General features: G+C 72.1%; 42 protein-coding genes (2 of these 42 only partly in view). 22 read left to right on the top strand and 20 right to left on the bottom strand.

Going from position 1 to position 57,671, the window contains the following annotated elements; translation table 11 throughout:
- From WME90_RS40380 to WME90_RS40370, 3 genes are all read right to left on the bottom strand, one after another.
- Window positions 1–4,103: the 5' portion of an AAA family ATPase gene (locus WME90_RS40380; RefSeq protein ID WP_437277415.1), read on the bottom strand. 1,342 nt of this gene lie to the left of the window's left edge; only the first 4,103 of its 5,445 coding nucleotides appear in the window; it begins with the start codon at window positions 4,101–4,103; the stop codon falls past the left edge of the window.
- Between the two features lie 447 nt (window positions 4,104–4,550).
- A complete protein-coding gene (locus tag WME90_RS40375) occupies window positions 4,551–5,645 on the bottom strand; it encodes a type VI secretion system protein (protein WP_437277414.1) in 1,095 nt (364 codons plus the stop codon).
- Window positions 5,642–6,283, bottom strand: a complete 642-nt coding sequence (locus WME90_RS40370) for a DotU family type IV/VI secretion system protein (protein ID WP_437277413.1) — start codon at window positions 6,281–6,283, stop codon at window positions 5,642–5,644. Before WME90_RS40370 ends, WME90_RS40375 begins: the two co-directional genes overlap by 4 nt.
- Window positions 6,284–6,652: 369 nt before the next feature.
- Here WME90_RS40370 and eno point away from each other — a divergent pair, with 369 nt between their 5' ends.
- Window positions 6,653–7,948 (top strand): phosphopyruvate hydratase, encoded by a 1,296-nt coding sequence (gene eno, locus WME90_RS40365; protein ID WP_437277412.1) that lies wholly within the window; start codon window positions 6,653–6,655, stop codon window positions 7,946–7,948.
- 260 nt (window positions 7,949–8,208) lie between these two features.
- Here eno and WME90_RS40360 read toward each other — a convergent pair whose 3' ends face one another.
- On the bottom strand, window positions 8,209–8,589 hold the full coding sequence (locus WME90_RS40360; protein WP_437277411.1) for an RNA recognition motif domain-containing protein: 381 nt from the start codon (window positions 8,587–8,589) through the stop codon (window positions 8,209–8,211).
- 493 nt (window positions 8,590–9,082) lie between these two features.
- A complete protein-coding gene (locus tag WME90_RS40355) occupies window positions 9,083–10,207 on the bottom strand; it encodes a S8 family serine peptidase (protein WP_437277410.1) in 1,125 nt (374 codons plus the stop codon).
- Between the two features lie 129 nt (window positions 10,208–10,336).
- On the opposite strand from WME90_RS40355, the gene WME90_RS40350 reads away from it, so the two are divergent.
- Together WME90_RS40350 and WME90_RS40345 are read left to right on the top strand one after the other, a co-directional pair.
- Window positions 10,337–10,669, top strand: a complete 333-nt coding sequence (locus tag WME90_RS40350) for a hypothetical protein (protein ID WP_437277409.1) — start codon at window positions 10,337–10,339, stop codon at window positions 10,667–10,669.
- A 72-nt stretch (window positions 10,670–10,741) separates the two neighbouring features.
- Window positions 10,742–10,975: a hypothetical protein gene (locus WME90_RS40345; protein ID WP_437277408.1), complete on the top strand. Its 234-nt coding sequence runs from the start codon at window positions 10,742–10,744 to the stop codon at window positions 10,973–10,975.
- A 79-nt stretch (window positions 10,976–11,054) separates the two neighbouring features.
- On the opposite strand, the gene WME90_RS40340 is transcribed toward WME90_RS40345, so the two are convergent.
- On the bottom strand, window positions 11,055–11,948 hold the full coding sequence (locus WME90_RS40340) for a fibro-slime domain-containing protein (protein ID WP_437277407.1): 894 nt from the start codon (window positions 11,946–11,948) through the stop codon (window positions 11,055–11,057).
- Between the two features lie 522 nt (window positions 11,949–12,470).
- Between WME90_RS40340 and WME90_RS40335 the strand changes: the two genes are divergently transcribed.
- The 8 genes from WME90_RS40335 (at window position 12,471) to WME90_RS40300 (ending at window position 28,084) form a co-directional block, all read left to right on the top strand.
- A complete protein-coding gene (locus WME90_RS40335) occupies window positions 12,471–14,012 on the top strand; it encodes a YncE family protein (protein WP_437277406.1) in 1,542 nt (513 codons plus the stop codon).
- Window positions 14,009–15,439 carry a hypothetical protein gene (locus WME90_RS40330; protein ID WP_437277405.1) on the top strand — a complete coding sequence of 477 codons (1,431 nt, stop codon included), beginning with the start codon at window positions 14,009–14,011 and terminating at the stop codon, window positions 15,437–15,439. The genes WME90_RS40335 and WME90_RS40330 overlap by 4 nt, the downstream gene beginning before the upstream one ends.
- A 326-nt stretch (window positions 15,440–15,765) precedes the next feature.
- On the top strand, window positions 15,766–16,722 hold the full coding sequence (locus WME90_RS40325; RefSeq protein ID WP_437277404.1) for a hypothetical protein: 957 nt from the start codon (window positions 15,766–15,768) through the stop codon (window positions 16,720–16,722).
- A 373-nt stretch (window positions 16,723–17,095) separates the two neighbouring features.
- Window positions 17,096–22,804 carry a sensor histidine kinase gene (locus tag WME90_RS40320; protein WP_437277403.1) on the top strand — a complete coding sequence of 1,903 codons (5,709 nt, stop codon included), beginning with the start codon at window positions 17,096–17,098 and terminating at the stop codon, window positions 22,802–22,804.
- Window positions 22,805–23,074: 270 nt separating this feature from the next.
- Window positions 23,075–24,427 (top strand): hypothetical protein, encoded by a 1,353-nt coding sequence (locus tag WME90_RS40315; RefSeq protein WP_437277402.1) that lies wholly within the window; start codon window positions 23,075–23,077, stop codon window positions 24,425–24,427.
- A 57-nt stretch (window positions 24,428–24,484) separates the two neighbouring features.
- On the top strand, window positions 24,485–25,513 hold the full coding sequence (locus WME90_RS40310) for an expansin EXLX1 family cellulose-binding protein (protein ID WP_437277401.1): 1,029 nt from the start codon (window positions 24,485–24,487) through the stop codon (window positions 25,511–25,513).
- 210 nt (window positions 25,514–25,723) lie between these two features.
- Window positions 25,724–26,827, top strand: coding sequence for an alpha-hydroxy acid oxidase (locus WME90_RS40305; RefSeq protein ID WP_437277400.1), 1,104 nt, complete (start codon window positions 25,724–25,726; stop codon window positions 26,825–26,827).
- A gap of 339 nt (window positions 26,828–27,166) precedes the next feature.
- A complete protein-coding gene (locus WME90_RS40300) occupies window positions 27,167–28,084 on the top strand; it encodes a metallophosphoesterase (protein ID WP_437277399.1) in 918 nt (305 codons plus the stop codon).
- 33 nt (window positions 28,085–28,117) lie between these two features.
- Here WME90_RS40300 and WME90_RS40295 read toward each other — a convergent pair whose 3' ends face one another.
- Entirely contained in the window at window positions 28,118–28,690 is a 573-nt protein-coding gene (locus tag WME90_RS40295; RefSeq protein WP_437277398.1) for a hypothetical protein, read from the bottom strand.
- Window positions 28,687–29,031, bottom strand: coding sequence for a hypothetical protein (locus tag WME90_RS40290; RefSeq protein WP_437277397.1), 345 nt, complete (start codon window positions 29,029–29,031; stop codon window positions 28,687–28,689). The genes WME90_RS40295 and WME90_RS40290 overlap by 4 nt, the downstream gene beginning before the upstream one ends.
- 358 nt (window positions 29,032–29,389) lie before the next feature.
- Between WME90_RS40290 and WME90_RS40285 the strand changes: the two genes are divergently transcribed.
- Window positions 29,390–30,136, top strand: a complete 747-nt coding sequence (locus WME90_RS40285) for a hypothetical protein (protein ID WP_437277396.1) — start codon at window positions 29,390–29,392, stop codon at window positions 30,134–30,136.
- 63 nt (window positions 30,137–30,199) lie between these two features.
- On the opposite strand, the gene WME90_RS40280 is transcribed toward WME90_RS40285, so the two are convergent.
- On the bottom strand, window positions 30,200–31,192 hold the full coding sequence (locus tag WME90_RS40280; protein ID WP_437277395.1) for a Kazal-type serine protease inhibitor family protein: 993 nt from the start codon (window positions 31,190–31,192) through the stop codon (window positions 30,200–30,202).
- 883 nt (window positions 31,193–32,075) lie between these two features.
- Between WME90_RS40280 and WME90_RS40275 the strand changes: the two genes are divergently transcribed.
- On the top strand, window positions 32,076–33,302 hold the full coding sequence (locus WME90_RS40275; protein WP_437277394.1) for an ROK family protein: 1,227 nt from the start codon (window positions 32,076–32,078) through the stop codon (window positions 33,300–33,302).
- Between the two features lie 363 nt (window positions 33,303–33,665).
- Here WME90_RS40275 and WME90_RS40270 read toward each other — a convergent pair whose 3' ends face one another.
- Both WME90_RS40270 and WME90_RS40265 read right to left on the bottom strand, forming a co-directional pair.
- On the bottom strand, window positions 33,666–34,094 hold the full coding sequence (locus WME90_RS40270) for a membrane spanning transport protein (protein WP_437277393.1): 429 nt from the start codon (window positions 34,092–34,094) through the stop codon (window positions 33,666–33,668).
- Between the two features lie 15 nt (window positions 34,095–34,109).
- Window positions 34,110–34,889: a helix-turn-helix domain-containing protein gene (locus WME90_RS40265; RefSeq protein ID WP_437277392.1), complete on the bottom strand. Its 780-nt coding sequence runs from the start codon at window positions 34,887–34,889 to the stop codon at window positions 34,110–34,112.
- A 197-nt stretch (window positions 34,890–35,086) separates the two neighbouring features.
- Here WME90_RS40265 and WME90_RS40260 point away from each other — a divergent pair, with 197 nt between their 5' ends.
- Entirely contained in the window at window positions 35,087–35,290 is a 204-nt protein-coding gene (locus tag WME90_RS40260) for a CopZ family metallochaperone (protein ID WP_437277391.1), read from the top strand.
- A gap of 47 nt (window positions 35,291–35,337) precedes the next feature.
- Window positions 35,338–36,717 (top strand): GH1 family beta-glucosidase, encoded by a 1,380-nt coding sequence (locus WME90_RS40255; protein ID WP_437277390.1) that lies wholly within the window; start codon window positions 35,338–35,340, stop codon window positions 36,715–36,717.
- A gap of 281 nt (window positions 36,718–36,998) precedes the next feature.
- Here WME90_RS40255 and WME90_RS40250 read toward each other — a convergent pair whose 3' ends face one another.
- The gene (locus WME90_RS40250) at window positions 36,999–37,322 is read right to left on the bottom strand and encodes a hypothetical protein (RefSeq protein ID WP_437277389.1); all 324 of its coding nucleotides are present in this window, start codon (window positions 37,320–37,322) and stop codon (window positions 36,999–37,001) included.
- 159 nt (window positions 37,323–37,481) lie between these two features.
- Window positions 37,482–39,695 (bottom strand): protein kinase domain-containing protein, encoded by a 2,214-nt coding sequence (locus tag WME90_RS40245; protein WP_437277388.1) that lies wholly within the window; start codon window positions 39,693–39,695, stop codon window positions 37,482–37,484.
- Window positions 39,696–39,809: 114 nt separating this feature from the next.
- Here WME90_RS40245 and argS point away from each other — a divergent pair, with 114 nt between their 5' ends.
- Together argS and WME90_RS40235 are read left to right on the top strand one after the other, a co-directional pair.
- Complete coding sequence (gene argS / locus WME90_RS40240) at window positions 39,810–41,543, top strand: arginine--tRNA ligase (RefSeq protein ID WP_437277387.1); 1,734 nt, start codon at window positions 39,810–39,812, stop codon at window positions 41,541–41,543.
- Between the two features lie 125 nt (window positions 41,544–41,668).
- The gene (locus WME90_RS40235) at window positions 41,669–42,916 is read left to right on the top strand and encodes a choice-of-anchor L domain-containing protein (RefSeq protein WP_437277386.1); all 1,248 of its coding nucleotides are present in this window, start codon (window positions 41,669–41,671) and stop codon (window positions 42,914–42,916) included.
- Window positions 42,917–43,072: 156 nt separating this feature from the next.
- Here WME90_RS40235 and WME90_RS40230 read toward each other — a convergent pair whose 3' ends face one another.
- The gene (locus WME90_RS40230; RefSeq protein ID WP_437277385.1) at window positions 43,073–43,582 is read right to left on the bottom strand and encodes a hypothetical protein; all 510 of its coding nucleotides are present in this window, start codon (window positions 43,580–43,582) and stop codon (window positions 43,073–43,075) included.
- Window positions 43,583–44,010: 428 nt separating this feature from the next.
- Window positions 44,011–44,388, bottom strand: a complete 378-nt coding sequence (locus WME90_RS40225) for a hypothetical protein (protein WP_437277384.1) — start codon at window positions 44,386–44,388, stop codon at window positions 44,011–44,013.
- A gap of 302 nt (window positions 44,389–44,690) precedes the next feature.
- On the opposite strand from WME90_RS40225, the gene WME90_RS40220 reads away from it, so the two are divergent.
- From WME90_RS40220 to WME90_RS40210, 3 genes are all read left to right on the top strand, one after another.
- A complete protein-coding gene (locus WME90_RS40220) occupies window positions 44,691–46,517 on the top strand; it encodes an ABC transporter ATP-binding protein (RefSeq protein ID WP_437277383.1) in 1,827 nt (608 codons plus the stop codon).
- Between the two features lie 114 nt (window positions 46,518–46,631).
- On the top strand, window positions 46,632–47,087 hold the full coding sequence (locus tag WME90_RS40215; protein ID WP_437277382.1) for a helix-turn-helix domain-containing protein: 456 nt from the start codon (window positions 46,632–46,634) through the stop codon (window positions 47,085–47,087).
- Window positions 47,088–47,355: 268 nt separating this feature from the next.
- The gene (locus tag WME90_RS40210) at window positions 47,356–48,702 is read left to right on the top strand and encodes a serine/threonine protein kinase (RefSeq protein WP_437277381.1); all 1,347 of its coding nucleotides are present in this window, start codon (window positions 47,356–47,358) and stop codon (window positions 48,700–48,702) included.
- Between the two features lie 472 nt (window positions 48,703–49,174).
- Here WME90_RS40210 and orn read toward each other — a convergent pair whose 3' ends face one another.
- Window positions 49,175–49,738 (bottom strand): oligoribonuclease, encoded by a 564-nt coding sequence (gene orn / locus WME90_RS40205; protein ID WP_437277380.1) that lies wholly within the window; start codon window positions 49,736–49,738, stop codon window positions 49,175–49,177.
- Window positions 49,739–49,858: 120 nt separating this feature from the next.
- Here orn and WME90_RS40200 point away from each other — a divergent pair, with 120 nt between their 5' ends.
- Together WME90_RS40200 and WME90_RS40195 are read left to right on the top strand one after the other, a co-directional pair.
- A complete protein-coding gene (locus WME90_RS40200; protein WP_437277379.1) occupies window positions 49,859–51,091 on the top strand; it encodes an acetyl-CoA C-acetyltransferase in 1,233 nt (410 codons plus the stop codon).
- Window positions 51,088–52,215: a cation diffusion facilitator family transporter gene (locus tag WME90_RS40195; protein WP_437277378.1), complete on the top strand. Its 1,128-nt coding sequence runs from the start codon at window positions 51,088–51,090 to the stop codon at window positions 52,213–52,215. The genes WME90_RS40200 and WME90_RS40195 overlap by 4 nt, the downstream gene beginning before the upstream one ends.
- A gap of 30 nt (window positions 52,216–52,245) precedes the next feature.
- On the opposite strand, the gene WME90_RS40190 is transcribed toward WME90_RS40195, so the two are convergent.
- The 4 genes from WME90_RS40190 to WME90_RS40175 form a co-directional block, all read right to left on the bottom strand.
- Window positions 52,246–53,787, bottom strand: a complete 1,542-nt coding sequence (locus tag WME90_RS40190; protein ID WP_437277377.1) for a hypothetical protein — start codon at window positions 53,785–53,787, stop codon at window positions 52,246–52,248.
- Entirely contained in the window at window positions 53,784–54,167 is a 384-nt protein-coding gene (locus WME90_RS40185; protein WP_437277376.1) for a hypothetical protein, read from the bottom strand. Before WME90_RS40185 ends, WME90_RS40190 begins: the two co-directional genes overlap by 4 nt.
- The gene (locus WME90_RS40180; RefSeq protein ID WP_437277375.1) at window positions 54,167–56,632 is read right to left on the bottom strand and encodes an Hsp70 family protein; all 2,466 of its coding nucleotides are present in this window, start codon (window positions 56,630–56,632) and stop codon (window positions 54,167–54,169) included. The genes WME90_RS40185 and WME90_RS40180 overlap by 1 nt, the downstream gene beginning before the upstream one ends.
- A 202-nt stretch (window positions 56,633–56,834) precedes the next feature.
- On the bottom strand, window positions 56,835–57,671 hold the 3' portion of the coding sequence (locus WME90_RS40175; protein WP_437277374.1) for a CAP domain-containing protein. The gene runs 321 nt beyond the window's last position; the window shows 837 of its 1,158 coding nt (coding positions 322–1,158); the start codon falls outside the window, past its right edge — the gene reads right to left on this strand; its stop codon occupies window positions 56,835–56,837.

Raw genomic sequence — 57,671 nt, 5'->3', positions numbered from 1 at the left:
CGGCCGCGCTCCGTGACGACCTCGGCCTCGATGTCCTGCGCGGCGTCATGGGGGTGGATCAGCAGGCCACGCTCGGCGCCCGCGTGCTCGACCGCGATCGTCAGCAGCGCCTCGATGACCCGGTCGAGGTTCAGCTGGCCCGAGACCGCCTGCGAGGCCCTGAGCACGGTGACGAAGTCGAGCCCCGGCCGCGCGCCGTGATCCTCGGTCGCGCCGTGGAGGTCGGCGTACCCGTCCCGCCCGAGGCCGGCTTGTCTGCGCAGCGCCTCCGGCCGGAGCGCGTGCGGAAAGTCCCTCTCGAGGCGCAACATCGGTCGCACGGCGCCCCAGCGCGCATAGAGCCTGTGCGCCTCGGTCATGTAGGCGCGCGCGACGAAGGTCCTGCCCAGGTCGAGGTAGTGTCGAGCGCAGAGCTCGTTGGCCAGCGCCTCGTCGTGCAGGAAACGACCCTCCCGCGCGGCCGCGATCCCCTGGTCGTAGAGGGCGTCCGCGCCCTCTCGCCGCTCGCACCGGGCGACCTCCGCGTTCAGGATCAAGCTGCGGTGGCGGTGGCTCTCCGGGCCGAGCGCTGCCCACGACGCCACCTTGCGCGCGCACTCCCCGAGCCTCGCCAGGTACGCCGCCCGGAGCGCGGGGGCGGCGGTGCCCGCGGCCCGCGAGAAGGCCAGCCCGCCGTAGAAGTGATAACAAGGGCTCGCGTGCCACGCGGCGAGCATGCCGAGGCTGCCCGGGTCGGTGGAGCCCCAGATGTCGGCCACCTCCTCGTACGCGCCCTCGAACACGCCGGCGAGGACCTTGAAGACGTTCACGAAATAGAGGGACGCCCGGTTGTCGATGCTGCGCGCGTCCCTGGTTACGGCGTCGATGTCGACCCAGGGCCCGCGCGTCCAATCGCCCTCGTCCGTCGTACCGAGGTGCTCGCAGAGCTGCCCGACGGCCCCGATCATCCACGTGATCGCGTTGAACTTGTCGAGCTTGCAGAGGGGCGCGTACAGCCTCGCCTCCTCGATGATGTCGTGGAGGTGCTCCCCGCGGAGGAGGCCGTTCATGCTCGCGTTGCACGCGTTGTAGAACGCCCAGATGTACTGCCCCGTCTCCATGCCGGCGTGGACGCCCTTGCGCAGGGACGCCTTCGAGCTCTCGTAGGTGTCCATCCAGTGCTGGACCCACGCTCCCCACATGTTGCACAGCATCGACTCGGACTTCGCGTCCGGGTGGCGCTCGTTCAGGCGGACCGCCGCCCGCCCGAACTCGTACCCTTTCTCGATATCGAGCCTGGCGCACAGGAACGTCCCGAAGTTCACGTAGGCATAGATCGAGTTCCTCGAAATGCCATGTGTCAGCGAGTTCTGGAGCGCCTTCATCACCGTGATGCCGAAGTTGTTGCTGCCCAGCTGGTAGGTCGGCGAGAACATCTCCTGGAGGATGTCCTGCAGGGCGGCGATCTCGGGATCGTCGAGCGCGGGTAGATCGACCAGGGACGCGATCGGGCGGCCGCCGATCATCGTGATCGTGCGCTGGAGCTCGGCCATGAGCGCGTCGTCGCCCGGATAAGACGGCAGATCGATGTCGTACGCTCGGAGCGCGGCGAGCCCCTCTTCCATGGCGGCGGGCAGATCGTTCTTCAGGATCTCCACGTTCATCTTCAGGCGACGCACCTCCGTCTTGTGGAGGCGCCCCACCGCCCTGTCGAAGCTCTCCGCGAGGGTGGAGAGCGCGTCGTCGTGGCGTCCGCAGAGCGACTCCAACAACCCCTTCTTCGTATGGTAGGTGAACGTGAGCTCGTAGCTGGAAGTCCACGCATCTCCGGGCAGCATGGACATGCCATGTTCCAGGTACCTGAGCGCCGCCGTGAAGGCCGCCGATTCCTTGGCGCGCTCGGCGGCCTGCAGGTTGAGCCTGGCCGATTCCATGCGCTCTCCCGGGGCGCGGACCAGATCGCCAGCGCTGTTCAGGTGACTCACGACGTCGAACAGATCGTGTCCCCTGTCGGAGCGCAGCTTGCCGAGCAGGAGCTTCCCGATCCGGTAGTGAAACGCCGGCCTGTCCCCCTCCGGGATCAGCGAGTACGCGGCCTCCTGGATCTTGTCGTGCGCGAATCGATACTGCTCGTCCGCGCTCACGATCAACCCCTCGGCGAGGGCGTGGTCGAGGCTCGCGTACGTGTCGTCGGAGGGCCGCTCGCTGACGGTGTTCAGGACGTCGACCTCGAACGTGTTGCCGATCGCCGAGGCCAGCCGGAGCACCCGCTGTGTCGCCTGCGGCAGGCGCCGGATGGTCTCCGCCATGAGGCTCAGGACGTTGTCGGTGCACCCCAGCCTCTCGATCTGCCAGAGGTCCCAGCACCAGCCCGCCGCAGGATCGAAGACCAGCGCCTTCGTATCGTAGAGGTGCCGCATGAACTGCTTCACGAAGAACGGGTTGCCCCCGGTCTTCTTCAGGATCGCGCCCGCGAGCGCTTCTCCGCCGCTGATCTGCAGGCTGTCGTTGATGAGCTCGGTCACGTGGGCCAGCCCGAGGGGCTCGAGGACGATGCTCTGCACCTCGACGCCGCTCTCCGTGAGCTGCTCCAGCGCGACGACGAAGGGGTGGGTCGGGCTCACCTCGTTGTCGCGGTACGCGCCGCAGAAGAAGAGCGACTCCACGTCCTCTTTCGCGAGGACGCTCGTGATCAGGCTCAGGCTGGCCGAGTCCACCCACTGCAGATCGTCGAGGAAGATGGCCAGCGGGTGGGCGTGCCGGGCAAATACGGACACGAGGTTGTGGAAGGTGAGGATGAAGCGGTTCTGGGCCTCGACCGGGCCGAGCGCCGGGACGGGCGGCTGCTCGCCGATGATGTGCTTGAGCGACGGGAGGACGTCGCAGATCACCTGGCCGTTCGTCCCCAGCGCGCTCAGGATGGCCTCCCGCCACCTCGTGATCCGCTCCTCGCTCTCGGAGAGGAGCTGCTTGACGAGGGTGTCGAACGCGTGGACGATGGCGCTGTAAGGCGTGTCGCGGTTGTACTGATCGAACTTCCCGCTGATGTAGTAGCCCCTCTCGCGCACCAGCGGCTTCAAGATCTCCTGCACCAAGGACGACTTGCCGATGCCCGAATAGCCCGAGACGAGGACGATCGTCCGCTTGCCCCGGCGCACGTCGTCGAACGAACCGACGAGCTTCTGGATGTCTCCCTCGCGGCCGTAGAGCTTCTGATGAAGCAGGAAGATGTCTGTCCTGTCGTAGCGGCCAGGGCTGAACGTCCCTATCTGGCCGCTGCACTGCCATCGCGACCGGAGCTCCTCCAGATCGGCCTTCAGCCCCTCGGCGCACTGGTATCGATCTTCGGCGTTCTTGCTGAGGAGCTTCATCGCGATGGCGGAGAGCGCGCCGGGCACCGCCGGGTCGATCTCCGAGGGGGCGACGGGCGTCACGGCGATGTGGGCGTGCATCAGCTCGAGGGGATCCATCGCCTCGAACGGCCTTCGCCCGGCGATCACCTCGTAGAGGATGACCCCGAACGAGTACAGGTCGGTGCGGTAGTCCACGCTGCGGTTCATGCGGCCGGTCTGCTCGGGCGATGTATACGGGAGCACCTCCGAGAGGACGTGCTGGCAATAGATCTCCTCCTTCTCGTGCGTCACGATGGAATCGACGCCGAAGCCGGTGAGCTTCACCTGTCCGTCGTCTCCGAGCAGGATGTTCGGAGGCCGCACGTCGCCGTGGATGATGCCATGTCGATGGATGTCGGCCAGCGCTTCGGCCACGGGGATCAACGCGTCCAGCGACCCGCAGGCGCCGAGCTTGCTCGCCTTCCTCGCGGACAGCGGGGCGCCCGGGAAAACCTCGGTGACGAGCGCCAGGGCGTCCCCGTGCTCCTCGACCGCGTATACCTTGATGACCCTCGCCGAGTCGATCTGCCGTATCGCGCGGTAGGCATGCTTGAAGCGCATGATATCGCCGGCTCGAGCGTCATCGGTGTGAAGCACCTTGATCGCCACATCGGCGCCGTCGGCGTCCCGGCGGGCTCGATACGTGGTGGAGCCCGCGTCTTCGCCGGTCTTCTCGATGACGTGATACCCCTTGAGCTGGGCTGTGCCCGACCGCGTCGCGCGGGGTCTCATGGGCCTGCCGCTCGCGCCGTCGCGCCGGGGCTCGCTCTCCTGGTCTCGCCCGGATAGCCCTGTCGCCCGGCGCCTCGCGAAGCTGCCAGCGAGGCCGGTCATGGTGCACCGGCAGGACCGGCTGTGCTGGTCGCTCTCCAGGGGAGAGCCCGGCGAAGGCGTCTGTTCATTTGACAGCCGGCGGCCGTCGTCTGCCGTCCAGAGGGCGCGCGGCCGGGCTCAACGGAGCGAGCCTCCTGGGCAGCGCATCGATTCCATGCCTCGGACGTCCCCCACATATCCATGCGGTTGAGCCCACGATTCGCCATGTCAACTGGACAGCCAGAGCCGCGGACCGCGCCGCCGTAACCCTGGCTGCGCGGGCTCAAGCCCGGCGCGAGATCACAGCAGCCAGCGTCGCCGCCGCCATGTCACTCGACCCGTCTCCAGGCCACCCTCCGCGCCGGCTCACATCGCGTAGCGCAGGATGAGCTCGGTGATCCCCGCCGCGAGCAAGAGCAGGAGCCCGCTCACGAAGCAGATCAGCGTGAACCGGTCGTCCCGCCACCGCTGCCGGAGCGGCACGATGTCCCGCTCGGGCAGCACGACCGCCCTCAGGGTCGCGTGGATCGGCAGCCCGCCCGGCCGCGGCGCCACCGCCACGTTCGGCGGCTGCGCCAGCCCCATGTTGATGAACCGCGTCACCCCCGCGCGGAGCCGGTCGCCCATGCCGGGCATCGCGCTGCCGATCGCCACCGCGCGGAGCCACGGAGCCCGCTCGAACGCGTTCGCCATCGCGATGACCCCGAACAGCTGCCGCAGCCGCGGCATCAGCGCGCGCACCTCGGCCAGGTGCTGGAACGCCCGCGTCCGCGCCTCGGGCGCGTCCTCCGAGCTCACCCGCGCAAGGCAGGTCGACTCCAGCCGCGCGTTCAGCCCCTCGAGCTCCTGGAGGATCCGCGGCGCCGCCTGGTCCGGGCTCGTCTCGAGCGGGAGCGTGAAGCCCCAGGGCTCCTCGCGCCCGCGCTCGGCGGTCCACTGGAACACCTCGGCGAAGCCCCAGAGCGTGTCGTAGCGCGAGAGCACCACGTACGTCGGCACGTCGGCGCGCAGCGCGCGGCCGACCTCGACGAGGTACGCGCGCACGCGGTTCGCGTACGCGTCGAGCCCCTGCTCGTCGAGCTCCACGAACTCCGCGATGCTCAGGACGAGCAGGATGCCGTCGATCGGCTCGCGCTCCCGCGAGCGGCGCAGCTCGTCGCAGAGCCGCGAGAGCTCGGCCGGCTCCCGCCGCGGGCCGAGCACCGACGCCTCCGGCTCGATGAAGAGCGCCTCCTTCGCCAGCCAGTAAGAGCACCGCGCCCCGGGCACGCCGATCGGGAGCTGGCCGCCGCTCGCGGGCCACGTCAGGTTCATCGAGCGGACCACCGTGGAGCGGCCCGAGCCGGGCTCGCCGAGCACCAGGTAGCAGGGGACCGCGTAGATCCCCTGGTTACTGTCCGGGTTCGCCTGCTCGACGAGCGCGTGGACGCTCGCCAGCTCGTAAACGAAGGAGCCGCTCATCCGACCCCTCGGGCGATCGCCCACGCGAGCGCGAGCGCGCCGGTGATCGCGACGAGCGACGCCAGGATCCGCCCGATCAGGACGGACCGCAGGGGCGACGAGGTGGGGAGGTGCTGGACCGCGACGCCTTCGACCTGCACCGGCTTGAGCACCCCGCCTTTCCAGTCGCGATCCGGATCCACGCCGAGCTTCAGCGACAGGTCGCGGCGGATCCGCAGCAGCTCGTCGGTGTTCTGCCCTGGCAGCCCGTAGCGGCCGCGGAAGCCGATCCCGAGCACGCACGCGTACGTCGCCATCACCGGGAGCGGGCCCTTCCGGACGCGCTCCAGCCGCTCGAAGAACTCGACGCCCGCGTTGTTGGTCGTCCACCGCGACGCCTGGAGCGGGCGCTGCGCCCAGACCGGCCGCAGGTCCGGCAGCGACATCGCGAGCTCGTCCGCGCACGCGGCGATCGCGAACATCCCGTCGTCGACCGACACCACCGGCATCTCCTGCGCAAGCCTGGACCCCTTCAGCTCCTCGAGCAGCAGGTTCGCCTGCCGCAGCACGTGATCGGCCGGCGGCCGCCGCGGGGACTGGCGGAGCATGCAGAGCCAGAGGAGCATCTCCTCACCGAAGACGCCGATGGAGGTTTCCACGCGGGCGCGAGCTTACGCCAGGCGCGCACCGACCGTCGACCCGGGCGCGCGTCCACGCCGCACGCCGCACGCCGCACGCCGCGCGCCGCGGCCGCTGCGAGCGGCCCGCGTCGACGGCGGCGCGCCGCCCTCCGTCCAGGCGCACCAGGCGCAGCGGCCCCGCGTCGAGCTCGCGTCGACCCTGCGTCACCGGCGGGCCGCGCCCCCGCCGCCCGGCGGCGCCGTGCGTCGCGGCCTGGCGGCGCCGGGGCCGCGGGTGCACCGGAGCGTCGACAACCGGCGGGGCCCGTGCCTATGCTCCCGCCGCTTCTCGAGCCCCCTTCGAGAGCAGCCGGGATCGCGCGAAGGCGGTCCCCTTGAGGAGAGGTCATGTCGGAGATCCAGAGCGTCATCGCGCGCGAAGTCATCGATTCGCGCGGCAACCCCACCGTCGAAGCCGAGGTCACCACGCTGAGCGGCACCGGCCGCGCGGCCGTGCCGAGCGGCGCGTCGACCGGCGAGCACGAGGCCGTCGAACTCAGGGACGGCGACAAGAAGCGCTTCCTCGGCAAGGGCGTGCTCACCGCGGTGAAGAACATCGAGACCGTCCTCGGTCCGGCCGTCCTCGGGATGGACGCGCTCGATCAGGCCGAGCTCGACAAGGTGCTCATCCAGGCCGACGGTACCGCCAACAAGTCGAAGCTCGGCGCCAACGCCATCCTCGCCGTCTCGATGGCCGCCGCCCGCGCCGCCGCGGACACGGTCGACCTGCCGCTCTGGCGCTACCTCGGCGGCGCCGCGGCGCGCGTGCTGCCGACGCCGCTCATGAACATCCTGAACGGCGGCGTGCACGCCGACAACGGCCTCGAGATCCAGGAGTTCATGATCGTCCCCTACGGCGCCGAGTCGTTCGCCGAGGCGCTGCGCACGGGCGCCGAGATCTTCCACACCCTGAGGGGCCTGCTCAAGAAGGACGGCATGGTCACGGCCGTCGGCGACGAGGGCGGCTTTGCCCCGCGCCTCGCGTCCAACCGGGCGGCGCTCGAGTACGTCGTGCGCGCCATCGAGGCCGCCGGCCACCGCCCCGGCGAGGACGTCGGCGTCGCGCTCGACTCGGCGCTCAGCGAGTTCTACGACGCGAAGACCGAGCGGTACACCTTCGACAAGCAGCAGAAGACCCGCGAGGAGATCGTCGCCATCTACGACGAGCTCGCCAAGGCGTTCCCGATCGTGTCCATCGAGGATGGCGTCGCCGAGAACGACGAGAAGGGCTGGCGCCTGCTCACGGAGCGGCTCGGCAAGAAGGTCCAGCTCGTCGGCGACGACCTCTTCGTGACGAACCCCGCGCGCCTCGCGAAGGGGATCGAGGACGGCCTCGCCAACGCCATCCTCATCAAGCTGAACCAGATCGGCACCGTCACGGAGACGCTCGACTGCATCCGCCAGGCGGGCGAGGGCGGCTACCGGTCGATCATCTCCCACCGCTCGGGCGAGACCGAGGACACGTTCATCGCCGACCTCGCCGTCGCGACGAACGCGGGCCAGATCAAGACCGGCTCCGCGTCCCGCTCGGATCGCGTCGCGAAGTACAACCAGCTGCTCCGGATCTCGTACGCGCTCGGCGACGGCCAGGTCTTCGCCGGCCGCGCGCCGTTCCGCCGCCCCGGGGCGAAGCGCGCCAGCTAGTCCCGCCCGGCGAGAGGTCCGGCCGTGGATGGCCGGGGACCTCTGCGCCGCTTCGAGGAAGCACCCCGCCCGCGAGGAGCCCGGCCATAGCTGGCCGGGCTCCTGCGCGCGTCGCCGCGCCTCGCGCTGGCGTTCCCTGCGTTATATTCTGCGGGATTCCACGGCGCACCACGCCCCGGCGTTCGCGCCGGGGTCCGTGGTCGGTGTGGCGAGAGGCCCCGCGCGGCGCGGATCGCGCCGCGGGGGTCGATCTCCCGGTGCTACCAGCGGTCGCGCCCGCCGCCGCCACCCCCGCGGCCACCGCCGCGGCCACCGCCGCGCCCGCCGCCGCCGCCGCCGCCGCCGCCACCCCCGCGGAAGCCGCCGCCACCGCCGCCCCCGCCGGGGCCGCCGGTGCGCTCGCGCGCCTCATTGACCGTCAGGGTACGGCCGTCGAGGTCCTTGCCGTGCAGCGCATTGATGGCCGCCTGCGCTTGGGCGTCGCTCACCTCGACGAACCCGAACCCGCGAGACTGCCCGGTCATCCGGTCCGTCATCAACTGAATCCCGAGCACCTCGACGCCGGCCGCTTCGAACGCAGTGCGCAGGCTGTCTTCGGTCGAATGGAACGCCAGGTTCCCCACATAAAGCCGCTTGCTCATGTCTGCCGCCAATCCCGTTGCACGATCCCCGCTTCCCTCGCGAACGGCCCGGATCGTGCCGCGGGCCGCACGCGAAAACGCTCCCCGACGACCGGCCGTCACCCCACGTTCGGACGAGGCAACCACGTTGCAGCAGGCGGCCGGATCAGAGGTCGAGGACGAACGAGCCTTGAGGCGCTCCGGAAGCTACCGGCCGGCGACGGGGTACGCAAGGTATTCCCCCAAGCTGGCCGCGTCTGCCTGTTCCTCACCGCGCGCCGCCGCGCGTCGGCAGCCGGCCCCGGCGACCGCGCGCGCTCACGCTGGACGATGAAGGTGCGCGCCCTGCGCCTCGCGCAGAGAAGTTCCGTGCGATGTGGACGAACGAGGCGCCTCGGCGTCCGCAGCGGCGTGCTCCTCGGGGGGGGTGAAGCCGGCGCGCCGGCGGGCGGGGGCGGAGGCGGCTCCTCGGGCGGCGGCGCGGTCGAGGGGCTCGCGCTCGCCGGCCTCCCGCTCAGGCGGCGCGCGCCGCGGCCACCGCGGCGCGGGGCTGCACGACGCCGAAGCCCTGCCGCTCCGGCGCGATGCCGGGCAGCCCGCGCGCGGTCTTCATCAGGATGCGCCGGCACTGCTGCGGGGAGAGGCGCGGGTTCGCCTCGAGCATCTGCGCCACGACGCTGCTCACGATCGGCGCGGCGAAGCTCGTCCCGTCCACGTGTTTGTAATGGCCGGAGATCACCTTCTGGTCGCGCAGCTTGGCCGCCGCGAGCTGGCGCACGAGGTACGGCTCGCGGCCGGCGATGGCGTCGAGGTCCGGATCGACGGACGCGTGCTCGACGAGCAGCCGAGGCAGCTCGTCGTCCCGGGCGCGGTCGAGCAGCGAGAGGAGCTGCGCCTGCGCCGCGGTCGGCGTCCCGGGCAGGATGGGCGCCGCCAGCCAGATCGCCGGCGCGATGAGCTCCGGCTTCTGCAGCCCGTCGAGGGTGAGGCCGTACGAAGAGTGGTAGTTCCACGTCTGCTCGCCGGCGCCGCCGTCGTCGAGCCCTCCGACGGCGATGACGCTCGGCGCGCTGGCCGGCGGGAGGACGCGGTGCCCCGGGTCGTGCCCGGCGTTGCCCGCGGCCGCCACGACCACGATGCCGTGCCGGGTCGCGTCGTCGGCGGCGCGGGACAGGCCCCCTGTCAGGTACGACTCCTCGTAATCGCCGCCGCACGAGATGTTGAGCACGCGGATCCCGTACCGCTCGCGGTGCGCGATCACCCATTCGATGCCCCGCCGGATGTCGTCGTGGACGATGCGGTGCGCGAAGCCGACCTTGACCAGCACGAGGTTCGCCTCCGAGGCGAGCCCGCGGAAGCGCCCGTCGGAGAGCGCGCCGTTCCCGGCGGCGACCACCGAGGTCATCATCCCGTGCCACGACGAGGCGTCCCCGTGCTCGAGCGCCGAGGTGCCCGCCTCGGGAGCGAAGAGGTCGTGGTAGGCGAGGACGCGGCTCTCGGGCGTGACGAGGTCCGGGTGGGCGTAAAAGCCGGAGTCGAGGAAGGCGATGGTGACGCCGCGGCCGGCGTAGCCCGGGTCCGCGTGGAGCCGGTCCGCGATGGGCAGGATGCGCCGGGAGTCGAGGTCGCTTGGAGGCATCGGCGGGACACTATTTCACCCTTTCGCCGCCCCGGCTCACGGGAACTCCGCGCGAGCCCGCCCGCCCGTCCGACTGGCACGCGGCGCGCCGTCTGGACGGGCGCGCGCCGCTCCGGCACGCTCGGGCGCATGAGGTCGTTCATCGCGACGATGGTTTATGAGCTCCACCCGGACACGCCCCCGGAAGCGAGGAAGCTCCTCCGGGCGCACCTCGTCGGCAGGCGCTGGCAGGACAGGCACGAGGGCGCGGCGATGCCGTCGACCGCGGTCTGGATCCGCCGGTCCGCAGAGGACCACGAGACGACCGACGACCTGCACGCCGCGTGCGCGCGCGACCTCGGCGACGCGGTCGCCGCCGTGGCGCGGGCGGGGCGGCCGATCCAGGTGGTGCGCGCGTGGATCCAGGTGAGCGGCGCAGGGACGTACGGGCTCGCCGCGGTGCCGAGGCCGGCGGGCGGCTGAGCGCGCGCGGCGGAAAGCCGCGCCCCGCAATGGCGCTTCGGATAGGCTCGGGTGGCTCGAAGGGAGGCGACGATGGCTAAGAGGCTGGGTGTTGGCGCGGTGCTGCTCTCGCTTGTCGCGCTCGCGGCAGGCTGCGGGGGGCTCTCGACGGAGGAGGCGCAGCAGCGGTGCGCTCAGCTGCGCGACGCGGTGCCGTCCTGCTCCACCGACGAGAGCCACGATGCGTGTGTGAGCTGCTACGAGGAGTGCGGCGACGCCTGCGAGCCGTCGGGTGCGTGCCCGCAGACGTTCACCTGCGCAGAGTGAGAGGGCGCTTCACGAGCAAGGGCGCCGCGGGGGCGTGGCTCGCCTAGGGCGCGCTCGGCACGCGCCCTTCACCAGGGCGCTAATTGACCTCGATGCCGCAGTTGATGAACTCGATCGAGGTGTCGATCCGGAAGTGGGAGTCGGTCACGTGGCGCTCGGCGAAGAAGAAGTCGAGCTGATATGTCTTCCCGATCTCGAGACCGAGGTCGTCGAGGTCGACGACCTCGGTCTCCTCGACGTGGACGCCCCCGAGGTCGACCACCTTCTTCCCGTTGATGTACGTGAAGACGTCGTCGTCGCCGGCGAACGTGAACCGCTCGCCGCCCTTGTACTGGAAGCCCATGTGCATCTCGAAGGTGAAATGGTAGTTGTGCGGCCGCCCCTCGTTGCCGTACAGCACCCCGTCGATCGGGAAGAACTCCTGGTCGTTGTACGACCACACGCCGTCACCGTCGGGGTCCTCGAACTGCAGCGTGATGTTCTGCGGCATGTTCACGCCCTCGGTGTCGCGGAACCACACGTCGAAGTTCTCCTTGCCGGTCGTGGTCATGGTGCCCTCGGCCCCGCCGGCATAGACGGGTTTCAGGTCCTCTCCGAGGGTGTCGGTGACGATCATGTGATCATCGCAGTTGACGCACTTGCCCTCGTCCTGCGGCTCCATGTCGGGGTGCGCCTCCTGGAAGTCGCGCACCCGGCCGGTGAACTTGCCGTCGCACGACTTGCCTGTTCCCTGGTCCTCCCCGGGGTTCCCGCCAGCGCCGCTGCTGCCGACGTTGGGTTCGCCCGAGCCGAAGGTGTCATCGTAGCCGGTCGTCGCGCTGGGCCCACCGGTCCCGGTGGGCCCACCGGGCCCACCCGCGCCCTGCGATGACGCGTCGCCTCCGCTGCTGCCGACCCGCTGACTCTCCGCTCCGCACGCGCTCAGCACACCCATGAGCGCAAGCCCCGCCACGCACCAAGCCGTCCTTTTCATCGCCAACCTCGTGTTAAGATGCCGTCCCAAGATCCCGCCGGTAAATTAGCATGATGGTGTCCTCCCGGCGTGTTGACGTGGCGCGTTATCTGGTGGAATTGCACCCGGCAAATGTGCCTATTCTTTTGATGGTGCTGCGATTTTCTTTTGATGGTGTTCGCTGGGCGAATCATGGCGCGCAAGCGCGCCGGGAGCAGGGAGCACGTCAATTCGGTGATATCGACGCTTCGGCCGCCCGGCGGCCGCCGGCCGACTCCCGAGCTGACGTCCAACGGCCGACTGCCGAGCTGACGGCCACAACCATGTTCCCCTCTGCCGCGCCGGCGGCCCTCGCCCGCCGCGCGAGGCATCTTTCGTGGCGGCGCGATCTCCAGCTGCGTAGTTTCGTCCGCAGCGCGAGGTGGTCGTGGCTCGGGCCACATCGCCGCGGCCGCTGCGCTGGCACGAAGGGCTCGACTTCCGGGCACGCTCGGGTTACGCGAGGACCGCTCGTCACGGACCCGGAAGAGACGCAGGTGCGCAGTGGACCACGAGACACGGAGCGATATCGAGCCCGGCTCCAGCGCTGCTGACGCGCGGGAGGCTCTCCACGCCGCCGAGGCGAGCCCGGTGCCTGTCCCGTGGACGGAGCCGCCGCCCCGCCGGTCGCCCGGCGCCGGCGAGGCGACCTGCCCTGTCTGCCTCGAGCGCATCGCCGCCGGGGTCTCCCTCTGCCCCGAGTGCGGGGAGCCGGCAGACGCGCCCAGGCGGCCGGCGACGGCGCCCTCGATCCCCGATGCCCCGAAGGACGCGAGCTGGCTCGCCCTCCACTGGCGCCCGCTCGTCACGATCGGCGCGATCCTGGGGCTCATCTGTACCGGCGGGGCGCTCCGCTACCTGGCGCCCCACCGGTTCGCGCCGTCCAGGGCCGCGTCGCCGGTCGCTCCCCCCGCCCCCGTGTGCGGGGCGCCGTGCTGGAGCGGCGAGTCGTGCCAGCTCGGCCGCTGCGTCTGGCAGCGCCCGAACAACGTCGGCCACCTCTCCGACGCGCCCTCGGTCCTCGGGCCCTTCTCGCTGCCCAAGGACGCGCTCGACGCGCTCCCGCTCGACCGCGACCGCTTCGTCGTCGCGCTGTCCGCCGGCCTGGAGGTGCGCAGCTCCCGGACCGGCGAGGCGCTGAGCCTCCTCACCGAGGCGCCCCACGTGCGGCGGCTGCACCGCGTGGGCGACGTCGTCTACGCGACCGCGCCCTCGCGCATCTACGTGATCGATGCCGCCACGACGCGGCTGCTCAAGACGATCGAGCTCGGCGAGGCCGTGGGCGACATCCAGGTCGGCGCCTCGGGCCGGCGCGCGCTCGCCTCGCTCCCGGCGGCGCACGCGGTGGCGATCCTCGCGACCGAGTACCACGCCGAGATCGAGCGCATCCAGTTCGGCGACGACGCCGTGGGCCCGGTGGCCGTGGACGACTCCGGCAGCCGGGCGATCACGACGACGGGCCAGCTCCCGCTGCCCGGCCAGCGCGAGCCCTCGGGCGGCGTCGCCTATCCGTTCGACCCGAGCCGGCTCGGCTCGGAGCAGGATCGCGTGCGCACCTCGATGGTGGGCAACCCCGCCAGCGCGCTCATGATCCCCGACGGATCGGCGGGCTTCGTGGCCCTCCGGGCCGAGAACACCCTTGTGCCGCTCACCTGGCTCCCGTCGGGCGCGGTGCGGCAGGAGGCGCGCATCACGACGTGCCGGGAGCCGGAGCAGCTCGAGCTCGTCCGGAGCGACCGGCGCGCCATCGTCCGGTGCAACGAGGGGCGGGCGATCCAGGTCCTCGATCTGTCGAAGCGCGAGCTGCTCCGCGCCGTCACGTTCCCCGGCCGCGCGCTCGACATGGCCGTCGCTCCGGACGGGGCGCAGGCGGTCGTCGCGCTGAGCGGCGACGGGACAGGCTCGGTGGCGATGGTCGATCTGAAGAGCTACGCGGCGAAGATCCACCCGCTCGGCGGCGAGCCGACGCGGATCCGGCTCGCCCCGGACGGCGGCTCGGCGCTCGCGCTGGGTGATCGCGCCAAGGTCGCATGGGTGCTGCAATGAGCGAGCGTCGCGTCCCGTGCCCGAGCTGCGGCGCCAAGATCGTCGAGGGGGCGCGCAAGTGCCGCGCCTGCAAGGGGTGGCTCGGCGAGCGTCACCGCGGCTCCGCGGGGTCGCTCTCCGGCCGCGAGCCGCGCCTGGCGCGGGCCGCGGTGACCGTGGCGAGCGGCGTCGCGGCCGTGATCATCGCCACGCTGACCAGCCTGAAGTCGCCCGTCGGCGAGGCCCCGCCGCTGACCGACCTCACGCCGGAGGGCGCCGCCTCGCGCCCCGCGCGCGACACGCCGGACGACGCGCCGAACCCGGCGGCGTTCGGCCCGGACAGCGCGGAGCCCGCGCCGCCGCCGCCGGCGGAGCCGAAGGGCCGCTGGCGCGCCCGCGAGTTCCGGATCGGGGACGCGCACCCGCTCGACGTTGTCTTCAACCCGAGCGGCGCGTCGATCTACGTCAGCGCCGACGACGCCTCGCTGCGCGAGTACAAGCTCCAGAGCGGCGAGCTCATCCACAAGGCGTCGGTGCCGGCGCAGGGCGACCACATCCGGCTCCTGTTCGACCGCTACGTCGCGGTGCTGCGGCACGAGGACGCCGCGCGGATCCCGGTGATGGACACGACCGCGTGGGATCGCGATCCGGTCCTGCTCGACGTCGGCCGGACGCCGGGCGACATCGTGGCGCTGCCGGACGGCAGGACGGTGGTCGCGGCGACGACGGACACGAAGCGCGTGACGAAGTTCGAGCTGCCGACGGGGGTGCGGCTCGCGAACATCACGCTCCCGCACGCCACGGGGCAGCTGTTCCTCGTTCAGGCCGAGGGGCGCCCCTACATCGCGGCGCTCGGCGCGCTGACGCACGCGGGCCGGCCGGCGGGCGCATGGATAGACCTGTTCGATCCGAGCGAGTCGCCGTTCGGCGCGACCCGGCGGAGCATCGCGGTCGGGCGCGAGCCGCGCGAGGGCGACATCACGAGGGATGGCGGCGCCGTGTTCTTCCCCGATCGGCTGTCCAACACGGCGATCCTGCTGAGCGTCGCCGGCGTGACCGAGACGAGGAAGGTGCCTGTCGGCGTCGGGCCGACCGCGGGCTTCCTGCTCGATGAGGACCGGTACGGCATCACGCTCAACGCCGAGGCGCGGACCGCGAGCGTCATCGACCTCTCGACGATGGCGGTGAAGAGCACGCTGCCGCTCCGCGGGGTGCCGCTGACGGGCGTGACGTCGCCCGACCGGAAGACGCTCTTCGTCGCGCTCGGCGGGACCCAGTGGCCGCCGGTCGGCAGCGGCGTCGCGGTCATCGCGGGCGACCCGCCGAGCGTCGTCGCGTCGCTGCCCACGGGCAAGGGCGCGTGCGCCGTGGCGGTCTCGAAGGACGGCGCGCGGGCGGTGGTCGCGTCGTACTGGGACCGATCGGTCACGGTGCTCGAGCAGCTGTAGCCCCGGCGCGGGGGGCGGGGCGCCGGCTCCGCGCGGAGCCTGTCGCGGAGCGCTCCCGCGGCTCCTCTGGATGGCAGGCGTGTTTCTCCGAGGTTCCGCGGCGCCCAGGGGACGACATCTCTCGCGAATCGAGGTGTCGAACACGCGCCACAATTTCGTCCCTGTCATCTTTGCGAAACCTCTCTGCGCGGAGAGTGGGAGCAGGCTCGGCAGAGCCGACGGCAGTTCCGAAGGTCGCCTCGTTGCGCTGGCGACGAGGCCACAGCGGTTGTCCTCCAGCCCACCCCCCTGCTCTGCCCATGACCAACAAGCATCCATGTCGTCCGTTGTTTTGTGTGTTTTTCGGCGCGAGCCTCGTTTATCTGCCTGCGTTTCAGGCGGCGGCCCAGCCCGCGACGGAGCCTGCCGCCGCGGAGCCGCTGGCGGCGCCTCCGCCGGCGGACAAACCCAAGCCGCCTCCTTACTCGTTGCCGTTTCAGCTCCGTCCGGTGGTCGCGGCGTCCGTCGTGCGTTCGGACACGGCGATCGCCTTTTACAGCGCTCCCGGGGCGAGCTCCTCCGGCTCGACCGTCGCATCCACGCTGCTCTTCAGCTACAAGGTCACAGAGGATCTCGCCCCGCTCGTGCGGCTCGGCATCGTCTCGAACTCCCCGCCTGCGGGCGACTCGGGCTTCGGGTTCCTGAACCCTGTCGTCGGCGCCACCTACGCGCTGAAGCTCACGCCCGAGCTGCGCCTCGGCCTGTTCCTTGGCCTCACGGTGCCAGTGGGCTCTGGCGGCGGGAACACGCCGAGCCCCGAGATGGGACCGACGAGGACGGCCGGGATCTACGCCCGCTCGGCGATGGATAATGCGATGTTCGCCGTCAACGACCTCACGGTCTTCCCGGGCGTCGGGTTCGCCTATATCGCGCACGGCTTCACCGCGCAGGTCGAGGCCACGGTGCTCCAGCTCGTGCGGGTCCGCGGGGAGGACGTGCAGCCGGACTCGTCGAAGACGAACTTCACCGCCGGCGTGCACCTCGGCTACTTCGTCGTCCCGATGCTGTCGATCGGCGCCGAGCTCCGGCACCAGCGCTGGCTCTCGACGCCGGCGGCCGTGCAGAAGGACGCCTCCCGCGCGACGCGCGAGACGACGACCGTGGCCTTCGGTCCGCGCGGCCACTTCAAGCTGGGCGAGAAGATGTGGTTGCGCCCCGGCGTGGCGTTCGCGATGGGGCTCGATGATCCGATGAAGGCGTCGGAGCACAAGATCCTGCAGATCGACGTGCCGTTCGCGTTCTAGATTCCCCATCCCGATCCGACAATCGACCCAAGCTGGCTCGCTCGTCCGGCGCGACCGGCGGCCCGAGCAGGCGATCGATCGCTTCGTGAATCCCCTTCTGCGGGGCGCGTCCGCCCAGGGACGAGCGCGGCGGGGTTGCCGTGGTATCGATATGGTATCGATACGGGAGGGACCTGACGATGGCGCGGTCGCGGGAGCATGGGGCGGGGGGCGTTGTGTCCGGCGGGAGCCGTGCGCTCGCGCCGGTTGGCTGGCTGAGCCGCCTTGGAGCGGCGCGCGGGCTCGGCCGTTCCGGGGTCGCCGACGGCCTCGATCTCCCGCCCGGCCGCCCGGCCTCAGCGCTTCGCGGCGTGTCGTCCTCGTGAATCTGCCCTTGGAGACGCGCGCTCGCTCCCGGTACACGATCACCGGGACCTCCCACGAGGGCGGAAGAACACGCCTGCTTCGCGCGGTCAGGAACGCCGATGGCCGCCCGGTGATCTTGAAGGTCATCGACCCGCGGAGCGGCTGCTCGCAGGACATCGAGCGCCTCCGGCGCGAGTACACGATGGGCACGATGCTCCGCCACGAGGCCTTCGTCGAGCCGCTCGCCATCGAGACGTTCGAGGGACTGCCGGCGCTCGTCATGGAGGATTTCGGCGGCGAGTCGCTCGATCACCTCATCGTCATCGACGCGCCCATGAGCGCCGGGCGGTTCCTCGAGCTCGCGGTCCGTATCGTCACCTGCGTGGCGGAGCTCCACCAGCGGGACATCGTCCACAAGAACCTCAAGCCCCAGAACATCCTCTTCAACGCGACCACAGGCGAGGTGAAGCTCACCGACTTCGGTCTTGCCTCCCGCCTCCCGCGCGAGCAGCGGCCGATGGGGGCTCCCCGGCTCATCGAAGGCTCCTTGCCGTACCTGTCTCCGGAGCAGACGGGGCGAATGAACCGGGCGATCGACAGCCGCGCAGATCTCTATGCGGTCGGCGTCACGTTCTATCAGATGCTCACGGGGCGCCTGCCCTTCGAGGCGCGGGATCCGCTCGAGTGGGTGCACTGCCACGTTGCCCTCGCCCCGCCGCCGCCCTCCGCGGTCGTCCCCGGGCTGCCCGAGATCTTCTCGGCGCTCGTCCTGAAGCTCCTCGCCAAGATGGCGGAGGATCGCTACCAGACCGCCCGCGGCCTCAAGCACGACCTCGAGCGGTGCCTCGTGGAGCACCGAGCGCGCGGCAGGATCGAGCCGTTCTCCCTGGGCGAGCGCGACATCTCCGGCCGCGTAGAGCTCCCGCAGAGGCTCTACGGCCGCGAGCGCGAGGTGAGCGCCCTGTGGCGCACGTTCGAGCGTGTCGTGGACACGGGGGGCCCCGAGCTCGTCGTGGTCTCTGGCTATTCCGGCAGCGGAAAGTCGGCGCTCGTTCACGAGCTCTGCAAGCCGATCGTCCGGGAACGAGCCCTGTTTCTCTCTGGGAAATTCGAGCGATACAAGCGCGACGTCCCTCACTTTACGCTCGTACAGGCCTTCCGGGAGGTCGTGAGCGAGATCCTCGTCGAGCCTGAGGACCGGATCGCGGCCTTCCGGCGGCGGCTGCTCGACGCGCTCGGGCCCAACGGACAGCTCATCGTGGATGTCATCCCGCAGGTCGAGCTCGTCATCGGCCGGCAGCCGCAGGTCCCTGAGCTCCCGCCGGCCGAGGCGCAGCACCGGTTCCGCGTCGTGTTCCGGAGCTTCATCGGGGCGTTCGCCCGGAAGGAGCACCCGCTCGTGCTCTTCCTCGACGATCTCCAGTGGACCAACCCCGCGAGCCTCGGGCTCCTTCATGACATGGTGACCCACCCCGAGATGCGTTATCTCCTCGTCGTCGGCGCGTACCGCGACAACGAGGTGACGCCCTCGCACCCGCTCATGATGGCGCTCGACGAGGCGCGGAAGGACGGCGCCCGCGTCTCGGACATCGTGCTCGGCCCGCTCTCCCGGGAGCACCTGGGCGCGCTCGTGAGCGACGCGGTCCGCTGCCGCAGCGAGGACGCCGCGCAGCTCTCGGAGCTCGTGCACGAGAAGACGGCCGGCAACCCCTTCTTCGCGATCCAGTTCCTCACCGCGCTGGGCGACGAGCGGCTCATCGAGCTCGACGAGCGCGCCGGGATCTTTCGATGGGACGTGGCGAAGATCCGCGAAAAGGGCTTCACGGACAACGTGATCGACCTGATGGTCGGCAAGCTCGTGCGGCTCCCTCCGCGCACCCAGGGGGCGCTGAAGCACCTCGCCTGTCTCGGGAGCACCGCCGGCGTCGACCTCCTCGCGATGGTCCGCGGCAGCTCGGCGGAGGAGACGCACGCCGACCTCTGGGAGGCCGTCCGCGCGGGGCTCCTCCTGCGCAGGGATGCCTCGTACAGGTTCCTCCATGACCGGGTCCAGGAGGCCGCCTATTCGCTCATCCCCGAAGGCGAGCGGCCGGCGATGCACCTCGGAATCGGCTGGCTGTTCGCGTCGCGCGCGGCGCCGGAGGAGCTCGAGGAGAAGATCTTCGAGATCGTCAATCAGCTCGACCGCGGCGCTCCGCTGATCACCTCGCAGGAGGAGCGCGAGCGGGTGGCCGAGCTCAACCTCATCGCGGGCAAGCGCGCCAAGGCGTCGAACGCCTGCGCCTTGGCGCTGAGGTATCTCGCCGCCGGCAGGGCGCTGCTCCCGGAGGACCGCTGGGAGCGACGGTACGAGCTCACCTTCGAGATCGAGCTCCATCGGGCCGAGTGCGAGTACCTCACCGGCGAGCTCTCCGCGGCCGAGGAGCGGCTCTCGGCGCTCTCACGCCGCGCCGGGGGCGTCGTCGATCTGGCCGCGGTCACGTGCGTGCGCCTCGGCCTCTACACGACCATGGACCGCAGCGATCGCGGCGTCGACGTGGGCCTCGACTACCTTCGCCGCGTCGGAATCACGTGGTCGCCGCACCCCACGGACGAGGAGGTGCGGAAGGAATACGAGCGAGTCTGGGAGCTGCTCGGGAGCCGTCCGGTCGAGGACCTCATCGACTCACCCCAGATGACGGACCCGGAGTGCCGCGCGACCCTCGAGGTCCTGACCCACGCCCAGTCGCCGGCCCTGTTCACCGACGCGAACCTGAATTGCCTCGTCGTGATGCGCATGACGAACCTCAGCCTCGAGCGCGGCAATTGCGATGCATCGTGCATCGCCTACACCTGGTTCGGCATGCTCCTCGGGCCGCGCTTCGGCGATTACCGCATGGCCTACCATTTCGCCAGGCTCGGCCTCGACCTCCTGGAGCGCCGCGGGGCCCTGCGCTTCAAGTCCCGCGTTTACCTGGGCTTCGGGCACCGGGTCAACCCGTGGGTGAAGCACATGCGCACCGGCGTCGAGCTCCTGCGACGGGGCTTCGAGGCGGGGCAGGAGACAGGGGACCTCACGTATGCGTCGTACAACAAGAACTGCCTGATCACGATCCTCCTCGCCGCGGGAGAGCCCCTCGGCGAAGTGCAGCGAGAGGCCGAGCGCGCGCTCGACTTCGTGCAGCGGGCGCGGTTCGGCCTCGAGGTCGACATCATCACCGTGCAGCTCAGGCTGATCCGGGCCCTCCGGGGCCTCTCGCCCGATCTCTCCTCGTTCAACGACGCCGACTTCGACGAGCGCCGGTTCGAGCAGCGCCTGGAGGGCGATCCGCGCCTCGCGATCGCCACCTGCTGGTACTGGATACGCAAGCTGCAAGCGCGCTTCCTCGCGGGCGACCTCGACGGCTCGCTCGATGCCGCGGAGAAGGCGCGGCCGCTCCTCTGGACGTCGGGCTCGTTCTTCGAGGTGGCCGAGTATCATTTCTATGGAGCGCTCGCGCGGGCGGCGCGCTGCCGCGCGGCGGACGCCGCCGAGCGGCGTCGGCACCTCGAGGCGCTCGCCGCCCACCAGAGGCAGATCGACACCTGGGCGGCGAGCTGCCCCGATAACTTCGGCGACCGGGCGGCGCTGATCGGCGCCGAGGTGGCGCGTCTCCGCGGCGCATGGGACGACGCGGCGCAGCTCTACGAGCAGGCGATCCGCTCCGCGCGCGCGAACGGCTTCGTCCACAGCGAGGCGCTGGCCTACGAGAGCGCGTCGGGGTTCTACCGGGAGCGAGGGTTCGAGCTGATCGCCGACACCTACCTCCGTGAGGCCCGCTCCTGCTATGTCCGCTGGGGGGCGGACGGCAAGGTCCGGCACATCGATCAGCAGAGTCCGTGTCTCTGGGACGCGAGGCCGCTCGCCCCGACCGCCTCCTTCGCGGCGCGGTTCGAGCAGCTCGACCAGCTCTCGGTGATCAAGGCGTCGCAGACCATCTCGAGCGAGATCGTCCTCGACAAGCTCCTGCGGACGCTGCTCACGGTGGTCCTCGAGCAGGGCGGCGCGCAGCGAGCTTGTCTCGTCCTGCATCAGGACGAGCGCCTCTCCATCGGAGTCGAGGCCTCTCTGGAGGAGAGCGGGGAGGTAAGGACCTTCCTCTCCCGCTCCGCGGAAGGCGCTTTACAGCGCGTCCCCCTGTCGCTCGTCCGCTACGTGCAACGAACGAAGGAGCGCGTCATCCTGAGCCATACCGAGGCATTCGCCGGCAAGTTCTCCGGCGATGAGTACTTCACTCGGCACAAGCCCAGATCGGTGCTCTGCATGCCGATCCTGAGGCAGGCGGAGGTGGCGGCTCTGCTCTATCTCGAGAACGACCTGCTCGCCGGCGCGTTCCCGCCGGAGCGGCTCACCGCCCTGTCGCTGCTCGCCGCGCAGGCCGCCATCTCCCTGGAGAACGCGCGGCTCCTCTCCAAGGAGCAGGCCGCGAGGACCGTGGCCGAGGCAGCGGAGCGGCGCGCGGCCTTCCTGGCCGAGGCCGGGGAGATCCTCTCCATGTCGCTCGATTACGAGGAGACGCTGGCGCGCGTCGCGCGGCTCGCGGTGCGATCGCTCTGCGACTGGTGCGTTGCCGATATCGTCGAAGGTGAGCAGATCCGGCGAAGCATCTGGGCGCACACGGATCCTGCGAAGGAGTCGTTGCTCGAGCAGCTACGGCGGCGGTATTCCCCTGGCCTGGATTCGCCCCATCCGGCGGCCAGGGCGCTGCGGTGTGGTGGGCCGCTGCTGGTCTCCGCGTGCTCCGACGAAGAGCTCCGGAGATACTGCGAGGACGACGACCATGCGAGGCTCATTCGCGAGCTCGGGTTGCAGAGCCTCATCGCGGTGCCGCTCATGGCGCGGGGCCGGCCGATCGGGGCGCTCAGCGTCGTTTCGTCCGCGGCGCGCCGCTACGCGGAGGCCGACCTGGAGCTCGTGCAGCACGTGGCGCACAGGGCCGCGCTCGCGATCGACAATGCGCGGCTGTACCGCGCTGCCCAGGAGGCCATCCGCATGCGGGACGAGTTCCTCACCGTGGCGACGCACGAGCTCAATACGCCGATGACGTCGCTCACGCTCTCGCTCGAGGCCATGGATCGGAGCCTTCGCTCGGGTCGGCCCTGCGACCCGCCCGCGATGGGCAGGCAGGTCGACCGCGCGCTGCGGCAGGCCACGCGCCTGGCCCGCCTGAACCGCGAGCTCCTCGAGATCTCGAGGATCGACACCGATCGGGTGTCGCTCGACGTCGCGGAGGTCGACCTCTGCGTGGTCGTGCGCGACGTGATCGCGCGATTCGAGCTGGATCTGGCGCGCGCCGGGTGCTCGGTCTCGCTGAGGACGAGCGGCCTGAACGTGGGCCGCTGGGATCGCTCCCGCGTCGACCAGATCGTGACGAACCTCGTCGCCAACGCGATCAAGTTCGGCGCGGGCAAGCCCATCGAGATCGTCCTCCGCGAGGAGGCCGGGACAACGCGGTTGTCGGTGAAGGATCACGGGATCGGCGTCGACCCGGCGCGCCAGGAGCGGATCTTCGATCGCTTCGAGCGCGCCGTGTCCGACCGGCACTACGGCGGGCTGGGGCTCGGCCTGTACATCAGCCGCCAGATCGCGCAGGCGCACGGCGGCTCGATCCGTGTCCAGAGCGCGCCCGGCGCCGGCGCCACGTTCACCGTCGAGCTCCCCCGCGTCGCACCGACGGCGTCGCCGCGGGAGCCGGTGTTCTCGAACGACTCGATATGATCGTGCGCCTCCCCGGGAGGCAGCGAGCTCTCCAGGTGCTCTGACGGTTCAGGCAGGTTGCGCCGGAGAGGCCCAGAGGCAGCGGAGCGGAATGTGGTGTTGCGCTCTCTGGGCCTCTCTCACCGAGCCATGGATCTCGACTCGGCGCGACGCGCTCGTCGTCACGGTATCCGGCGGTGCTTCCCGGGTTGACGCTACACGTCGTCGGCCCGATACCTCTCGCATGCGTTCGGGGAACATCCGGGCCCCGCTCGGAGTCGGGCCGCGGTGGTGAGCCAGCCGCATCTCCGAGCGTGCGTGGTCGTCGTGGCAGCGCTCGCGGCCTGCCGTGGCAGCTCCGGCGCGCCGGGCGCCGGGCCGGCGCCGGATGCGGGCCCTGCCGCGTCGGCGTCCCCTGTCGCGCCCACCTCGGCCCCGGCGAGCGCGGCGCCGGCGGTGAGCGAGGCGCCGGTGGACGCGGGAGCGTCGGCGACGGCGGACGCTGCTGCGCTCGACGCCGCCGCGCCCGACGCCGCCACGCCGGACGCCGCCGCGCCGGGCGCGGGCTGCAAGCTGCGCCGAGGGCCGCTCGCGCTCACGCTCCGGGGGCCGGCGCTGCTCTGGTCTCCCGACGAGGCGGAGCGCGCGGACTTCCGGGTGATCTTCAACCGCGACGGCGTGGCGCAGCACGTCGCGCCGTCGTTCGGCGGGCTCACCGCGCCTGTCTCGCCGCCTGCGGAGGAGGCGCCCGACGCCGGGGCTGGCAGCGACGATCCACCGCGCGCCTCGTGGCCGGCGTGCGCGGTGGCCTCTCGGTTCGTGTTCTGCATGGATCACGGCGGCACGATCCGGAGGACCCCGCTCGGCGGAGGCGAGGGGCCGCCCATCGGCGCCGGGCGCCGCGGCTCGGGGATCTCCGCCATCGCGCTGCCCGGAGGGCACACGCTGCTCGCGTTCCTCTCGGATCGGAAGACGAGCGAGGGCGCCGTGACGCAGGCCTTCGCGGTGCTCGACGACAGGGCCGCCGTGCCGCTCTCCGAGGAGGGCAGCGGCGCGACCTTCGTCGCGCTGTCGCCCTGGAAGGGAGGCGCGCTCGCGATGTACATCGACGCGCGATCGGCGCTGACGCCGGTGCACGCCCGCACGCTGGCGCTCACCGCGGAAGGCAAGCTCGAGCTCGGCCCTGACGCGGTCGTCTTCGTCGGAGATGCCGGTGAATCGCGGATGGGCGGCGCGCTCGCCATCGGCGCCGGCGGGCCTGCGTACGTGCTCCTGCCGGCGGCGAAGGACATCTCGGCGTTCGGCATGGCGGCGATCCGCGTCGACGAGGGGCCGCGCGACGACATGCCGGCGGTCTGGTCGCTCTACCCGAACGGGCTCAGCCCCGCGCCGATCGCGGCCACGCAGGGCGTCTCGCCGATCCACGTGGCGCGGGTCCGGCCCGTCTCGCGCGAGCCCGGGGCGCGCCACGCGCTCGAGCTCGGGCAGCTCGACGGCGAAGGGCGGTTTCACGCGCGCTGCGTCGCGGTGGAGGGCAAGTCGTTCAAGCACGTGGCGATCGAGGCCGATCGCGACGGCTCGCTGTGGATCGCGTACACGACGGCGGCCGGCACCTTCATCGAGCAGCGCGCCGCGGGGCCGTGATAAGCCAATCGCGTGGATTCGCGAATTCATCCCTATCGTAAATCTTAAGGAGTCGAGATGAAGCTAGATTATATGCCCAAGGGCATTTCATGGCCGCTCGCGTCGCTGATCGCGCTCTTCGTCGCTGGCTGCAGCGACGGCGGTGACGCTGGCAGCGCGGAGAGCGCCTCGTCCGCCGCCGGCGGGCCGGGCGGCGCGGGCGCGGTCAGCGCCGGCTCCGGCGCAGGGGACGGGGGCGGGGGCGGCGTCACGACGGGCGCGGGCGCTGGCCCGGGCGGCTCCACGACGACAAGCACCACGTCGGCGAGCAGCGGCGAGCCCGGCGACACGACCACCGGCGCGACCACGACGACGACGGCGGCGGCGGGCGGCGAGCCGGAGGTGAGCTGCGACTATCCCGCCGAGTACGCGAACGGCTCCGTCACCTTCTACACGCTCGACATGGGCTCGACCGAGGTCAACTGCAGCTATCCGATCGTAGGGCGCAACCCGGATGTCGTCGGGCACGTTCCGTTCGGCGGAGGCCAGTACTTCGCCGCCATGAACACCGCCGACTACAACGCTGCGGCGATGTGCGGCGCGTGCGTCGAGGTCTCCCGGGACGACGGGCGCAAGAAGGTGCAAGCCATGGTCGTGGACCAGTGCCCGATCGGCACGAACCCGAAGTGCACGGCGGGCCACATCGATCTCAGCAAGAACGCCTTTCTCCAGATCGGCGAAGAGCGCGAGGGGTATCTGGGGACAACCCACGGCGGCGCGGCGGGGAAGATCTCGTGGCGGTACATCCCGTGCCCGACGACGGGTGCAGTCTCCTTCCGGCTCAAGGAGCCGACCAACAAGAACTGGAACCAGATCCTCGTCGAGGGGCACGCGCACCCGATCGAGAAGCTGGAGGTGGAGATCAACGGCACGTGGAAGACGGCCACGCGGGAGCCGTACAACTATTTCGTCGTCGGCGACGGGAACATGGGAAATGCGCCGTACCACGTCCGCGCGACCGACATCAACGGATCCATCGTGGAAGCGAAGCTGGAGCTCAAGGCTGGAAATCAACCTGCGAGCGCGCAGTTCCCCGCCTGCAACTGAGCCCGAGGCCTACGCTCTATCGCCCGAGGGCGGCCGCCCGTTCGCCCTGGGGGTGGCCTCTCCGCGCGGCGCGGCCGAGCTCCCACGGGCGCCGCGACCGCGCTCGGGCTGCGGCGGAGCGCGCTTGCGTGCCGGCTGCTCGCGGGGCTTGCTGGTAGGATGGCCGCCCCCTGCGGGCGGACGCGCCGCCGGGCTTTCCAGGAGAACGCCGTGCAAGACCCTCGCCCCGCCCCGTCGCTGCTCACCGTCGACGACTTCGAGCGCGCAGCGCGCGATCGGCTGTCGAAGATGGCCTATGACTATTACCGATCAGGCGCCGACGAGGGCCGCACGCTCCGCGAGAACCGGCGCGCCTTTCGCCGCCTCGAGATCCATTACCGTGTCCTCGTCGACGTGGCCGAGCGGGACATGAGCACGACGGTGCTGGGCACGAGGGTGCCGTTTCCCATCCTCGTGGCGCCGACCGCGTATCAGCGCCTCGCCCACCCCGACGGCGAGCTCGCCTCGTCGCGGGCGGCCTCCGAGCTCGGCACCATCTTCACGCTCTCCACCCTCTCGACGACGAGCCTCGAGGCGGTCGCGGACGCGTCATCAGGGCCGAAGTGGTTCCAGCTCTATGTCCACAAGGATCGCGGCCTCACGCGCGCCCTCGTCGAGCGGGCGGAGTCCTCCGGCTACCGGGCGCTGATGCTGACCGTCGACACACCGGTCCTCGGCCGCCGGATAGCGGACGTGCGCAACGGCTTCGCGCTGCCCGAGGGGCTCGTGATGGCGAACCTCGTCGACGCCGCGGCGGCCGCGCCGGCCGCGGAGCGGGGCTCTCTGCTCGCATCCTACGTCGCCTCGCGACACGACGCCTCGCTGACCTGGCGCGACGTCCACTGGCTCGCCTCGCTGACGAGGCTCCCCATCCTGCTCAAGGGCATCGTCAGGCCCGACGACGCGGTCCGCGCGCTCGACGCCGGCGCGGCCGGCGTCATCGTCTCCAACCACGGCGCGCGGCAGCTCGACGGCGCCCCCGCGACGATCGAGGCCCTCCCGGCGATCGCCGACGCGATCGCCGGGAGGTGCCCGGTGCTGATGGACGGCGGTATCCGGTGGGGTACCGACGTGCTGAAGGCGATCGCGCTCGGCGCCCGCGCGGTGCTGGTCGGACGCCCAGTCCTGTGGGGACTCGCCGCGCTCGGCGGCGAGGGCGTCGCGCGTGTGCTCGCGGGCTTGCGCGATGAGCTCTCGATCGCCATGGCGCTCGCCGGTTGTCCCACCCTGGCATCCATCGATCGCGACCTGATCCGACGAGCTCAGGCGCGGTGATGGATGCCTGAGTCGCACGAGCCCGGAGTTTTCCAAGATCGGCGCTGTCCCCGCGTGCACCGCGGCGGAGGGTGACGGCGGCGGAGATCACGACGATCACGCGCCGATCTCGCCGAGCGATCGACCCATTGCCGCGCTCCGCTGAACCGAGCGTCATCGAGGAGTCAAGGCGTCTTCGACGAAAGAAAAGGTGGCGGCCACTCAGCCTCACCCGTACACTCGCCCATCGTGAGCAGAGCAGTACCTGCGAGGGAGCGGTGGCGGGGGCTCTTCACGCGAGGCGCCGGCGCCTCCGGGGGTGTGCCAGCGCCTGGCGGAGCGGGAGGAGCGGACCCGACCATGGGGATCCGGCTCCGGCGGTTCGCGGGGCCGGCGGCCTACCTCGATCAGGTGTCGTCGCTCCGGATTGCCCACCTGACGGATCAGCACGTCGGTCGCGTGACGCCGGCGCGGGTCCAGCTCGCGGCCGTCGCGCTGACGAACCTGCAGCGGCCCGATCTCGTCGTCCTCACGGGCGATTTCGTGTGTCACAGCCAGCTCTACCTGGATCAGCTGGAAACGGTGGTGCGCGGCTTCGATGCGCCGGTGATCGCCGTGCTGGGGAATCACGATCACTGGTCGGGCGCCGACGCGGTGAAGCGCGCGCTCGAGCGGGGCGGCGCCGCGGTGCTCTGCAACGCGAGCACGGTGATCACGCTGGGCCATGAGCGGCTCCAGGTGGTGGGGCTCGATGACGCGTATACCGGCCATGCCTCGCGCGAGAAGGCGGTGAAGGGGATGCGGCGCGACCTGCCGACGCTGGGCCTCTCGCACATCGCCGAGGAGGCGGACGGGCTCTGGCGCCATGGCGTCCCGCTGGTGCTGTCGGGCCACACGCACGCGGGCCAGGTGACGGTCGCGCGCCTGAACGAGCTGTCGATCGGCAAGATCGCGGGGCACCGGTACATTCACGGGCTCTACGGCACGCGCAAGCGGGGGGAGCCTGGCCAGGGGGCGGTCTACGTCGGGGCGGGGATCGGCGCGGCGGTGATGCCGCTGCGCCTCGGCGAGCGGGGCCAGCGGGAGGTCGCGATCTTCGAGCTCGGCAGCGAGCCCGGGTCGTTCGACGAGCACCACGCGGAGCAGGCGCCGCACCGGGGACGCAAGCCGACGCCGGAGCTCATGGCGAGCCGCGCGGCGAAGGTGGCGAGGAACCGGGAGCGGCGGGCGCGGGTGCACCGGCACGGCGAGGGGAGCGCCGGCGGCGGAGAGGCGTAGCGCCGCGGCGCACTGGGGTCGTCCGGCAGCGCGCTAGTAGCGAAAGCCCAGCGATCCCGAGGGCCCCCAGAGGATCGCCGAGGCGAAATCGACGTTCATTCGGCCCGCGAGGTAGAGCGCGTGCTGATCGACCGTGGCGAGATCGTAGCTCACGTGCGCGCTGAGCCCGAGGGCCGCGGAGCTCATGGACGACGTCGACGTCGCGCGGTTCACCGCGAGCAGGAGCAGCCCAGCGCCCCCGCCCATCCGGAAATCGCCGAGGTGGGTCTCCATCTCGAAGCTCGGGCGGATCATGCGCGCGGGGAGGCCGAACTCGGTGACGCCGATGAATCCCTCGAACGCGCCCCAGAGCGCGACGTGCTCGAGCGTGCCCCCGGCGGCGGCGCCGAAGTTTGCTCCATAGATGGCGACGGAATAGAAGCTTTGCCACGAGCCGCCGGCGTGGAGCTTGACGCCGAAGCCGCGCTTCCACCCCTCCGGGCCCTCGGGTTGGGAGGCCCCGGGGGCCGGCGGCTGCTGAGCGCTGGCCAGGGCCGAGCCGAGGAGCGCGGAGAGCGCCGCGGCGACGCCCCATCGCCGCCTCGAGGAGCGGATACGCCGCCTCACGGACACACCTCCGGGCGCGCGACGTCGGCGCTCCCCGCTCCTGCTTCGGCGAGCCTCATGCGCGTGGCGGCCCGCTCGCAGACGTCGCCCGCGACGAGGTCGTCGCACTCCCTGCCCTGGATGCAGCGGCTCTCGTCGGCCGTGAGCCACAGCTCTTCACCACCGTTACAGCCGACGTTCTGACAGAGCGCCGGAGTCGCGGAGAACGACGGACAGCACTCCTCGAGGTGCGCCGCCGCGTTTTCGCACAGGAACTGCTGCTCGCCGATGCCCATCCCGAGGGCGAGCGGCGTGAGCAGGATGACGCACAGGATTCGACGGGCAGAGATCCAGGACCTCACTTGCAACCTCGCTGCAAAGCGTGAAGGCGGCGCGGCGGAGCGCGGCGCTTGAGGGCGGCACGGCAGCGTACAGCGCGCGCAGCGCCGTGTCCTCGGTCTCGCTCCCCGCGCACGCTCGAGGAACCCCGCGGGTCGGTCGATTGGAATTGACGCCCGCCATGTGAACGTTCACATTTGGGGTCGCGCACATCCTCCTTTGGCTTCGTCCGGTAGGGTACCGGGCCGCTCACGAACCTGAACTGGCCACGCGAACGAGGCGCGATACCTGGGCAACCACGTATCGCGTCCCCAGCCTTAACTGCCGGCGCTCTCGCCGGACTGGTGTAAAATGAGAGTCTCTCTGATCGTTGTTCCTGCGATGATGGTCCTTCTTGCCTGCGGCTCCGACGCCGACCCGCCTGCGGACGACCAGACCAGCGCCAGCACGACCGGCGCTGGGGGCTCGGGCGGGGGAGCCACGACGGCCGCGAGCACGAGCGCCTCCAGCAGCGCGACCTCCGTCGGCAGCGGCGGGGCCGGCGGCAGCGGCGGCAGCGGCGGGGCTGGCGGCAACGGCGGGGCCGGCGGCAGCGGCGGCGGCGAAGAAGAGAACCTGCTCGCCGCGGCCGACAGCATCGACGGCTTCCGCTGGGAGATGCCGTGCGACAAGGACCCGGGCAACAGCGACGAGTGTGCGTGTTCGGCGCAGGTCGACGCGACAAAGACGTTCGGCGGCTCGCCCGACACGGTCTACCTGGTGACCGTCCGGATCCGCGGCGTCGTCGAGCCGGAGACCTACAAGGGCGGCACGTCCGACGGCATGCACTTCCGCGTGGGCGGTATGCCCGACCACGGGGAGTACAACCGCTACAGCATCTCTGTCTCCGATCCGGCCGAGGTCTACTGGCTCAACGATAGCCCCAACGTGGGGCACGACACGTTCAAGATCGACCACATGAAGACCATCCCGATCCGGGGCGGAGCCAAGGTGTCCTTCAAGGGGGAGGATCCCAATGACATCAGCATCGCCAACTTCAAGCACCTGGTCGTGGAAGGCGTCGCCCCCGCGCCGTTCAACGGTCAGTTCATCCAGCTCGACGTGCAATCCGTCGAGAAGAAGCCGTGACCGCGCGCCGCGCCGCCTGCGCCCCTCGCCCTCCAGGAGCCGCGAGCGGCGCGGCGGCGTCGCTCACTCGATAGGCCTGTCCTCGCACGCGCCCCGCGCGTCGACGGAGGTGCCGCTCGCGGCCGCCGTGCAAGCGTTCTCGTACGTCTGGCCGTCACAGCCGCACACGGGCGCGAGCTCCTTCGTGCAAACCTCGGGCTTCTCCGCGCAGCTCCCGGACGCGTCCGCGCGCCCGCAGATCGCGGAAGGCGCGTACTTGCAGTAGAGTCCCTCGCCGCACACGCGCGGCCCGCCGAGGGTGAAGCCGCCGCAGCTCTCGCCGAGCCCCACGACCGTGGGGCCGCACTCCCCCGAGCTCCTCACCGAGATGCCGGCCGTGGCCGCGACGCAGGCGTTGCTGTACGTGCGGCCATCGCAGCCGCACACCGGATCGTCGTCCTGCCGGCACGCCTCGGGCATGACCCTGCACGTGCCGCTCCGGTCGTAGGCGCCGCAGCTCGCCTCGGGGGCGAAGTCGCAGTACAGGCCCGCCGCGCAGCGTATGCCAGCGATGCCCGCGCACATGTCGCCGGGCTGCGCTAGGGGCGAGCAGGCGTCGCCGCCGCACGAGAGCCGTAGCTCCAGCTCGACGAGGGTCCGCGACGAGGCGAGCTGCACGACGTACGAGCCGGTGCCCCGGCTGGCCCACCTCGCCGCGGCCCGCCCTCGAGTGCCCCTGACCTGCCGGACCTGCTGCAGGATCCCGGCGCTCGTCACCTCATAGAGCCTGAAGTCGACGGCGGCGTTCCTGCCTCCGGCGATCGACTGCAGATAGAGCGAGATCGTCTTGCCAGGATGGCTCGTGAACTGCGCGTAGACCGGGCCCTCGCGGCCCACCGTGAAGCGGTTCTCGTGATCGAAGTACGCCGGGACAGGCGTGACGTCGCTCACCCTGAGCGCGCCCTCGGCTGCCCCCGTCTCCTCCGGATCCGCGACCTCCGCGACGTCGGACTCATCGGATGTCGCTGTACAGGCGGCGAGCGTCACAGCGAACACTGCACTCAGAACGTCGGCCATCTTCATGATCGTGAAAACTCCTCGTGAAGAGACGGCCGGCGCGCCGGGCGTCTCCTTGGCAATGCGAATCGCGCGCGAGCTGGACAACGCGTCGCCTGCGATGTCGTCATGTCCTCGATGTCGCCGAGCCCTCGCTCGACCTGGGGTGACAGGGCGTCGGCACGTCCGGACGAAAACGCCTCGACGAGCGCTCTTCTTCACGCTCACGCCCCACGGCGTCAGCGCTCATCGACTCGATGTCTGCTCGCTTCCCACGTTTACCGTTTGTCGTTCGTTGAGCATCGATTGCCGATGAGCCGTTGCGGTCTGTCACCCACTGTTCGTCGCTGTTTGCAATCGGTGTTCCCCGCGAGAAGAGATGAGGCCGCCCGCCGCGGAACGTTGCGGTGTCGCGAGCGCGCGGAGCGCGGCGATCGTCAGGTCCGGGCGGGCCGGACGGCGAGAACGCCGCGCGCACTCCGTGTTCCTACCTCACACGTGGGAACGAGGCGTTCCGCCACAGGCGGGCGCGGGCTGTAGGAGCCCATCCCCCGCAGCGGGGCAGTTTGCTACGCGGGGGGCTGGAGGGCGCTGTGGAGGTGGCGCTCCGGGGGCCGCGACGATTGTGATGCTGACATAAGCCGCGCTCACGCGCCCCGGGGGAGGGCAGTGATGCGCGCGGTGAGCGAGAGGAAGCGGGAAGACGTGCAGGGAAGCGCAGGGGAGCGCGTGAGGAGCGGGGAAGCGCGGGGAAGCGGGAAGGGGGGAAGCGGGAACGGGGGAAGCGGGAAGCGCGTAAGGAGGCGCGGGAGACCACGAGCGCTCGCCACGCCTTTCGTGACAGCTAGGTGGCGAGCCCCCTTGCTTTTGCGGCGTGAGGGCGGCTAAGTCTTGGTTTGCTCGAATGGTCCGTGCCAACGACAAGACGGCGAACAACCGCACCCCTCGGGAGCTGAACCGCTCCCTCGTCCTCGACCTCGTGCAAGAGCACGGCCCGATCTCCCGCACGAACCTCGCGCGGTTGAGCGGGCTGACCAAGCCGACGGTCTCGGCCATCATCGAAGAGCTCCTCGACAGCGGCAGCGTCCGCGATGTCGGGTCCGAGTCGCGCGGCGGGCGCCCCGCGCGGCTCCTCGAGTTCAACGACGACAGCGCGGCGTTCCTCGGCATCGAGATCGGCGTCGAGCAGACGGCCGTTGCCGTGGCCGACGCGCGCGGGCGGCTGCGGGCGCGCCTGGAGCAGCCCACGGTCCTTCGCGATCCGCAGCGGAGCGTCCGTGACGTGGTCGAGCTCTTGCCGAAGGTGCTGCAGCTGAGCGGGGTGCCGCGGAAGCGGCTGCGCGGCGCCTGCGCCGTCTTGCCTGGGCTCATCGAGCGGCCGAGCGGCGTCTGCGTGCTCGCGCCCAACCTGGGCTGGGAGCGGTTCCCTGTGCGCGCGGAGCTCAGCCGCGCCCTCCGCATGCAGGTGTCTGTGTACAACCTGCCTCAGGCGGCGGCGGTGGCCGAGGGGGAGCTCGGCGCGGCGCGGGGGCAAGCGTCGTATGTGTGGCTGTATGTCGGGCTCGGCGTCGGCGCGGGCCTCGTCGTCGATGGGCGCCTGTTCTTCGGGATGCAGGGCTACAGCGGTGAGATCGGCCACTGCCGCGTCGCGGACGACGGCCCGCCCTGCGGCTGCGGGCGCCGCGGATGTCTGGAGACGTTCGCCTCGGTCATGGCGCTCCGGCGCGCCGCCGAGCTGGCGTCGGCGCGCTCGCCCGAGCTCGCCGCGCTCGCCCGGCCGCACGCCGTCAACGCCGTCGCGAGCGCGGCGCTCGCCGGCGACGAGAGCGCCCGCGCGATCTTCCACGAGGCGGGCGCGCAGCTCGCGCGCGGCATCGCGGTCCTGCTCAACCTGCTCAACCCCCAGCTCGTCGTGCTCGGCGGCGAGCTGCTCGCCGCGCCCGACATCCTCATCGCCGGCGTGCGCGAGGCGCTGCCGCGCCACGCGGTCCGCGGTGCGGACGTGCCGGTCGTCGCCTCTCCGCTCGGCAGCGAGGCCGGCGTGCTCGGCGCCCTCCTGCTCGCGCGCGAGGGCGCGGTGCGCTCGCTCCGCCTCAAACCCGACGGCGTGCTCCAGGACACCGCGCCGTAGGTCAGCGGCGCCGGCGCACGGGCCCGCAGGGCTTCGTCAAGAGATTTTTCGAAGCGCGGGTCAGGGGCGGACGGCCCGATGTCCACCCACGGCCCGAGGGTCGCCAGAGCTCACCGGTGCCAAGTTCGTCCAGGACACGATGGGCCGGGGTGATCGGCAATGCTCTCTCCGGCCGCCTGTGCTCCATCGAGAGGAGCTCGAACCCAGCAGACACAGGCGCCAGCAGGACCAGAGAAACCAGAGGGAGGAGAGAGAAGGAGAGACGGAACATTCCCTCTCCCTGTGGCCCATCGTGCCTTTGCGGCGTGATTCCGTTTCTCCTCGGATCGAGCGGCGCTACGCGTCTCCTCGGATCGAGCGGCGCTACGCGGGCGAGGTGTGCTCTCCGCGAGCCGCGTCCCCCGCAGGGGCGGGCGATCCGGAGCGCCCCTCGGCGAAGAGGGGCGCAAACGCGTGACGGTCGTTCCAGGTGAGGACGCCGAGCAGGCCGAGCAGGACGACCGCGTTGATGCCGGCGCGGGGGTCGAGCAGCAGGTGAAACAGCGCGATGTTCACCACGACCGGCCATAACAGCGCGAGCGCGAGGGGGCGGCGGCGGCCCTGCAGGAGCAGGACCGCGGCGGCGATCTCGACGACCTTGACAGCATAGATGTAGCCGCTGTCGACGAGCAGCTGGACGAACGGGTGGAGCGGCTCGGGGACCGGCACGATGCGCACGAACCCGTTGATGCCGCCGAGCAGGACGATGAGGCCGAGGGCGACGCGGGCTGCGCCGACAGCGCGGGGGGGCATGGATCCTCCTTTGTCTCAGGGGACCAGCATGGCCCTGGGTGTGGCCGTGGCTTGTACGAAGTGGCTGCGAGCGACCGAGCCCGGCGTGCGGCCCAGCGTGGCGGCGACGGCGCGCGCCAGGTGGGCCTGGTCGTGGAAGCCGCCTTCGAGCGCCGCCCGGGCGGGCGTGGTGCCGTCCTCGAGCGCGCGGACGGCCGTCATCACCCGCAGGAAGGTCACATAATCGCGCAGCGGGTGGCCGAAGGCGCCCTGAAACAGGTGGGAGAGCCGCGAGCGAGAGAGGCCCTCTGCGGCGGCGAGCGGGCCCAGCGCAGGGCGCGCCGGCGCCTGCTCTGCCAGGCGGCGCATGGCGCGCAGCACGCGGGGATCGACGCGCGGGCCGCCCGGCGCGAACGCGCGGGCGCACGCCCTCATGAGCTCGTGCGCCGCCGCGTGATCGAGCCGGCCACGGAGCACGTCGAGCGCCGCCGCGCGCACCCGCTCGGCCTGCGCCCCCTCGAGGGCGAGCACCCGCCCGCGGGCGGCCGCCTGCGCGCCGGCGCCGAGCCCGTCGGGCGGAAGGAAGATCGCGACCGTCGCGCCGGGCGAGCCGATCGAGTGCGCGACCCCGGCGCCGGTGAGCACGGGCGCGCGCACCCCGAGCGGCCGCCCGCCCTCGGCGTCGATCTCGAGAGGGCCGTCGACCGGCACCACCAGCTTGACCAGGTGGAGCGCATGGCGGCGCGTCGCCCCGGCGCCCTCGACGATGTGCACGCCGCCGTGGCCGACAAGCGCCGTGTGCTCGCGAGCCGTCACGCGAGAGAGCGAACCACCCGGGCGCGGGCGGCGCAAGCGCGCAGCCGCGGAGACCCGCCGCGCGCGCGAGAGGCCAGAGAGGCCATCTCCTGGGTGGTTCCTGGCGACTCCTCCAGCGACGGAGCGACGGCGACCTGCGCAGGCGCGGCCGGCGTGCCCTCGTTGACGCTGCTGATTCGAGCGGGCATAAGGGGGAGATGCGCAGAATCGCTATCGAAGGAATGACCTGCGGCCACTGCGTCCAGGCGGTCTCGAAGGCGCTCGCGAAGGTCCCTGGGGTGACGCGGGTGAACGAGGTGAGCCTCGAGCGCGGAGAGGCGGTCGTCGAGGGGAGCGCGACGGTGGAGGCGCTCCTCGCGGCCGTGCGCGAGGAGGGCTACGAGGCGCGCGACGCCGGCTGACGCCGCGGTGCCGGAGCTCGGCCGCCTTTGGTATGGTGGCGGCCACCATGACGCGACAGCAGAGCGAGAAGGGCTTTCCGGAAGGGTTCCTGTGGGGCGCCGCCGCGGCGTCGTACCAGATCGAGGGCGCCGCGCACGAGGACGGCAAGGGGCCGTCCGTGTGGGACATGTTCTGCAGGAAGCCGGACGCTGTGTGGAACGGCCAGACCGGTGACGTGGCGTGCGACCACTACCACCGATACCAGGAGGACGTCGGCATCATGCGCGACATCGGCCTGCGCGCCTATCGACTCAGCATCTCGTGGCCGCGCGTGCTCCCGGAGGGCACGGGCGCCGTCAACGAGCGCGGGCTTTCGTTCTACGATCGCCTCGTGGACGCGCTGCTCGAGGCGGGCGTCGAGCCCCATGCCACGCTGTTCCACTGGGATTTCCCTCTCGCGCTCTACCACAAGGGCGGGTGGCTGAACCGCGACAGCGCCGACTGGTTCGCCGAGTACACGAGCGTCGTGGTCAGGAAGCTCGGCGACCGGGTGAAGGACTGGATGACGCTCAACGAGCCGCAGGTGTTCGCCGGCGCCGGCCACTACGAGGGGCGTCACGCGCCCGGGGACAAACTGCGCTTCGCCGAGGTGCTCCGGGTCTGCCACCACGTCTTGCTCGCACACGGCAAGTCGGTGCAGGCCATCCGCGCCGCGAGCCCCGGGCGGTGCAACGTCTATTATGCGCCCGTCGCGCAGGTCAAATACCCCGCGACCTCGTCACCGGAGGATCTGGAGGCGGCGCGCGCGGCCACGTGGTCGGTGAACGCTCGCACCACGTGGACCAACACGTGGTGGATGGATCCCGTGTTCTTCGGCAGGTACCCCGAGGATGGGCTCCGCCTGTTCGCGAAGGAGCTGCCGGAGGTCCGGAGCGGCGACATGGAGATCATCGCGCAGCCGGTCGATTTCTGCGGCGTGAACGTCTACTGGGGAGTCCCGGTGCGCGCCGGGGCGAACGGCGCGGCCGAGGTCGTGCCCCACCCGGTGGGGCACCCGATCACCGCGTTCGAGTGGTCGGTCACCCCCGAGTGCCTCTACTGGGGGCCCAGGTTCTTCTACGAGCGGTACAAGCGGCCCATCGTGATCACCGAGAACGGCCTGTCCACCCGCGACTGGATCTCGCTCGACGGGAAGGTGCACGACCCCCAGCGCATCGACTTCATGGCGCGCCACCTGATCGAGCTGCGCCGGGCGATCGCCGAGGGCGCGGCCGTGAACGGCTACTTCCACTGGTCGATCCTGGACAATTTCGAGTGGGCCCACGGCTACAAGCACCGGTTCGGCCTCGTCTTCGTCGACTACCCGACGGGCAAGCGTGTGCTCAAGGACTCGGCGCACTGGTATCGAGACGTCATCGCCTCGAACGGCGCGACGCTCGGGGGGTGAGCGATCGGTGTTCACAAAGCTCGTTCGGTCGGGCCTTGAACGCGGTTTGTGAACACCCATGCGGGGTGAGCGGTGCAGCGCTCCGCGCTGCACCTCGATAGGACGTCACCCACCCCGGCCGAACGGCGCGGCCCAGGCGCAGGATGGGATTGTCGTGGTCTCCGCCGAGCTCCGCGCGAAGGCGGTGTGAGGGGCGCCCACTCGCCCGGATCGCCGGGCGAGTGGCCGTGTCGCCGCCGCGCGCTGCGCGGCCCGTGCCTCGAAGGAGCGCCTTGGGCGGCTCAGGAGGCGATCGGCTCGTCGCCGTCTTCGTCCTCGTCTTCGTCCTCGTCTTCATCCTCGAGCGACTCGTCGTCTCCGCCCGCCAGGTCGTACCCGTGCGGATCGAAGCCCTCGAACATGGCCTGCAGGCGCTCGTTCAGGGAATCCCACGTGTCCGGCGGCTCGCTCGCCTGGCGGTCGCGCTCGGCGAGGGCGAGCGCGGCGGCGATCACCGAGGTCAGCGGGCGCGCGGCCTCGAACACCGCGACCTTCGAGGCATCGCCGCTGCACGCGTACGCCAGCAGGTAAGCCCTGTAGATCTCCTCATTCGTCTTGTCGCTCATTCCTGTTCCTTCGTCCTTGTCGTCCGCGCGCCGCCCGTCGCCGTGCTCTGGCCTTCTGGGCGCCGTGAATCCCGCGGGGCGCGAGCCTAGCCCATCCCGGCGCCTCCCGGGGGGCGTCCGTGGCTCGCCCGGGGGAACGCGCCGCGGGGCGCTGCGGGATCAGTGGTTCAGCCGGTCGCGCAGCGTGCGCACCGCGCGCTCGAGCCCCGCGTGGTGGTGGAAGCAGCACTGCCCGATGCGCGGCTGGCACTGCGACGAGCGGAGCATCTCCAGGAACACGAGCGCGCGCGCGTCCCCCTCGAGCGCCGCGCGCTCGAAGAGCGCCTCCTTGCGCCGGCAAGGGGCCTCGCGCAGCGCCACGGCGACGCGCAGCGGGGCGCTCGCGCGCTTCAGCACCTCGGGGCGGCGGAGCAGCGCCGCCGCGCGCTTTCCGCCCTGCGTGCCCCCGTAGCCGCTCATGATCTCGTAGGCGACGTCGAGGCCCTCCGGGCCGAGGCGCTTCTCCAGCGCGTCGAAGATCGCGTCGGCGCGGCCGTCGGTCCGGTACGAGCTCTTCACCGCGACGGCGGCCGCGGCCGTCATCACGTCGCGCTGCTCGAAGGCGGCGGGATCTTTCTCGATCAGCGTGAGCAGCGCGCCCTCCGCGTCGTCCCACCGCTTCACCCGGACCGCCTCCACGAGGCGCTCCCGCTCGGCCGGGAGGCCCGCGCCACCGGCCGGCCCCGGGCCGGCGAGCGCCGCGCCCGCGTCCGCCGCTGTCGCGTCCGCCGCCGTCGCGCCCGCGTCCGGCGCCGTCGCGCCCGTATCCGCCGCCGCGGAGCCGGCCGGCTCCGGGGCCGAGGCGCTCGCGACGGGCGCCGCGGAGGCGGCTCGCGGAGGGGCGCCGAGGACGTCGTCCGGCACCCGGACGGCCGGCGCCCCGGCGGGGGCCGCCTGCGCCGCCGTGGGCGCCGCCCGGAGCCCAGGGCCAGCCGCCGCCGGCGCGCCCGTGGGCAGCCAGCCGGCGCCCGCGGGCAGCCAGCCGAGGAGCAGCGCGCCCGCCGCGCCCAGCGCGCCCACTGCGGCCACTCCGACGAGCCAGCCCCACGCGCGCCTCCGCGCCCGCGGCCGGCTTCCTGCCGCCCCGCGCGCGGCCTTCCCGGGCGCCTCGCCGTCCGCTCCGGCAGCCCCGAGCTGCAGGCCGAACGCATCGGCCTCGGCGCCGCTGATCACCGCGCCGCCGGCCGCGGCTCCTCCGATCGCAGCGCCGCCAGCCGCCGCGCCCAAGGCCGCGGCGCCGAAGGCCGCGCCCGCGCGGTCTTGCCCTGCGAGCAGCTCGGGCGGCGTGGCGTGCTGGATCGCGCGCAGCGGGTCGCTGAGCCGCCACGCCCCGCTCGAGAGCGGCTCTTTCCAGGGGAGGAGGCCGAGCGCCTCGGACCTCGGCACGGCCGCGTCCAGCGCGGCGAGCAGCGCGCGCGCGCTCGCGGGCCGCTCCGCCGGGTCCTTGCGCAGGACGCGCATCACGAGCGCCTCGAGCTCGCGCGGCGCCGAGGTGCCCGGAGCGCGCAGCCGGAGCGGCGGCGGCGCCGTGTTGCACTGCGCGCGGAAGATCTCGACGGGGAGGATCGCGTCGAACGGGTGCTTTCCGGCGAGCATCTCGTAGAGGATGAGCCCGAGCGCGTAGAGATCGGAGCGCTCGTCGACGTGATCCATGCCCTGCGCGGCCTCGGGCGCCATGTACGCGAGCGTGCCGAAGACCATGCCGCTCAGCGTGATCCGGCCGGCGTCGTGCCGCGCCTCGCTGCTGTGCGCGTCCGTCGTGGAGAGGCGCTCGATCGGCACCTTCGCCAGGCCGAAATCGATGAGCTTCACGGCGTCGGTGCCGTCCTCGACCATCACGTTGCGCGGCTTCAGATCGCGGTGGATGACGCCGCGCTCGTGCGCCGCGGCGAGCGCCGCCGCGATCTGCCGCGCGATCTCCGCGGCGCGCGAGGCGGGCAAGGGGCCCTTCTTGATGATGCGATCGAGCGTCGTGCCGCGGACGTGCTCCAGCACGAGGAACCGCGAGCCGTCGGGGAGGGTGCCGAAGTCGGTCGCCGAGGCGATGTTCGGGTGCTGGATGTGCGCGCCCGCGATCGCCTCGCGCTCGAAGCGCGCCGTGAGCTCCGGCGAGCCCTTCGCCTCCGGCAGGAGGAGCTTCACCGCCAGCCACTTGCGCAGCAGCAGGTGCTCGGCCTTGTAGACCGCGCCCATCCCGCCCGTCGCGACGAGCTCGACGATCCGGTACCGGTCCGAGATGACCGTCCCGACCATCTGGGCCGCCGCGCTGTCCGCGGGCGCGTTGCTCGCGGCGGGCGGCGGATCGCCGGGGGCAGGGGTCGGGGGAGCGCTCACGTGGGGCGTGAACTGTCCGGCCTACCCCGATTTTTGTCAAAGGTGCGCTGATGTGGCGGCGCCTCGCAGGCTTGCCTATTGAATTGGCCGGGCGCCCAGGCCAAAGGATGCGCCATGGCCGATCCCGTCCACGCCCTCGCCCGCGCACTCCAGGCGGCGATCACCGCCGCGTTCGGCGCCGAGCACGCCGCGGCTGATCCCTCCCTGCGCCGCTCCACCCACGCCGACTACCAGGCGAACGCCGCCATGGCGCTCGGCAAGCGCCTCGGCAAGCCGCCGCGCGAGGTCGCGGCGGCGATCGTGGCGGCGCTGCAGCTCGACGGGATCTGCCGGAAGGTGGAGATCGCCGGCCCCGGGTTCGTGAACCTGACGCTCGAGGACGCTTACCTCACGCGCGAGCTCGCCGAGACGGCGAGCGGCGGGCGGCTCGGGATCGCGCCCGCGGCCCAGCCCGAGACGGTGATCGTCGACTACTCGGGCCCCAACGCCGCGAAGGAGATGCACGTCGGCCACCTCCGCAGCACGATCATCGGCGACGCCCTCGCGCGCGTGCTCGAGGCGCTCGGCCACCGCGTGATCCGCCAGAACCACCTCGGCGACTGGGGCACGCCGTTCGGCATGCTGATCGAGCACATGCTCGATCTCGGCGAGGCCGCGGCCTCGCAGGAGCTCTCGGTCGGCGATCTCGACGCGTTCTACCGGCAGGCGCGCGCCAAGTTCGACGGCGATCCGGCGTTCGCCGAGCGCTCGCGCCGGCGGGTCGTGCGGCTCCAGGGCGGCGACGAGCAGACCCTCGCGCTCTGGCGGCAGCTCGTGCGCGAGTCGACGCGCTACTTCGAGTCGGTCTACCGCCGCCTCGGCGTGACGCTGACCGACGCGGATTTCGCCGGCGAGAGCTTCTACAACCCGATGCTGACCGACGTCCTCGAGGAGCTCGGCCGGAAGGGGCTGGCGCGCGAGAGCGAGGGCGCCCTCTGCGTCTTCCCGGCCGGCTTCACGGGCAAGGGCGGCGAGCCGCTGCCGCTCATCGTGCGCAAGCAGGACGGCGGCTACGGCTACGCCACGACGGATCTCGCGGCGATCCGCCACCGCCTCACGACGGTCGGCGCGCGGCGGATCATCTACGTCGTGGGGGCGCCGCAGAGCCAGCACTTCGCGATGGTCTTCGCGACCGCGCGCGAGGCGGGCTGGCTCGCGCCGCCGGCCCGGGCCGAGCACGTGGCGTTCGGCTCCGTGCTCGGGGCCGACAAGAAGATGTTCAAGACGAGGAGCGGCGACACCGTGAAGCTCTCGGACCTGATCGACGAGGCCGTGGAGCGCGCGACGAAGGTGGTGCGGGAGAAGAACCCGGAGCTCGACGCCGAGGCCGCGGGCGCCGTGGCGCGGGCGGTCGGCGTGGGCGCGGTGAAGTACGCCGATCTCTCGAGCGACCGGATCAAGGACTACGTGTTCGACTGGGATCGCATGCTGGCGTTCGAGGGGAACACGGCGCCCTACCTCATGTACGCGCACGCCCGCATCCGATCGATCTTCCGGAAGGCCGGCGTGGAGTCGCCGCGCGAGGCCGAGATCGTGCTGGGCGAGCCGGCCGAGCGCGCGCTCGTGCTCGAGCTGCTCCGGTTCGGCGCGGTGCTCGAGGACGTGGCCGCCTCGCTCGAGCCGCACCGCCTGTGCGGCTACCTGTTCGAGCTGGCCGGCTCGTTCACGACCTTCTACGAGCGCTGCCCGGTGCTCCGGGCCGAGAGCGACGAGGTGCGCCGCTCGCGCCTCGCGCTGTGCGATCTGACGGCGGAGGTGCTGGCGAAGGGCCTCGACCTGCTCGGGATCGAGGCGCCGGAGCGGATGTAGCGCGTCCGGCAGCGGCGGCCGACCACGGCTGGGCCCGGCGGCCGCACGTCCGTCCGAGGCTGCGCTCGCCCGCTCGATGCAGCGCGCGACTGCCCGATGGGGCGCGCGGTATCGTCGCGCGCCTCATGGCAAAATACAGCATGATCGAACGGCGGCTCGCCCTCCCCTGCGCCGGCATGGCCGCGATCGCGGCGTTCGCCGTCTCGCTCGGGTGCTCCGCGGTGGGCGGCTCGTCCGCGCGGGGGGGTGGCGGTGATGGGCGCGGGGAGCCCTCGGGGACGATCGGCGAGGACGGCTCCGAAGGGCTCGATGCGCCGGGCGAACCAGGGCTCGGCCCTGGCGGCGCCGTCCCCATCACCGATCCCAACGCGGACGGCGACGCGGACGGGTTCACCCCCGCGGAGGGCGACTGCAACGATACCGATGGCAATGTGAATCCCGGCGCGATCGAGGTGAAGGTCACGGAGCCTGACGCGAGCGGCCAGATCCCCGCGCCGGCGGACGAGGATTGCGACGGTGGGATCGACAACGTGCCGCCTCCGTGTGACGAGGGCCTCTCGCTCGAGGACTTCGATCCGGTGAACGGGGCGAAGGCGATCGACCTCTGCGCCGTTGCGTCCCGCGAGGACAGGCGGTGGGGCGTGCTCTCTGCGCGGTACGTCCGCGGGGACGGCTCGCCTGCGGCGCGTTCGCCCGCCGTCGGCCTCTTCGACGGGTTCGGCCCCAACGTGCACGTGCAGGGCGGCGCGCGCCTGCTCGCGCTCTCGACGGGGAGCGCACGCCTGCCCGGCCACCCCGACGCCTGCTGGTCCGGGAGCTGCTCGAGCTACGGTGCCGGCACCGCGCCGCCCGGGTTCCCTCAGGACAACCCTGCCTGTCCTCCGTCCAGCTTCATCAACGACGACATCGGCCTCGAGGTCGTCCTCCGCGCGCCGACGAACGCGACCGGCTACGAGTTCCTCTTCAAGTTCTATACGTTCGAGTATCCGGAGTGGGTCTGCGAGGACTTCAACGATCAGTTCGTCGCGCTCGCGGCGCCTGCGCCTCCGGGGTCGTACAACGGCAATCTCTCGTTCGACGGGGAGGGCCGGCCCGTCAGCGTCAATATCGCGTTCTTCGATGTCTGCGACGGATGTCCGCTCGGCTCGGACGAGCTCGTGGGGACGGGGTTCAGCCCGCGCAACGACGGTGGCACCCGGTGGCTCAAGACCCGCGCGCCTGTGCGCGGCGGCGAGGAGATCTCGCTCCGGTTCGTCCTCTTCGACACCGGTGACGATCGCTTCGACTCGACCGCGCTCATCGATGGCTTCCGCTGGATCGCGACCGGCGGCACGGTCGGCCTGGAGACGGCGCCCGCGGTCAATCCCCTCTGAGGCGAGGGGCGCTCCTCCCTCGCGCAGAGGCCTCGCGCAGAGGCCTCGCGCAGAGGCCTCGCGCAGAGGCCTCGCGCAGAGGCCTCGCGCAGAGGCCTCGCGCCGACGCCTCGTGGCGCCGTCGCGAGGTCTCTGCGCCTCGCCGCGCGCTCCGGGCTACCGGCACGTCCGGCAGTCCCCGCCGCAATCGACGGCGAGCTCGCTTCCATTCAAGACCCCGTCGTCGCACGAGGGCGCCTGGCACACACGCTCCCTGCACACGCCCGACCCGCAGTTCTCGCCGGTGAGGCACCCCTCGCCCGCGGGGCAGAGCGGGCACGAGCGCGTACCGCAGTCGATGCCGGTCTCGAAGCCGTTCGCCACGCCGTCGGTGCAGGTCGGGGCCTTGCAAACCCCCTGCAGACAGACGCCCTCCTTGCAGTCGATGCCCGTCTCGCAAGAGGCGCCGAGGCCGCAAGGCTCGCACGAGCCGCCGCAGTCCCGGTCGGTCTCCCCTTCGTCCTCATCCGTGACGTCATTGCCGCAGTGCGGGGGGAGGCAGCTGTCTGCCGTGCAGGTCCACCCGTCGAGGCACTCCGCGCAATTCCAGATCTTGATGACACCATTCCCCTGGCACGAAAGGAAAAAAGGCGCCGTCAGCCCCAATGCAATGACGCGTCGAAGCATGGTGCTCACTCTTCTCGTAGTTGATGGCCTGGTGACGATGACAGTACATCATGCACGGGCATCGAGGGCACCGATCTGGCTGTTTGCGCGCGGATTTATAGCATTCCGGACTGCCGGCCCGGATTGCCAAATAATCGACATGAAGAGGCTTTCGGTGTACGCGCGCCTGGATCGGACGCGCGGAGATCGCACACACAGAGATTGGACGTGCAGAGTAAAGAGGGTAAGGAGAGGGTAGGGGGCTCATCCACCACGCGAGAGCGGCCGCAGCGGCCGTTCTCTACGGATCGGCAGGAGCGCGTCGTTCGATGGAGCTCGCGCCGACAGGCCCGCACGGCGCGCGCTGGCTCGACCACGATGGGGCGGGGAGGGGCTGTGAGGGCGCCTGGGCTCACGGCGGGGCGGCGCTCTCGGGTCGCGCTTCGCGCTCAGGTGCGGGCGGCGTCGCGGCGCGCCGTGACGAAGGAGCGCACGCTGAGCGCGACGTAGCCGGCAGAGAGGATGGCCATGAGGGACTGGGCGATGACGGCCGGCGGGCGCGCCACGTGGCCGCCGGAGAGCAGCGTCGGCAGCTGGGCCAGGCCGCGGGCGGAGCCGAGGAAGCCGAGGACGCCGACCATCGCCGACGCATGCATGGCGTGCATGCGGAACCTCTCCTGTCTCGCGAGCAGGCCGAGCCCGAACGCGACGACCCCGAAGCCGGCCGGGATGAGCGCCGTCGGGGCGCTCGTCGCCGCGAACCCGCCGACGCCGAGCGCGGCGAGCAGCGCTCCGTAGCCCATGGTCACAGTGGACATGCTCGACATGAAGAGCCTCCTTTTTCGGAGCCCCGGGATACCGCGGCCAGCGCGTGCCCGCCACCTCGTCCGTTCGCCCGTCCGGCGCGCGCCTTCCGCCAGGGCCACCCGTCCGCCCGCCATGGCCGGTCCGGCGGGCGGACGCCAGCGGTCGCCGCGCTCGCGTTCGTCAGCCATCGTGCCCTCGCGGATCTTCGCGGGCGGACGGCGGCTTCACGGGCGGACCGGGGCCTCACGGGCGGACGGGGGCCTCGCGGGCGGACGGGGGCCTCGCGGGCGGATCGCCGCGGCGTGGTTAGAATCCGCGCTCCATGCTCGGCCTCTCCCGGCTGCGGGACAGCTTTGCCTACACCCCACGGACGCTCCGGCTCGTCTGGCGCTCGTCGAAGGCGGCGGGCGTCGCGCTCGGCGCGCTCACGCTCGCCTCGGCGGTGCTGCCGCTCGGGGTGGCCTACGTGGGAAAGGCGATCACGGACGCGGTGGTCGCCCGCGACGAGCGCGGGGCGCTCGTGTGGGTCTCGGTCGAGCTCGGCCTCGTGGCCGCGCTCGCGCTCGCGCAGCGCGGGCTCTCGCTGACGCGGCAGCTGCTCGGCGCGCGGCTCTCGATCGACATCCACGCGATGATCCTCGAGAAGGCGCTCTCGCTCTCGCTGTTCCACTTCGAGGACCCCGAGTTCTACGACCAGCTCACGCGCGCGCGGCGCGAGGCGTCGTCGCGCCCCGCCTCCGTCGTGACCGACAGCTTCTCCCTCGTGCAGAACCTCATCACGCTGGCGGGGTACGCCGCGCTGCTCGTCGGGTTCAGCGTCCTCGCGGTGCTCGCGCTCGTGCTCGCGGCCATCCCCGCCACGGTCGCCGAGGCGCGCTTCTCCGGCGCGGCGTTCCGTCTCCGGAACTGGCGCTCTCCCGAGGCCCGCCGGCTCAACTACCTCGAATACGTGCTCGCCAACGACGGTCACGCCAAGGAGGTGAAGCTCTTCGGGCTCGGGCCGACGTTCCTCGAGCGGTACAAGGCGCTCGCCGCGTCGTTCTACCGGGAGGACAGCGCCCTCGCCGTCCGCCGCGCCGGGTGGTCGTATGGCCTGTCGCTCCTCGGCACCGCCGCGTTCTACGGCTGCTACGGCGCCATGGCGGCCGGCGCCGCGGCGGGGCGCATCTCGCTCGGCGAGATGGTCCTTTACGTCGCCGCCTTCCGGCAAGGCCAGCAGGCGTTCCAGGCCGTCCTGGCCGGCGTCGGCGGCATGTACGAGCACAACCTCTACATGTCGAATCTCTTTCAGTATTTGGCCATCCCGACCGGCGAGCCGCCCGCGCCGTCGTCCGGAGACGCGCCCTTGCTGTCGTCCGGCGGCGCGGCTCCGCTGTCGCCCGGCGACGCGCACGACCAGGGCGTGCGGTTCGAGGGCGTCGGCTACCGGTATCCTGGCCAGTCGCGATGGGCGCTCCGGGGGATCGATCTCCACATCCCGAGCGGACAGAGTCTGGCGCTCGTCGGGCACAACGGCGCTGGAAAGACCACGTTCATCAAGCTGCTCGCGCGGCTGTACGAGCCCACCGAGGGGCGAATCCTGCTCGACGGCAAGGATCTCCGCGCCTGGGAGCCCGAGGCGCTCCGGCGGAGGATCGGTGTCGTCTTTCAGGACTTCAACCAATACCAGCTCACGCTGCGCGAGAACGTGGGGCTGGGCAGCGTCGAGCACCTCGCGGACGAGCCGCGCGTCGCGCGCGCGGTCGCCGAGGGCGGCGCCGACGAGGTCGTGACGGCCGTGCCCGGGGGCCTCGACGCGCAGCTCGGGCGCTGGTTCAAGGGGGGCGTCGAGCTGAGCGGCGGCCAGTGGCAGAAGGTGGCGCTCGCGCGCGCCTTCATGCGCGAGCAAGCCGACATCCTCGTGCTCGACGAGCCGACCGCGGCGCTCGACGCCGAGGCGGAGCACGCGGTCTTCCAGCGGTTCCGGTCGCTGTCGAAGGGGCGGACGACCATCGTCATCTCTCACCGCTTCCCGACCGTGCGCATGGCCGATCGCATCGTCGTGCTCGACGGCGGGCGCATCGTCGAGGAGGGCACCCACGACGAGCTCGTCGCCCGCGGTCAGCGCTATGCCCGCATGTTCGCGCTGCAGGCGGAAGGGTACCTGTGACGCCGGCGGAGCCGCGGCCGTTCGGAGAGCGGCACGCGGGCGGGCGCGCTCCCCACGCGGGGCGGCCTGTCTTCTCTGGGGCTCGGGCGAGCTCTGCCTGCTAGGCTCGCGCCCATGCGCGACACGCTCCCCAAGGAGGTCGGCCAGGCGGTCCACATCCTCCGGTTGCTCCGCGGGCTCAGCATGCAGGAGTTCGCGGAGCGGGCGCAGCTCTCGGCCACCTACCTGCGGCAGGTCGAGCGAGGCGAGCGTGATCTCGGGCTCGGCGCGCTCGGTCTCATCGCCCAGGGGCTCCAGTGCGATCCGCGCCTCCTGCTCCCCGGCGACGGGCGCAGCCCTGTCGCGTCCATCGTGGCAGAGCTCTTTGATCAAGCCGAGGAGACGCTCCAGAGCGCCATCCTCTTTCTGCTCATGGAGGCTGACGATTCCCCTCGAAAGCAAGCAATGCTCGCCCTGGCCAGCGAGGATCCGGAGCGCGCCCGTACCGCAGCTCCGCCGAGGTCGCCCCGGCCGGAGCGCGCTGTTTCAGGTCGAATTACGCCGTCTTCGGGCCGTCGTTCCGGAAAATGAGAGAGCCGCCTCGCGCGCTTCGTGAGGCCGGCTCGCGCTGGCGACGGCTTCCGCGCGCCTGAGACCTCTGTTACTGTCGCCGCCAACCGATGTTCCCCGCGCCGTGTCCGGGGGTGTCATGAACTCGAACCTCGTGCCGGAGGTCCGACGCAGTGAGCGAAATCTTTTGGGCTGATCCAACACCGCAGACCGCGCGCCGCGCTGTCCTCTCCCCGCGCGGAGCTCCTGATTCCGCCGTTTCTGTCGTGCGGCTCGGCGCGGAGGGGCCATGGTGATCCTGGGCCAGGAGTTCGCGGGGTACACAATCGTCGCGAGCATCGACTCTCCCGCTCCGGCGGAGGCGTATCGCGCGCTCGACGCAGATGGCCGCGAGGTGACGCTCTATGTCCAGGAGGGCATCGGCATCGACGCCGATGCGTTCCGCGGCGCGCTGGAGAGGCTCCTCTCGCTGTCTGCGGGGGTTCACGGCATCGTGCCTGTGATCGCGGGCGGGATGGAGGGAGGCGCCGGGTGGATCGCTGCCCGGCAGTGCGACGATCCCTCGGTGGAGGATCTGCTGCCCCGGCTTCGCTCCGTCGCCTACGAGATCGTCGTCGACGTCGCGCGGACGCTCGGCGCGGCGCACGCGCTGGGTCTCTCGCACGGGGATCTCGGCCCGCACACGGTGGTGATCACCGGCCAGGGGGCCGCTGGCCTGAAGGCGTTCGGGCTGCACCGGCTGTTCGGGGCGCCCGAGGACGCCGTGGCGGATGCGGCGCGGTACAGGGCGCCGGAGCTCTTCAGCGACGCGCACGACGCGCACGCCCGCGCGATCGATCAACGAACGGACGTCTACGGGCTCGGGATGCTGCTGTATTGCCTCCTCGGGGGCGAGCGCCCGTTCGACGGCCGCGACGATCTGGATGTGTGCGCGCTCGACGAGGTGCCGCCGCCGCTCGAGGGGGTGTCGGCCCAGGTGAACAAGGCGCTGGCCCGGGCGCTCGCGAAGGACCCTGACGAGCGTTTCCAGACGGTCCAGGAGCTGATGACCGCCGTGCGGCCGCTCCTTGCGGGCGCGGCGCCGCGCGCGGGGGGCGCTCTGCAGCCGAAGGGGCCGCTCGAGGGGGCCGCCCCGCCGCCGCAGGCGCAGGCGCCGGACCAGGAGCAGGCGCCTGACACGGAGCGGAGCGTGCCTGCTCCGGCGTCCCGCAACACGCTGCCCACCGGGACCCTCCCTCCCGAGGCCATGCGGCACCCCAACCCCATCGTCGAGATCGCCGCACCGCGCTCGCGCCACGGCATCCTGTGGGCTGGGGGAGCGCTGCTGCTCGTGCTCGTCGCGCTGACGAGCGCCGCCGTCGCGGTGCCGTTGAGCTCGTACATCGCCCACCGTGGGATGCCGCCCCCGCCGGTCGAGCCGCCGGCGCAGGTAGATAATTCTCGTGACAGCGATTCGGCCGCCTCACCGGTACAGTGCGACCCCGGCGCCTCTGCGGCGGGGGGTCCTGCCGTCGACGCGCCTGGGCCGAAGTCCGGGGCGACACGCCGTGCCGAGCAGGCCCCTCTCATCGCGACGCCGGCCGTGGGAGCCAAGGGGGGCCCCGGGCGGCCGTGGTACGGCGACCAGCTGTTCTGAGGCAATCCAGCAAGTCCCGTAGCAAACGACACCCCGGCGGATTGGGGCCGCCGGGGTGTCTACGCCACAGACCTCGTGCCGGAGGCCTGGACGCATGGCTACCCTACCCAATGCATTGCCTCGATCGATCGTATTTTCTCACTTCGCGAACGATTTTTTTGTCTTCGCTCCCAGCGCGCCGTTTTCCTGGCCTGAAGGGAGGGGTGGATGGGGGGCTGGGCAGGCGGTGGACCGAGGTTGAGGGTCGGGCAGACCGAGGTTGAGGGTCGGGCAGACCGAGGTTCATGGCCCTGAGCGGCCGACCGGGGTTGAGGACCTCGAGGGCCTGGGGTGGGGTGGCCTGGGTCGAGCGCGCCCGGCTGAGCTCGCCTCCGGGATGCACGCGTGGTCGTGAGGGGGCGAGCGTGGGTGCTGTGCCTCAGGCCCGAGGAGGCGACCGCTCCTCAGACACCCCTCGGCTCACAGCGGCCGCTCAGCGGAGCTCGTTCCCCGGGAGCGGCTGGAACACGCTCGCCCGGTACCACCGGAGCTCCTCGATCGACTCGCGGATGTCGTCGAGCGCGCGGTGGATCTCGCGCTTCTTGGGTGCGGCGCGCAGCGGATACCAGCGGCGCACGAGCTCCTTGAGGGTGGAGACATCCACGATGCGGTAGTGCAGGAAGGAGAGGAGCTCCGGCATGTAGCGCTGCAGGAAGGCGCGGTCCTTCCACACGGAGTTGCCGCACAGCACGGCCGTCCCCTTGTCGCAGTGCGCCTCGAGGAACGCGCGCGTCTCGGACTCCGCGTCGGCGACCGAGAGCGTGGACGCACGGATGCGCTCGAGGAGCCCCGAACGCTCGTGGAGATCGCGGACGAAGTCGCTCATCCCCGCGAGGACGCTCTCGGGCTGGTGGATGACGAGGCACGGCCCCTCGGCGACCACGGTCAGGTCGGGCTCCGTCACGATGGTCGCGATTTCCACGATCGCACACGAGCCCTCGTCGAGCCCCGTCATCTCGAGATCGACCCACGCCATGCGCTGAGACCGGTCCGTCATCGGCCGCGAGCATAGCCGATCCGCAGCGGCTCAGGTCCACCGAGACCCGTCGCGACCAGCCTGCCCCGGAAACGGGGGGTGTGCTAAGCACGGGCCGGACATCGAGCTCGGAGGCCTGTCATGCGAGACGTCTTCATCGTGGATGCCGTTCGCACGCCGCGCGGGCGCGGCAAGGCGGGCAAGGGAGCGCTCTCGGGCGTGCACCCTCAAGAGCTGCTCGCGCAAACGCTCAATCGCCTCGCCGAGAAGACCGGGATCCGCAAGCAGGACGTCGAGGATGTGGTCGTCGGGTGCGTGACCCAGGCGGGCGAGCAGGGGGCGTGCATCGCGCGCACCGCCATCCTCGCGGCCGGCTGGCCGGACGACGTGACCGGCGTGACCGTCAACCGCTTCTGCGGCTCGGGCGCGCAGGCGGTGAACTTCGCGGCGATGGGCGTCATGTCCGGCCAGCAGGAGGTCGCCATCGGCGGCGGCGTCGAGAGCATGTCGCGCGTGCCGATGGGCTCGGACGGCGCGCCCCTCGACGGGAACAACCTCGCCCTCCGCAAGAAGCTGGCGATGGTGCCGCAGGGCATCTCGGCCGACCTCATCGCCACCATCGAGGGCTTCTCGCGCGAGGACGTCGACCGCTTCGCGCTGGAGAGCCAGCGCAAGGCCGAGCGGGCCGCGGGCGAGGGGCGCTTCGCGAAGAGCCTCTTCACGGTCGTCGATCTCGACGGCAAGCCCCTGCTCGACAGGGACGAGCACCCGCGGGCCGGGGCGACGATGGAGGCCCTCGCGAAGCTCGAGCCGGCGTTCGCCAGCCTGGGGTCGACGCCGATGGGCCCCGGCGGCGAGACCGTGGATGCGCTGGCGCTGGCGCGCTACCCGCAGGTCGGGTCGATCCGGCACGTCCACACGGCGGGCAACTCGAGCGGCATCGTCGACGGGGCGGCGGTCGTGCTGCTCGCGTCGGGCGACTACGTGAAGGCGCACGGGCTCACGCCGCGCGCGAGGATCCGCGCCACGGCGACGGCCGGGGCCGAGCCGGTCATCATGCTGACGGCCCCCGCGCCCGCGTCGGAGCGCGCCCTCAAGAAGGCGGGCATGCAGGCGCGCGACGTCGACCTCTGGGAGATCAACGAGGCGTTCGCGGCGGTGCCGCTGCAGACGGCGCGCAAGCTCGACATCGATCTCGACCGCGTCAACGTGAACGGCGGCGCGATCGCGCTCGGGCACCCGCTTGGCGCGACCGGGGCCTGCCTGATCGGGACGGCGCTCGACGAGCTCGAGCGCGAAGGCAAGGCCACCGCGCTGATCACGCTCTGCATCGGCGGAGGGATGGGCGTGGCGACCATCATCGAGCGGGTGTGAGCCGCTCCGGCGCGGTGATGGGGGCGCCCGACGATCACGGGAGCGCTCCTCACGAGCACCAGCACGGGCGCGGCGCTCGCGGTGAGGGGCACGAACGCGGCCATCGGCACGGTCCTGGCCACGACCACGAGCACGACCACGGCGGTCCGGGACACCACGACCACGGCGATTCGGGGCACCACGACCACAGCCACGACTACCGGCACGCGCCGCTCCGCCGGCTGATCGCGGCGTTCGCGCTCACGTCGTCGTTCCTTGTCGTCGAGGCGGCGGTCGGGTGGTGGTCGAAGAGCCTCGCGCTGCTGGCCGACGCGGGCCACATGCTCGCGGACGCCGCGGCGCTCGGCCTCGCCATCATCGCTCAGCGCATCGCGGCGCAGGCGCGGACGCGCGCGCGGACGTACGGCTTCCGGCGCGCGGAGGTGCTCGCGGCGTTCGCCAACGGCATCGCGCTGGCGCTGACGGCGATCTGGATCTTCATCGAGGCGGCCCGCAGGTGGCGCGCGCCGGAGGCGGTGCACGCCGAGGCGCTGGCGGTCACCGCGGCGCTGGGGCTGCTCGTGAACGTTGTCGCGGCGCTGCTGCTATCGACCGGCGAGCACGGGCACAACATCAACACGCGGGCCGCGCTGGCCCACGTGGTGTCGGACGCGCTCGGCTCGATCGGCGCCATCGCGGCGGGCGTGCTCATCATCGCCTTCGGCTGGACGCGGGCCGATCCGGTGATCAGCGCGGCCATCGGCGGCCTCGTGCTCTGGGGCGGCTGGCGGCTCGTGCGCGACACGTCCCGCGTGCTCATGGAGGGCAGCCCGATCGAGATCGATCTCGCCCACGTCGAGGACACCATCCGCGGCGTGCCGGGCGTCGTCGACTTCCACGATCTGCACGTCTGGTCGATCTCCGACGGCTTCAACGTGCTCACCGTGCACGTGGTCCTCGCCAAGGGGCACCACGGCACGAACGTGGCCGCCGCGGTGGCCCGCCAGCTGCGCGAGAAGCACGCGCTCAACCACTGCACGATCCAGCCGGAGCCGCTCCAGGAAGAGCACCTGGTGACGCTCAGGCGGCCGGGCGCCGCGGCGCCGCGCGGGGACGGCCCCGCGGGCGACCGGGGCGGCGCGTAGCGCTCACCCGCGACAGGCGCTCCGCCCTCGTCACACCCCGCACTCGACGTTGCCGCGCTGGAGCCCCGCGAGGCGCGAGTCGCCGAGCGCCTCGGCCTCGGCGAGGAGCCACCGGAACATCGCGTTCGCGATCGCCCGCTCCTTGCGCGTGTTGAACAGCCAGACGGCCGCGTGGCACACGTCGGCGTGCAGCTTGGGGAACGCGAGGCGGCGGAGCTCCGTGCCGACGAGCACCGCCGCGGCCTCGTACTGCGCGCGCAGCGAGGTCCACTCGCGCCACTCCGACAGCGCCGGCAGCTCGCGCCGCTCGTCGACGCGGCGGCGCAGGGCGTCGCACGCGATCTCCACCTCGGACAGGAGCTCGTCCCGGAGGCGCCGGCGCGTGCGGCCGATGGTCGCGCCGAGGTCATCCCACTCCGCGCGCGGCACGCGCGCCGCGCGCAGCGTCGCGGCGAGGTCCTCCTCGACCGCGCGCGCGAGCGGGCCGAGCGCCGCCTGCGCCCCCGAGGCGCCGAGCGACGCCGCCCTCGCGCGGAGCTCGGCCTGGGCGCGCTCGTCGTCGAGCGCCGCGTCCCACGCGCCGCCGAGCCGCCTGAGATCGTCGCCCGAGACCTGGCCCCGAGGCCGGAGCAGCAGCGCGGCGTGGAGCAGCACCGCCCGGCTCCACAGGTCGCCCTCGGCGACCTTCGCCGCGCAGGGCTCGGGCGCCTCCGGCTCCGGGCGCGGCGCGCCCGCGCCCGCGGCCAGGGCGCGGCGCAGGAGCGGGAGCGTCGCGCGGCGGCGGGGCGCGATGAGCCAGCGCAGCCAGAGCGCGAGCGCCCCCGGCGCGGGCTCCTCCCCGAGAAGCCGCGCGGCGACGGCGCCGAGCAGCGACAGCGCCCGGCCGCCCCCCACGCACGCGTGCCCGGCCACGGCCGCCCAGTCGCCGCGCGAGGCCGCCTCGGCGGCGAGCCAGCCCGCGGCGATGCGGCGGGCCTCGCTGGGGCAGGCGCGATCGTCGAGGCTTGTCACGCTGTCGAAGAGCGCGCGCGCGCCCTCCACGTCGCCGCGGTGCGCCGCGAGCATCGCGCCGGCGGCGATCCCCGCGCCGCGGAGCGGAGCGGAGGGCGCCGGCGCAGGCCCCGCGCCCGCGCGCTCGCCGCTCCGCTCGATCAGCTCGCTGACCCAGGCCTCCACCGCGGCGTCCGGCCTCCGCGCGCGGCAGAGCGCCCACGCGGCCGCGAGCGCCGCGCCGCCGCGTCGGTCGGCGCGAAAGGTCCAGTCCGACAGCCACGCGACGCAGTACGCGGTCCGCGGCAGCCCGAGCGGGATGATCACGTGGCGAGCGAAGGGCCAGGGCGCCATGAGGAGCGTGAGCGGCGCGAGCGGCAGCGCGCACCAGAGCTGACCCGTGGCGAGCGCGAGCGCGAGGACGAGCGCGATCGGCACGAGGACGATCACCACGACGGTGTTCCAGAGGCCCACGCCGAGCATCTCGGGGCGCGGCGGCGCTCCGGGCGAGGCCCTCCGCGCGGCGGCCTCGGTGAGCATCCGCGCGGCGAGGGCGAGCGCCAGGAGGCCGCCCCAGCTCATCGCGCCCTCCACCCGAGCGCGGCCAGCGCCCCCGGCCACGGCGCGCGCGGGTCCTCCCCGGGCGGCTCCGGCGGCGGCAGCTCGCCGAGGTCGTCGTCGAGCTCGTCCTTCGGCGGGGGCCTCGGGTCGAGCCGCGCCCAGAGCTCGTGCGCCAGGCGGCGCTCCGGGTCCCGCAGCGCCGCCATGGCCTGGCGCACCTTGTCGGCCGTCCGCGCGCCAGGGCCGACCGGCGTCGGGTACGTCGCGGCGCTCGCGAGCTTGAGCTCGAGCATCCCGAGCAGCTTCTGCCCCTCGCGCTCGATCTCCGCGCGGCTCGCGCTCGGGCGCAGGCCGAGCACGTAGAACGGGTTGTCGCGGATGCGGCCGAGCGCGTCGTCCATCACCGCACCCCCGACTCGTGCCCGAGCCTGCGCTGCTTCGCGTCGACCGGCAGCAGGCGCCAGAGCTCCTCGGTGATCGTCCTGAGCGCCGCCGTGTCGCCGCGCTCCGCCGCGCCCCGCCCGTCGCGCACGAGCCGCTGCGCGCGGACGAGATCCGAGGCCTGGTGCGCCTCGGAGGCGGCCTCCTCGAACATCCACACCCACGCCTGCGGGTGGCGGTGGAACGCCGCGCTGCTCAGGTTGCGGACGAGGCGGAGCTGCCGCTGCAGCTCGACCTGGTTCTTCTCGGCGCGCGCCCGCGCCACGCCCTGCGCGGCCTCCTCGAGGAGCGCCTTCTCGGTGCCCGAGCCGAGCTGGGAGATCCACGTCGACGCGCTCGCGACGGCGGCCTGGGCCTCGGCGTCGAGCTCCGGCCAGCGCTTGTCGGCCTCGGCCTGCTCGAGCAGGACGTCGAGCTCGAGCAGCGCGCGCCGCGCCTTCTGCCCCGCGTCCGCGTCGCCGCCGCGCGCCGCGGCGGCGTCGCGCTCCACCTCGGCGAGCGCGCACTCCACGTACGTGACCTTGCCGAGCGCGTGCGGCGCGTCCCTGCGCAGGGCGGCCTCGCGCACCGCGGCGAGCCGCTCGCGCATGGCCGTGATCGAGGCGTCGAGCACCTCGGGCGCCGCCTCCGGGACGAGGAGGTGCGCGACGCGCTCGAACACGAGCCCCTGCGACGGGATCAGCGCGCGCGCCGAGAGGTGCCCGCCCCGATCGAGCTCGAGCGTGAGCTCGATCGCCGAGCCCGCGGGCAGGGCCTGGGTGAGCCCGCTCCCGTCGATCTCGAGCGCCCCGACAACGCGGCAGAGGTGGGCGACGTCGAGCTCGCCCTGCACGATGGGGATCTTCAGCACGCACGCGCTGGAGCCCTTCGGGACGCTCTCCACGCTGTGGTGCACGAACGTCCGCCGGGCCGGCAGCGGCGCGCCCCGCTCGAAGTAGACCCGCACGGAGTTGTCCGCGAGCGCGACCCCGATCGTGCGCGACAGCGGCGGATCGCCGATCGTGAGCCCCTGGACGATGGTGATCGCCTTCGGGTGCACCGGCACCCTCGCGCCGCCGGACGCGCTCGCCTCGATGCTGAACACGTTCGGCCGGCGCGGGAGCAGGTCGACGGTCACAACGAACGCCCCCTCGGCGTCGAGCGGCGCCTCGGCGCTCGTCCACCCGTCGCCGTCACGCGTGAGCCGGATCCGCTCCGGCGCGGCCCCCGGCCCCTCCATGACGCGGCCCACGACGTGGGGCGTCAGGTCGCTCGACATGGCCGGGTACTGGAGCCAGAGCCGGCGGCCTTCCTCCTTGGCCAGCGCGCGCGAGGAGGAGGCCCGCGCGTCGAGCCCCGCCGTCGCCGCGTAGATCGCCGCCCCCTGCGCGACGAGCGTCATCGGATCGAGCCCCTCGCCGAAGGGCGCGCCGAGCGCGTCCCGGACGCGATCGCGCAGCGCCGGCATCACCGTCGGTCCGCCCACGAGCACGACGCGCGCGAGCTGCGACGCCTCCAGGCCGTGCGCCGCGAGCAGCCGCCGGCAGACCTCGATCGAGCGGTCGATGATCGGCGCGCAGAGCGCGTCGAGCGTGGACCTCTGCAGGACCAGGTCGACGTCGATGGGCGCGCCGTCCACCTCGAACGCCGCGGGCACCGCGAGCGCCGCCTCCTCGGCGCGGGTGAGCTCGATCTTGATCTCCTCGACGGCGAGCTTGAGCTTGCGGAGCGCGGCGGCGTGCCGCGGGTCGGCGCGGCTCACGGTGACGCCCTGGGTGCGCGCGATCTCGGCGAGCGCCCAGTCGACGATCGCCCAGTCGAAATCGCGCCCGCCGAGGAAGTTGTCGCCGTCGTGCCCGACGACGCGCAGCAGCCCGTCGCGCGTCTCGAGCAGGGAGACGTCGAAGGTCCCGCCGCCGAGGTCGTAGACGAGCCAGCTGCCCGTCGACTCCTCGACCGTCCAGCCGGCTGCCAGCGCCGAGGCCACCGGCTCCTGGATCAGCTCCACGCGCTCGAACCCCGCGCGCCGCGCCGCGTCCGACGTCGCCGCGCTCTGGGGCAGCTCGAACAGCGCGGGCACCGAGATCACCGCCGAGGCCGGCAGGACCCCGAGGTGCTCCGCGACGTCGGCGCGCAGGGAGCGGAGCACCTCGGCGGAGAGCTCCTCGGGCTTCTTCGTGACCCTCGCCGCCGCGAACTCGATCGGCTGGGCCGTCCCCATCAGCCGCTTGAACTCCGCGCGGGTGTTCTGCGGATCGCTCTCGAGGAACCGCCGCGCGCGCGCGCCGACCGTGACTGTCCCGCGCGCGTCGATCCGCACCACGCTCGGGGTGAGCGTCGCGCCCTGGGAGTTCCTGACGAGGGTGACCTTCTCGCCGTCGAAGGCGGCCGCGGTCGAGTTCGTGGTGCCGAGGTCGATACCGACGTAAAGCGGGCGTGCAGCCATCGCTTGCAAGGATACACGCGCGGAACGGCGACCGCCCGGCGAGCCCCCCTAGACCGCCCGGCGACCGCCCGGCGAGCGCCCGGCGAGCGCCCGGCGAAGCGCCCGCGTGGAGCCTCGCCGCGAGCGCCCGCTCGCCGCAAGGCGCGTCCGCCCTCAGGGTACGGGAACAGCGTACGTCGGCGCAGCTCCGCGACGTCCGCGGTCACCCCGCGAACAGCTGCGTCACCCAGACCCGGCCGCTCGGGTCGCGCACCACCGCCACGCCGGTCCTCCGGTAGCGCCCGTCGAGCAGGTTGCCCCGGTGCGACGGGCTCGCCCAGATCGCGCGGTGCGCTCCCTCGGTCGTGCTCGAGCTGGCCACGTTTTCCCCCGCGATCGTCGCCTCGTAGCCGGCCGCCCTGAGGCGCGCCGCCGGATCGCCCGAGCCCACGTCGTGGCCGACCATCTTGGCCCTGATCATCTCCTCGGAGTGCGCGCGCGCCAGCGCGGCGAGCGCCGCGTCCCGCGCGAGCGCGGGCAGGCGCTCCGACGCGCGCGCGGCGTTCATCATCCGCAGCATCGCGTCCTCGTCCCCCTGCGCCCCCTTCGCGGCCTCCTCGCCCGGCGCCGCCGTGCGGACGAACCGGCCCGGCGGCGCGCTCCCCGCGAAGATCATCGCCTCCAGCACGGGCCTCGGCCCGGTCGACACCGTGGCCAGCACCTGCACAAGCCAGCTCCCCGGCTGATCGACCGCGAAGCTCGAGCGGAGCCGCGCGCCCGACAGGGAGCTCAGCACCGTCTTGGGCGCGCCTCGCGGCCCCAGCAGCACCACCTTCGCCGCGGTCGCCGGGACCCGCATCGTCCCTTCGAGGGTCACCCATTGCCCCACCCGCGCGGTCGTCGGCAGCGGCGACAGATCCGCGAGCGCGTCCACCCCGATCGCGGACACGATCACCGTTCCGTCCGGCCTCTTCGCCTGGGCCACCCCACATCGCCGCACCCCGAGGGTTGTCCATCCCGAGAGCCACCCGTCGATCCGCGCCCCGACCTCCGCCGGCCC

It is taken from the genome of Sorangium sp. So ce375, from assembly GCF_051473855.1.
GTDB lineage: Bacteria > Myxococcota_A > Polyangia > Polyangiales > Polyangiaceae > Sorangium.
The sequence above is the reverse complement of the archived record's forward strand: the minus strand, read 5'-3'. Positions and strand labels throughout refer to the sequence as shown.

Coding starts and splice junctions, on each gene's coding strand:
- WME90_RS40210 (WP_437277381.1), top strand. CDS start 47,356: ATGGTGATCCTGGGCCAGGAGTTCGCGGGGTACACAATCGTCGCGAGC.
- WME90_RS40275 (WP_437277394.1), top strand. CDS start 32,076: ATGGTCCGTGCCAACGACAAGACGGCGAACAACCGCACCCCTCGGGAG.
- WME90_RS40340 (WP_437277407.1), bottom strand. CDS start 11,948: ATGAAAAGGACGGCTTGGTGCGTGGCGGGGCTTGCGCTCATGGGTGTG.
- WME90_RS40225 (WP_437277384.1), bottom strand. CDS start 44,388: ATGTCGAGCATGTCCACTGTGACCATGGGCTACGGAGCGCTGCTCGCC.
- WME90_RS40300 (WP_437277399.1), top strand. CDS start 27,167: ATGGGGATCCGGCTCCGGCGGTTCGCGGGGCCGGCGGCCTACCTCGAT.
- WME90_RS40255 (WP_437277390.1), top strand. CDS start 35,338: ATGACGCGACAGCAGAGCGAGAAGGGCTTTCCGGAAGGGTTCCTGTGG.
- WME90_RS40330 (WP_437277405.1), top strand. CDS start 14,009: ATGAGCGAGCGTCGCGTCCCGTGCCCGAGCTGCGGCGCCAAGATCGTC.
- WME90_RS40230 (WP_437277385.1), bottom strand. CDS start 43,582: ATGCTTCGACGCGTCATTGCATTGGGGCTGACGGCGCCTTTTTTCCTT.
- WME90_RS40250 (WP_437277389.1), bottom strand. CDS start 37,322: ATGAGCGACAAGACGAATGAGGAGATCTACAGGGCTTACCTGCTGGCG.
- WME90_RS40185 (WP_437277376.1), bottom strand. CDS start 54,167: ATGGACGACGCGCTCGGCCGCATCCGCGACAACCCGTTCTACGTGCTC.
- WME90_RS40215 (WP_437277382.1), top strand. CDS start 46,632: ATGCGCGACACGCTCCCCAAGGAGGTCGGCCAGGCGGTCCACATCCTC.
- argS (WP_437277387.1), top strand. CDS start 39,810: ATGGCCGATCCCGTCCACGCCCTCGCCCGCGCACTCCAGGCGGCGATC.
- WME90_RS40220 (WP_437277383.1), top strand. CDS start 44,691: ATGCTCGGCCTCTCCCGGCTGCGGGACAGCTTTGCCTACACCCCACGG.
- WME90_RS40345 (WP_437277408.1), top strand. CDS start 10,742: ATGGCTAAGAGGCTGGGTGTTGGCGCGGTGCTGCTCTCGCTTGTCGCG.
- WME90_RS40375 (WP_437277414.1), bottom strand. CDS start 5,645: ATGAGCGGCTCCTTCGTTTACGAGCTGGCGAGCGTCCACGCGCTCGTC.
- WME90_RS40190 (WP_437277377.1), bottom strand. CDS start 53,787: ATGAGCTGGGGCGGCCTCCTGGCGCTCGCCCTCGCCGCGCGGATGCTC.
- WME90_RS40235 (WP_437277386.1), top strand. CDS start 41,669: ATGGCAAAATACAGCATGATCGAACGGCGGCTCGCCCTCCCCTGCGCC.
- WME90_RS40270 (WP_437277393.1), bottom strand. CDS start 34,094: ATGCCCCCCCGCGCTGTCGGCGCAGCCCGCGTCGCCCTCGGCCTCATC.
- WME90_RS40355 (WP_437277410.1), bottom strand. CDS start 10,207: ATGCCTCCAAGCGACCTCGACTCCCGGCGCATCCTGCCCATCGCGGAC.
- WME90_RS40280 (WP_437277395.1), bottom strand. CDS start 31,192: ATGGCCGACGTTCTGAGTGCAGTGTTCGCTGTGACGCTCGCCGCCTGT.
- WME90_RS40260 (WP_437277391.1), top strand. CDS start 35,087: ATGCGCAGAATCGCTATCGAAGGAATGACCTGCGGCCACTGCGTCCAG.
- WME90_RS40180 (WP_437277375.1), bottom strand. CDS start 56,632: ATGGCTGCACGCCCGCTTTACGTCGGTATCGACCTCGGCACCACGAAC.
- WME90_RS40310 (WP_437277401.1), top strand. CDS start 24,485: ATGAAGCTAGATTATATGCCCAAGGGCATTTCATGGCCGCTCGCGTCG.
- WME90_RS40200 (WP_437277379.1), top strand. CDS start 49,859: ATGCGAGACGTCTTCATCGTGGATGCCGTTCGCACGCCGCGCGGGCGC.
- WME90_RS40285 (WP_437277396.1), top strand. CDS start 29,390: ATGATGGTCCTTCTTGCCTGCGGCTCCGACGCCGACCCGCCTGCGGAC.
- eno (WP_437277412.1), top strand. CDS start 6,653: ATGTCGGAGATCCAGAGCGTCATCGCGCGCGAAGTCATCGATTCGCGC.
- WME90_RS40350 (WP_437277409.1), top strand. CDS start 10,337: ATGAGGTCGTTCATCGCGACGATGGTTTATGAGCTCCACCCGGACACG.
- WME90_RS40360 (WP_437277411.1), bottom strand. CDS start 8,589: ATGAGCAAGCGGCTTTATGTGGGGAACCTGGCGTTCCATTCGACCGAA.
- orn (WP_437277380.1), bottom strand. CDS start 49,738: ATGACGGACCGGTCTCAGCGCATGGCGTGGGTCGATCTCGAGATGACG.